The organism is Streptomyces sp. NPDC003032, from assembly GCF_053591415.1.
On sequence record NZ_JBSFTT010000015.1, the window covers coordinates 1 to 56,944 of the forward strand.

Here is a 56,944-nt window from a genome sequence, read left to right on the forward strand (position 1 = left end):
CCCAAAGAAACCCCCGAACTATTCACCACCGCCCCGCCCCCCCCCGAACCGAGGTTCGGGCCGCGGCCGCGTACCCGGCGGCCGCATACCGCGCGGCGGGCACGGCCCGGCGCATCCGGTTGTCGTGGCGGGTGCCGGACAAGGTCGTGCCGTTCCCCGCCCGCACAAGCTGGCGATCCTGACCCACATGTATGGGATGCTGCGGGCCGAGGCCTCAACATCGGGGGCGCGAGGGCCTGTTGGACCGGTTGCCAGGAGAGCGATGAGCGGCAGCACCGGGCGAGCGACAGGAAGGCGTCGCAGATGTGCGTGGTGGTGGGATGGGTGCCATTTCGAGGGGGGGCGCCGCCCCTGAGGGCGGCTGACACGTGCGGTACTACATCTACGTCTCCACCGCCAAGGTGGACATGCTGTACGAGCAGATCCCGCCGAAGCTCCTGCGGCGCCTCGCCGTCGAGGCCAAGGTCGACCTGAAGGTCGTGAGCGTGGCTGTGCAGTCACCACGTACCGACACGAGTACGTACGACCGTCTCGACCTGGTGGAGACATACCTGGAGCGGGAGTCCGACGTCGGCTGGATGTCGGAGCCGACGGCCTGGTTCCGCGGGGACCTGGGGCTGCGGATCGCGGGGTACGGCGACGCGAACGGTCCGACGCTGATGATGGGCGAGGACGGTGACACGCTGGTCGCGCTCATCGGGTCTGCCCACCACTTGATCGGCTACCGGATCGCGCCCGACATGCACAAGGTCGGCTTCTCGGGGCTGCCGTCGATGTTCGGACTGCTGCGGGACTTCCCGCCCGAGTGGGAGTCCCAGATGAACGTGCGCTGGCGGGGCCGTATGGCCAGCGTGGGCGGCGACAGCATCATGCAGGAAGTGGCCCAGTGCGCCGGAGCGTTGACCGTGCCGCCCGTGTACTGCGAGTTCCTCGCGCGGCAGTTGATGCGCGGCACCGTGACGCGGGAGGACGGGCGGGAGCTGGCGGTCGTCATCGGGACACCGGTGTACGTGGCGATGTCGGACCGGGAGCCCGGGGACGGCGGGGAGGCGTGAGTGGGGCAGGCGGTGACGCGGGCCGAACTGGTGCGGATGCGCGTGGAGGGCGATGTCGCGAGCCTGTGCCGGGCCACGCGGTCCGACGACCATGGCGTCGCGGCGCGGGCGACAGAGTTTCTGGGCGGCAGCGCGGGGTCGCCGGAGGTCGTCGAGGCGCTCTTCACTTGCCTCCGGCGGAAGGGCGAGCCATATCGGGGGCTGCGGTGGCAGGCCGTCGTGTCGCTGGGGCGACTGCGGGAGCGACGCGCGGTGCCGGAACTACTGCGGCTGCTGCCCGAGGTGCGGAACACCCACGAGGAACTGGACCGGACCCTTTGCGAGGCGCTGGCCGCCATCGGCGGACCGGACGCCGTGCGCGGGCTGCTCGACATACTTGACCAAGTGGCGACCGACCGCCACAGGTACACGGCCGTGCCGGCGCTCGACGCGCTGGCCCGGCTGCGCCCGCGCGAGGCGGTGACGCCGCTCCTCGCCTCGCTCTGGCACTACCTGCCCGACCACGCCGAACACGTGGTGCGGACGCTCGGCGCGATCGGTGACCCGCGCGCGGGCTCCGCGCTCCTCGTCCTCGTGCACTCCCCCGCCTCGGACACGCACCTGCGCAGGGCCGCCGTCAGGGCGCTGCACGCGCTGCCCGCCGCCACCTGGCCGCCCGGACGCCGCTACCCGTCCGCCGAGGAGGTCCTGTGCGAGACACAGCGCGACCCGGACCCCGAGACGGGCCGCCTCGCGACCGCCCTGCTCTCCAGGACCGAGGACGGCCGGGAGCATCTGTGGGGTGTGCTCCGCGCGGCGGCACACTCACCCCGGGATGCCGCGTGCCCGCCGCACGCCGTGGCCGCCGTCTGCGACCGCGTCGCGGAGGCGCCCGGCCTCTTCGGCGTGGACGTACCCGGCCAGGACGTGTACGTCGCCCTGCTCCGGCACCACCTGCGGGAGGCGGCGGCACCGACCGTGCGCCGGGCCGCCGCCCGGGCCCTCGCCGCCTGCGCGGGGGCCGGGGCGAGCGGGGCCCTGCTGGAGGCCCTGGGCGACGCGCGGATCGGTGACGCGGTGGCGGACCTGCTCGCCGGTCTGCGCAAGCCGCCACTGCGGGAGGTCTTGGCCCTGCTCGCCGACGCGGACCGCCCGGCGGCTCAACGGGGCGCCGCGGCCCGCGCGTTGGGGGCGGCCCGGTACGCGGCCGCCCTTCCTTCGCTCCTGGCCGCCCTGGCGGACGACACGGCCCCGACGGCGGTGCGCACCTCCGTCGTGGACGCGCTCGGCGCCCTTCGGCTCCTGGCGGGAGCCGCGCCGCTCGCCGCCCTGGCGGAGGACGAGGAGCAGCCCGGCACCGTGCGCGCCCGCGCCGTGCGGGCCCTCGGCCTGATCGGCGCGCCGGACACGCTGCCGGTGGTGCTGGCCTGCGCCCGCTCCCCGCACGAGGCGATACGGGTGCGCGCGGTGACGGCGTTGGGCGGGTTCCCGGTGCCGGCGGCGGTCCAGGCGCTCGGGGAGGTCGTCGCACACGGCCCCGAGCCCGACGTCGCACGGGCCGCCCTGCACGCCCTGGGCCGGATCGGCGCCCCGGCCGTGCCCGTCCTCGTCCGGCTCGTGGACGACGTACGCGAGGACATGGCAGGCCAGCTGGTCGCGGCGCTCGCCGTCCGCCCCGAGACCGAGGCGACCGCCGCCCTGGGGCGGCTCGCGGCGGCGCCGCCGACCCAGGGGGCCGCGTCCGCCGCGCTGAGCGAGCGGGGCACACCGGACTGCGTCGCACCCCTGGCGGCACTGCTCGACGCCGACTTGCATCCCAACATCTGGGAGGCTGCCGTACGCGGCCTGCTGCGGATCGGCACCGACGAGGCACATGAGCGCGTGCTGGCCCACTGCCTCACGGTCACGCATCTCTACGGGTGGCACGTCGAGGCGCTGGACGTCATCGCGGATGCCCGGAGGGTCCGGTTGGGCTCGTACCACCAGCCGAGCGATCGGGTACCTGGCCGTCTCACGAGATGAGGCTGTGCGCCCGCTCTGTCCAGTCCTGCGGCACGCGTTGTCCGGCCAGCTCCCATTGGCGCAGCACCGCGGCAGATAGCGTTTGATGAATTCGGTCGCGTCCGGGTCGAAGGAGTAGAGCGCCGCCCGCATCGCATCCCGGTGTGCGGTCGAGAAGTCTCCGGCCGTGCTCCGGAGTTGGAGGAGTAGCCGGGCGCCGGAGACCGCCTCTCCGTCGGGCGGGACCACGTAACTGGGTGCGGCTCTGCCCGGCGTGTACCGCGACGACGCGACCGGCGGCGAGATCCTGCTCGGTTCCGACGGGACGTTCTCTGCCACTGACGTGTCGACAGACTCGTTCTCCGGCCCCGCCGACTTCAGCGGCCGATGGGAGTTCGTCGACAGCAGCTCGTCCAGCGACTTCGTCTACCTGACGGTCGATGACGGTGGACTCGGTGAAATCGGCGGTATCCAGCTCTACACGAGCGGCCAAGGGACGGTGGAGTTCCGCACTCCCGATGAGCCGCCGTCCCTGGTGCTCACCAGGGTGGCAGCGTCGTAGATCCTGCGTGCGTCCCCGGCCCCTGCGAGATACCCAGGCCCCCCGCCCGCCGCTCGCGACGATTTGTCCGCGGACTCTCACGGAATTGTCCGTGATCGGTAACGGACGCATCCCCTGGCCACTGCGCCTCGTCCTGTCAGGTGGTCGCAAGGTGACCGGGATCGGCGAGGGACTGCGTGAGAGGGGCGGGCATGGCACGGCATGGCGGCGGGCGGGGCTGGTACGGCAAGGTGGTCGGGGCGGCGCTCGGAGTGACAGTGCTCGCCACCGGCGCCTCGGTGTGGACCGCGCAGGCCGGTTCCGCGGGTGACTCGGCACCCAAGGCGCCCGCGCCGGCCACGCCGGGCAGTGACGTCGAGCCGGTCGCAGCCACCATCGCGCACGCCTCGGAGAAGGGGACGCGCGGCATCAACATCACCATCGACGACGGCCCCGATCCCGTGTGGACCCCACAAGTGCTGGACGTGCTGCGGGAGTACGGGGCGAAGGCCACGTTCTGCATGGTGGGGACCCAGGCACAGGCCCACCCGGACCTCGTGAAGAAGGTGGTCTCGGCCGGGCACCGGCTGTGTGACCACTCGGTGTCGCACAACACCGCCATGGACAAGGATTCCCAGAGCTACCAGTCGCAGCAGATACTCGACGCCGAACGCATGATCACCAAGGCGTCCGGGGGCGTTCGGCCGATGTACTACCGGGCGCCCGGCGGGGCTTTCACCCCGTACAGCCGCAAGCTCGCCGCTTCCCGGGGCATGCGCCCGCTCGGCTGGAACGTGGACACCAAGGACTTCGAACGTCCGGGTACGGACGCCATCGTCGCCACCGTCGAACGGGAACTGCCAGGCGGGCCGACGCTCCTCTTCCACGACGCGGGCGGTGACCGCACCCAGACCGTCGAGGCCCTGCGCCGCCTCCTCCCCCGGCTCAAGGAACAGGGCCACTCCTTCGGCTTCCCGGTGCGCTGATCTCCGGCGGTCTCGGCCGGTCACGGCGTTCGTGGCGCCGCCCTGCCTGCTGTAATGCTCCCAAACCTGGTGATCACTGAGCGATCGAGCGTGACGACGGACGCTGAGGGTGCCTGGAGGCGAGTTGGAGGGGGCGCCAGTCGGATCAGCCCAGGTGCGGTGGGGCCCAATCGTGATGCCGGAGGATCATGCGCACGGCAGCGCGGGAGGGGGTCATCCGCATCGCCGTGTTGCGTAGGGCGACGGGCAATGGGTGGGAGAGCTGCTGGCCCATCCGCCCGGCCTGCCGGGCGGCGCGTGCGACGGCTTGACTGCGCGGTCGGCGCTCGGCGTCGTACCGGGCGAGCGCAGCTTCTACGGTCGGCTCGACGGCGAGCGCTGCGGCCAGGGTGACCGCGTCCTCCAGCGCCTGGCAGGCGCCCTGTCCCAGGTTGGGGGTCATCGCGTGCGCCGCGTCACCGAGCAGTGCGATCCGGCCGACCGCGTATGAGGAAAGTGGCGTGCGCAGTTCGTTGACGTCGTGGTGCAGCACGGCGTCGGACCGGGTCGCGTCGAGCAGGGCGGGGATCGGGTCGTGCCAGTTGTGGAACCGTCGGCGCAATTCGGCAAGGGGGTCGGCGAACTGCGTCCCGGCGGGAAGGCTGAGGACCGCGTGCCACTCGGCGCGCCCGTCAGGGAAGGCGATGTGCCCGAACTCGGCGCCGTGACCCCAGGTCAGCTCGAAGTCGGTGCGCGGTTCGACCGCGTGCTCGGTGATGGCACGCAGTACGGTCGAGCCGCTGTAGACCGGACCGGGATGCGAGGGAAAGAGACGGTCGCGGACCTTGCTGCCGATGCCGTCGGCCGCCACCACCAGATCGGCGTCCAGGATCGTCTCGCCGCAGCCGACTCGAACCGCCCCGGGCCCGACCTGCTGGACCGAGTCGGCCTCAGAGCCGATCAGGAGCGTCTCGGCGGGCAGGGCCTCGCGCAGCAGCCGGTGCAAGGTGGCGCGAGGTATACCCATGATCGGCGTGCCGACCGCCTTCTCCAGCGCCGCGCCGTCCATCCGGGCCAGCCAACCGCCCCTCGGTGTGCGGGTGCCGCCGCTGTACTGGGCCCGCGATGCTTCCCGCACCGTCTTGCCCACGCCGAGTTCGTCCAACGCTCGAAAGCCGTTGGCGGCAAGTGAGATACCCGCCCCCACGTCGTCGAGCACGGGCGCACGCTCGACGACCGTCACCTCCCAGCCGATGCGGCGCAGACCGATCGCGGCGGCGAGTCCGCCGATGCCCCCTCCGACGATTACCGCTGTATTGCCCATGGCGAGCCCCCACTTCACTTCTTCTACATCTGTAGAAGGTGACCTTATCCCAAGCACTACAGGTGTAGAAAGGAAGCATGGCTAAGGATCGACGCACCCTCCTCGCGGACGCGGCTCTCGACGTACTCGCCGACGAAGGGATCCGCGGCCTGACCCACCGCGCAGTGGACCGCCAAGCGAGCATGCCGCCCGGCACCACGTCGGCCTACTTCCGCACCCGGGCCGCACTGCTCACCGGACTCGTGACACGCCTGGTCCAACTCGACCAGGCAGAACTACAAATGACGGCCGAGCGGCTCCCGCCCCTGCGCACCGCCGAGGACCTGGCGAACAGCATGACGCTGCTCGTCCGGCAGCGACTCACCGGCGAGGGCCGCCGCCGCTCACTTGCCCGCTTCGCCTGCGCCGTCGAGAGCGCGCGGGACCCGGAGCTGCGGGAGATCCTCGTGCCCCGCGAGAACGCCGGCCGCGAGGCCGTTCGGTCGTTCCTCGCCGGGCACGGCGTGACGGACGTCGAGAACCGCACGCACACGTTGCTGTCCTGCATCGACGGTCTGATCTTCGACCGGCTTGTGTGTGGAGGCGAAGTGCCGCCCGAGGCCCTCGAAAGCCTCGTGGCCGCCGCCCTGCATTAGGCCCTGACCGCCCATGACTCCGGCCTGGGCGAAGTGCGCCCGGTCATAAACCGTTGCTGTAGCCCTGCTGCATGAACTGGAAGTATGTCTGCCGCTCAGCGGTCGGCTTGTTCCGTCCCTGGAATTCCTGATCTGCCGGATCTGGTGGTCCGCCGCATGCCCTGAACCGAGATGTTGTGACGACCACTAGAACGGAAGACACGCGAACCGGGGCGCTTCGTCGTGGCTGAACGGATCTATCGATGCCTGAGCAAGCGAGCCTGCTCCTCCTTCAACGAAGTGAAGCCGTCCCGGGCATAGGCACCGAGTTCCTCGCCCGGATACGCCACCACCGAGAACTGCTTGTCGAAACGACCCTGCGACCAGTGAGCGGACCTGATCTCGTAGCCCGACACGTGCTCACACAACCGCAGCAGGATCGCGGGCATCGCCGGCTCCCGCAGCAGATCAGCATTCTGCACGATCACGTCCCGCATCTCACGAATGTTCGGGATGAACACTGTCGTCGCCCACAGACGCCACTCGGCGGCCTCAGCCTCCGTAGGCGGAACCTCACCGGCGAACGGCGACCTCCCGTCCGGACGCGCATGACGCTCCATGAATGTGGCGAACGTCCGCGCATTTGACTCCGCCAGCGCGAACAAGGGCCCATAGAAGTCGCTGAGCTGACGGTTCACGCGCAGCAGACGCTCCTGGCGCTGAGCAAGCCGCACGCCATTCAGATACGTGGCCACGTAGCGAGGTGTCGCGCAAGAAGATCTGGGTGCTGCGGGACGAGGTCGCCGAGGCTCTGCCCCGGTCCGGCATCAGATCTATTGGCCGTCGGGAGATCTGTTGGCCGTCGGGGCTCAACGTCGACTCGCACCGTGCCGTAGTGGCAGCCCTTGCGCATTGCGTACTCATCGATGCCCACCACCCGAGGGGCTGGCATGTCCGGTTCGGGCAGCGCCTCGGCCAGCGGCAGCACTTGTGCTGCCGCTGACGGACACCCCGAAGACTCCAGCCATCCGGGCCCCTGCCCGGCCAGCGAGCCGGAGACCTACGGCAGCGGGGCCGAAGGCAGGCGCTCGGTCCATCGGTTGTATCGCCGAGTGAGACCCGGCACCTACTCGACGAACCCCGCAAGCCCGACATGCCGAGCCGATCACCCGCGAAGCTTCCTTCCCCGGACAACACGCATTGTCACCACCTTCCGCCCGCGCGGGTCAGATGGGCGAGCAATCGGACTTGTCGGTCCATCCCGCCGCGCATTTGTAGAGGGCGAAGGGGGCGTTGTACCCGTGGGCTGCGCCCAGCTTGTTGTACTGGTCCACGGTGATGCGCTGTGCCACATAGTGGTCGGTCGCTGTGCCGTTGGCGGTGTCGGAATAGGGCGGGCGGGTGCTGGTCGGCGTCGGCGTCGGTGTGCTCGTGCCGGTCGGGGTCGGTGTGGGTGAGGTGCTGTCGTCGATGCCCCAGAAGCGGACGAGGTGGTAGGCGGAGCAGAGGTTCACGTCCAGGATGTAGGCGCCGGCGGTGCCGCATTGGGCCGGTCCGGCCCCCGGATCGACGGGCTGTCCGTGCCCCATCCCGGTGATCTCGTAGGTCTCCACCGTGCCGCCGTACACCCGGTGCGGATAGCCGGCGACCGTGTCCGTGGTGTCCGGCGTCTGATCGGTGCCGTTCACGTTGGTGAACTGCTCCATGAGTTCGGTGGCGTTCATGGGTTTCACAGTCAAGTCCCTGGCGCCTTGCCAGATCGAGACTTTCGGACGCGGACCGGAGTGTGAGTAGGCCGCCCTGACCTTGTCGCCCCACTCCTTGGGGCTCTTGCTGACGCCGGGACTCATGCAGGTGAAGGCGGAGGACACCGAATTGGCGCAGCCGTAGGGCAGCCCGGCGATTATTCCCCCGCCCGAGAAGGTGTCGGGGTAGGCGGCCAGCATGACTGAGGTCATCCCCCCGCCCGCCGACAGGCCGCTGACATAAGCACTCGTCGAGCCGTTGTCCCGTTTTGCGCGGTCGACCATCTGTTTGATCGACAGTGCTTCTCCGGAGTCCCGCCGGGTGTCACCGGGTTCGAACCAGTTGAAGCAGGAGTTCGCGTTGTTCGCCGTCTGCTGCTGGGGCAAGACCACGGAGAACTTGTACGTGTCGGCCAGCTCCATCCAACCGGTGTTGGCCGCATAGGCGGAGGCGTTCTGGGCGCAGCCGTGAAGGGCCACTACGACGGGGCGTCCGTCGGACAGTCCCGGGGGCACGTAACGGAACATGCGCAGGTTTCCCGGGTTGGATCCGAAACCCGTCACCTCTTGTGGGGTGGCCGCCGCGCGAGCCGGGCTGGACAAGGACACAACGGACAGTGCGGCGAGCAGGAGGACAGCCAGTGCCGCTGCGAACGCTGCGGTTGGTCGGCGGCAGTCGACGGGCAGGGGGTTGGGCATGGGGTTGGGCATGGGGTTAGGCATGGCGGGACCTCCATGTTTGGCTCTGTGATGACGCCCATCACACGGTTGTGCGGAGGCTAGGGGTGCGCAGGTGTCTGCGCTTCGGGTAGGGCCGCCACAATGCCGGTCGCCCTGGTGGTGCCGGGCCCCATGATTGAGCTTCGTTGCCGCGCGGCTATCGCTCACTGGTCTTCCTGCTTGCGGCGTTCGGCCGCGCTGTTCGTGTCCTGAGCGGCGGCAGCGTCGTCGGCCTGTTCGCCTTTGGAGGCTCAATCGGCGTGGCCACCAGAGGCAACTTCATCGGCACCCCGGCGGAGCATGAGTTCGACATGGCCCCACCGGATCTGGCGGACACCCGCGACCGGTTCCGGCCATCGTGGGTCAGGTCGGGGTCGGGGGGGTGGAAGTTGTGGCTGCTCAGGCGGTGCAGCGCGAGGGCCAGTTGAAGTTCGAAGGCTCTGGTGGGGCTGTTCCGACGACGTGTCTGCGCCCAAGGACGGCCGAATGTCGGCGGCTGTGGCCCCGCAGTACTGCGGGGCTCCCGGCAAGCGGGCCAACTGCCAGGAGTGGTGCGGTAACGAGGGTCTGAGTCCTCAGACTCCGCCCCGCTGACGGACAGTCGAGCCGCCGCGCCCCTTCACCACCTCCAGCTGCGCGTGCACGCGTCGTCGCAGGTCAGCGACGTGACTGACAATGCCGACGCTGCGATCGCGTTCGCGTAGGGAGTCGAGGACGTCGAGGACCTCGTCGAGGGTCTGGTCGTCGAGGGAGCCGAAGCCCTCGTCGATCGCTCAGGGCTCTTTGTCCTGGCCGGGGGACGTACGGGGGACAGGGCGCTCATGCGGCGTTCCGCGCCTGGCCTCCCCGGTCATTTCGCACTACGTGCAGGTGACGGTCTTCGATGACTGCGTCGAAAGCAGTCGTCCCCTCTCGCTGCGCGTCCTCTTCGGGGGGCGCTGGAGCTGTGACCTGCTCGTGGTGTGCTTTTGCTGCGGAGGTCTCTTGATCGTTGGCATTGGCGGCGGCAGGTTCGAAGGGGCAGCAAGCTGGTATAGGTGTCAGCCGTCAGTTGATAGCTGCTGTGGCCGAGGAGCGCCTGGATGGCCTTCATCGACAGGCCTGCGGCAAGGCTGAGTGATGCTGCGCAGTGGCGCAGATCGTGGAGGCGGATCGGCGGAAGGCCGACGCGCTGGACGAATCTGTTGAATGCCTGAGACACGTTGGCGGGGTGGTGGGGGCGCCCATCGGCTCGGGTGAAGACATAGCCGGAATCGACGTACGGGCCATGGTTCTGAGGATCTTCGCGGTGCCGGACTCAGGGGAGCGGGGCCGCGCTCCCAGGCATTATGGGGCGGCGAGTCGGGAGGCTCATTGGAGCAAGCGGTTCGCTCGTTCGAAGGTGAGCAGACGTTTCCGTACTCGTGGGCATTATGCGGAGGCCATGCTCACGGAGGGTTTCTCGCAACGGCGGGATCCACCGTCTGCCCAGGAGGTCGCCGTGGTCCTCATCATCGTCGTTGCCGTACTCGCCCTGTGCGCGGGGTTGGCGGTGAACCGCTTCCTGCGCCCCCGGCTGATGAGCGACGACGACACCGGCATGGCCGTCAAGGACCTCGTCGGGCCGTTGCTGACGCTGACCGTCCTCCTGCTCGCTTTCCTACTGGTCACCGCCTCTGGGTCCTACGGCAAGGCCGAGGTCGCCGCGCGGGGCGAGGCCCGCGCACTCGATCAGCTCACCGAGATCGCCGAATACGCCCCGGCGACAGAGCGGGAGCGGGTGCAGGCGGACACCGTCTGCTACGCCCGCGCCGTGCGCACCCAGGAATGGCCCGCCATGGCCGATGGCAACGGATCGGCCGCGCCCACCACGTGGTCGACCGACCTCCGCCGAAGCTTCCGGGCCCTGGAAGGCAAGCCTCTCTTCGGCATGTTGATCGGCGCCGACAACAAACGGTCCGACGAACGCGAGGAACGCCTCACACAGGCCACAGCCAGCATCCCCAGCGCCATCCTCTGGTTCCTGCTCGCCACCCTCACCATCACCGTCATGGCTCTCGCCGTCTGTATCCCCCGCAGGAACAACCGTGGCCAGATCATCGTGCTCACGGTCATCACCGCGCTCCTGACGGCGACCTTGTGCATCATCCGTGACGTCGACCGGCCCTTCGGCGGCATCGTCAACGTCGACCCCACCGCGATCACAGAGGTCGAGCGGCAAGCAACCCGCGACTTCCTCGCCAACCACCAGGCCGCAGAACTGCCCTGCGACGACACCGGCAACCGGCGCGCAACGTGACCCGAGTATCGGCCGAAGCTCCTTGTCGTAGGCGAGGGGTCGAGCACGACATCGCCCACTTCGAGAACTGGAGGGCCCTCGCTCGGCACCACGGCCGCCGTGGACTCCTCGACGACTCCGTCGCTGCGGTCCCCGAACTCGTCTGGGTCCAAGCGGGCCAGATATGGCACAGCTGTTCCTCCGCCGGTTCTCGACGTATGGCTCCTGAGACGGCCCTGTCGCTCCGCCCGCAACGGCACCGTGACGGACAGTTCCACTCCCCGGCGTCACTGGCCCATTGCGTGACGACGTCATGACCGGCTACGCCTACTGAACCGAACCGGCACCACGGACCGCCACCCGCGACAGGGGCGAAGGGGTCTCGGTACGAGTCTTCGCCCGTTGCCGTGAGCTTCGAGGAGGATGACCCACCATGTGCGGAATCGTTGCGGCGGTCGGCGAGGTTGACGTCCCGCTCTGCCGGGAGATGCTGGCCCGGATCGCGCATCGAGGCCCGGACGACACAGGAGAGACGCACCGCGGAGATATCTGGCTGGGCCATCAGCGGCTGTCCATCATGGATCCGCATGGCGGTCACCAGCCGCTCGTGGGCCCGGACGGCCGTTCCTGCCTGGTCACCAACGGCGAGATCTACAACCATCGCCGGCTCAGGGAGGAACTGGGCCCTGGACGTTTCACAACGGGCTCCGACAGCGAGGCGGCCCTGCACCTGCTGCACGTGGATGGTCCTGCCGGACTGACGCGGCTCCGCGGCATGTTCACACTCGCCCATGTCGACGAAGCCGGCTCGTTCCTTGTCGCTCGCGACGCCCTGGGGGTGAAACCGCTGTACTGGGCCCGCAAGGAAGGCTGTGTCCTGTTCGCCAGCGAGCTGCGGGCCTTCGATCCCGCCGACCGTCCGCTGGTGGAAAGCTTCCCGCCAGGATGCTGCTGGACCCGGCGGGGCGGTCTTGTCCGCTTCGCCGACGCCGTCCCGCCCCGGGTACGTCCCGCCCGACGCCCTCAGAAGTCCACCGCGCCAGGCCAGTGGGACGAGACGCTGCTCAAGGCGGTACGCGAGACGATCGTCAGCGCGGTTGAGGACCGGATGATGAGCGACGTGGGCATCGGTGTCTTCCTCTCCGGCGGTCTCGACTCGGCGATCGTCACGGCCGTGGCCGCGGAGTACGCGAAGCGTCACGGGCACCGCCGGCCGCTGCCGACGTTCGCGGTCGGTACGCCGGGCAGCCCCGACCTGCCGGCCGCGCGTGTGGTCGCGGAGTATCTCGGCACCGAACACCACGAGGTGGTGATGACCCCGGAGGACGCCGTGGCCGCGCTGCCCAGAGCGGTGCGGGCGATCGAGCACTTCGACGTGCATCTCGTACGCAGCGCGGTGCCGAACCTGCTGCTCGCCGAGTACGCCTCCCAGCACGTACGGGCCGTACTCACCGGGGAAGGCGCGGACGAGCTGTTCGCCGGCTACCCGGACTGCCACCGCGAGCCCTACCTGGACCCGGAAGCCCTTCAGGCCAGGCTGGTGGAGACCGTGGAAGGGCTGCAGTGGGAGAACCTGCAACGCTGCGACCGCACGACAATGGCGTACGGGCTGGAGGCCAGAGTGCCGTTCCTCGACCGGGATGTCATCGAGCTGGCACTCTCGATTCCGCCGGAGCACAAGATGATCGGCCCGGGCACCGAGGAGAAGAAGCTGCTGCGGGACGCTTTCACCGGCTGGCTGCCCGAAGAGATCCTGCGCCGCGGGAAGCTTCAGTTCGGCCACGGATCCGGGGCCAAGGACGTCCTGACAGCGGGCCTGACACCAGCGGGCACTACCGAGACCGTCATGGGCGACACCGAGGAGGAGGCTGCCTTCTACGCACTGTGGCTCGCCGAGTTTCCCGGCATTGATCCCGAACGGGCCCTGGGCCGTTCAGGCTCATCCAGAGGCGCAGCAGGTCGGGCACCGGGTAAGTCTCTGATACACGTGCCCGGCTGTACGCCCGCCGCGCCCGTTCGTCACAGATCGGAGCACTCGCGGGGGTTCCTCTCACTCAGCTCGCAGGAACTGGAGGAGCAGAGAGGCGTGCTCCGAGGGGCTGGCTCGTGGAACTCGACGCCTCCTGACAGAGCGCGACGTCGGCACCGCCGCCGTGAGCATGGAGAACTGCGAAGAGGGCACCAAACCCTGCCGTCGCCGCTTGATCACCTGGACTCGGTCACGGGCGCGGGGCTGGAGCCTCATGCCCACCGCTTCTCGCATACCGGCCTCGCTCGCTGATCTTGCCGTCCCCGTCGATGAGCTGGTTCCCTACCACCGCAATCCGCGGACCGGTGATGTCGACTCGATCAGCGAGTCCCTGTCCACGCACGGCCAGTACCGGGCGATCGTCGTCAACCGCGGCACGCTGACGGGCCGCCCGAACGAGATCCTCGCCGGTAACCACACCTACAAGGCGGCCAAGCAGCTGGGCTGGGCCCAGATCGCTGTCACCTGGCTCGACGTGGACGACGAGGCGGCAGCGAAGATCGTCGTCGCCGACAACCGCACCAGCGACCTCGCCGGATACGACACCCTCCTCCTCGCGGACATCCTCCAGGACCTGCCGGACCTGAAGGGCACGGGCTACGACCAGGACCAGCTCGACCAGCTCCTGGATGAGACCGCGCTCCCCGAGCCGATCGAACTTCCCACCGACGGCGCCGGCACCGGAGCGGCGGCAACCGTCGAGTACCTGCAGTGGGGCTACCTCCAGTGGTCATCCACGCGCGTGCGCATCACACAGGCTGAGGTCGGGTTGCTCGACGCCCTGTACAAGGCGTTCGTGGGCGACAACGACTCCGACATGGGCTTCGGGTGGCACGTCCTCAACGAGGAGCACCGCGCCCTGGAGGGGGAAGCCGCGTGAAGTCCCTCGATGTCCGCTTCGACCCTGTCTATCCACTGGCGGAGCTGCGGCCCGCGGAATACAACCCGCGTCGCCTGTCCGAGGACGCCTTCGTGCGCCTTCAAACCTCGCTGCGACGGCACGGCGCCGTCAAGCCGGTGATCCTCAACGCCGACGGCACCCTGGTCGCGGGCCACCAGAGAACCAAGGAGCTGAAGGCGGTCGGGCTGGAGACCTCCTCCACAACCGCGTCGAGACCGAGTCGTCGGTTGTGTACGCGGAGCCGGGCCCGATCGGGCAGTGGTGCTGGATTCCCTGGCAGACCATCGAACTTGAGGAGTCGAAGAACCTGCCGTTCCAGCAGGCCATCGGCTTCATGACTGCCGCCCACGGCCCGTGGGGTTCGGTCGTCGTCGACGATCAGGGCCGTATCGTGCTGAACGCCGAGTACGCCCCCGTCGCGAAGTCCCAGCGGCTCGACGTCCTGGCGTGGACGGTCGCGTCCTTCGACGCCGGCCAGCTCGTTGAGGACCTGACCGGGGAGTACGGCGTCTACGACTGGTCCGGCCTCGAAGAGCAGGCGCCGGTGTGGAATCAGCACATCGTGCAGCCCAACCGGCTGCGTGAGCACTCCTACGCGCACTCGACCTGACACAACACTGCCTTAAGACGTTCGCCGACTGCGACCGACCGTATGTCAGCAGCAAACCGCGGCACCAAACCGTGCTCCTGCCGACCGTGAACCCGCCTGCGGCCTGGTATCTGTGCGCACTACCCATCCCATGGAACTGGACCCGCAACGCGCACCTGGCTTTCGAGTACGCGCCGGGCGAGCACTGGGACGGTGACGCACTCGTCGACGGGCTCGGCGTGCGATTCCACAACGCCACCCCCATCACCGGATGGGGAGAACACTCCATTCCGCAAGATGCGCTCAAGAGGAACTCGCGCCTGTACCGAACTTGCCGTAACTGGCAGTTCGCATGGTGGCTACGGACCCACCGCACCGTCCGCCCTGCTCAACCGCCAAGCATGGACGACCATCGGCACCAAACGCCGGAGCAGCTGACTCTCGACGAGTAACCGACCGCTGAGAGTGTCGGAGTGCGAGTTCACATACCAGGTGCAGCAGGGACCCGCGCATAGAGGGAGGCGGGTTCGGCCGGGGGGGGCGCCAGTCCTCACTCCTCCCGGCCGTTGAGCCCGGTTCACTGGATGCCCGTGCGCCGCCGCGGCTTGCCGCACCACTTGGAGCACCCGCCTGAACGCCCGGGGAACAGGAAGGCGCAGGCGGCGGCCGGGGGTCCGCCCGGTTCCTGGCGTCATATGCTCGGAGTATGGGTGTTCACGTTGTCCGCAGGAGGCATGCCTGGGCGTTGGTTGCCCTGGCCATCGTTAGTTTCGGCATCTTTGCCCTGTCTCCCGTGAAGACCCAGTGCCATCTATCGTCTGAGCCCTATGGGTCCCACTACACCCCGTCTGATGAGCAGCATTCCCGGGAGTCCACTAGTTGCGGCGAGGAGCACATGCGGTTCTTGACGTGGGCCGGATGATGCACGTTACACAGTTGCGCGATCCGCCGGCGCTCTGCGACTGACATCGATGGAGGAGCACTCGGTGGGTACAGACGGGTTGGCGGATCTCTGGGGGCAGGTTGAGGAATGGCTCGCAGATCACGTTCCGAGCGATTTCGCAACGCCGCATGCGGGTTTGACGGATCTGGAGATCGCACGGCTGGAGGGCGGCCTTGGTTTTTCCGTTCACCGTGACCTGCGGTCGTTCCTTGCACTGTGTGGTGGAAGCCGCTTTCCGGAGTCGAGCCTGGACCCAGGTGCCTTCTTTTTCGGGTACGCGCTGCTTGACGTCAACCTGACGCTTGCCGCGGCGGCAACTTCCGACACCCGTCAGATCTTGCTGGCGCGCTCAGCCGCAACGGCAGGGCAGCGGTGAACGCAGCCGAGACCGCGATGCGGTACAGCGCGAAGGCCTTGGTGGTGCAGGTGCAGCACAATGCATCTGGACGGCCCGGCCCCGTGTGATCACCGGTCAGTACCGGGCATCGTGGCGGTCCGATGTCCACCGGACGGGGTCCGGTGATCGTGGCCGAGGTCGGCACCAATGCCCCCAAGGGCGCCGGCCGGAGTTCGGCTTCGTCGGGGTGGACAGCTTGGGGCGCCACTACAACCAGCGCCCGTTCCCTCACCTGGGGCCGGCAGTTGGGACGTTCGGGCCCCTGCTGGTCCACGCGCTCGGCCCAGCGGTGGCGGAGGCGCTGTGACCGACACTGCCGACAGTCTTGAGGAGGCGCTGTCCGGAGTGCTCGCCGAGCACGAGCGGGGGCTCCTGGCCCGAGCCGTGATCGTGGCAGAAGTCCTGGACGAGGACGGGGAGCGCACTCTGTCCATCCTCACGACCCCTGGAGTAATGGAGTGTGACGCACTCGGACTGTGCCGCTATGGAGTGATCAGCGCCGAAGGGCCCGCTGCCGCGTACTTCGCTGGTGGTGACGTGTGATCGACAGAGCCGACGTGACTTCGGCGCTTCAGGCCATGCTCGCTGCGGCGACAGGGAAGCCGTGCGGTCGTGGGCGACTGCCGCTCACCGTCGGACGGCCCTCCCCGACGCCGCACACCGTGCTCTACCCACGACAGTGGTGGCTGACCGCGAGGATCAAGCCGAATGGCTCGCGGATCGGGTACGGCACGCTGTGCTTGCTCGAGAGCCCTCAGGTCAGTGAGTTAACCAGATCGAGGCCCCGAGCATTGATGTCTGGGCCAGGGAACTGTTGCTCGACGACGGCCTGGACAATGCCGGAGGTAACGGGGGCGTAGTGACCGCAGTACAGCGGTTCGAGCCCTCCGTCTCACCTTCCTGACTGGATGATGAAATGCGGCCGGAGGCCCGCCAGCGACGGAAGAAGACATGGCCCGGGGTCAGGGGCAATTTCGCCGGCATTGCCCGCCACTTGATGCCGTCGTCAACCACGTAGAACACCGCGTCGAGCATGACGCGGTGGCGGTAACCCTCCGCTGGCCAACCCGCCCCTCCAGCCAGGCAGGAACCGGCAGCAGCGGATGGATAGCCTGCCACTGCTCATCGGTCAGGACCATGCCGTAGGCCCGGCCCCGACCGGGCTGATCGACGGCATTCACGAACCGGTGAGCGAGACAATCGGACGTTACTGAGGTCGTGCGGTGGTGTCATCCGGGGCTGACGATCAGTAGAGACTGCGGCGTGCCAGACACGTATCATCCGCAGGCCCTGCGCGATGCGTTCGGCATCGGCATCGGCATCCCATGCAGCCGGGATGCCGGCAAAAGGGGAGCCGCCCATCGGACCTCCGGGAAGGGGATCCGATGGGCGGCCCGTTGGGAGGGAAGGCCGTCTACAGGCTGGCCATGCCTGCGGCGACTCCTCCCGCTACGCATATGGTCCAGCCGGTGAGGGGCCGCCACAGGACGGTGGCCGCGAGAGCGGCTTGGGCAGGGATGACCACCCCGAGGAACAGCACGGTGACGACGGTTCCCCAGTCCGTGTCTGCTCCGGTTACGGCCCAGCCGACGAGGGCCGCTGCCAGAGCCGCGGCGAGGTGGCCGTAGCGGCCGTCGGTCAGTTGGGGCCAGTCTCCGGGGCGCTCTTGACGGCCGCGGACGAGCCGATAGCGGATCATGACGCCTAGTTCCGCCAGCAGGACTGCCGTTGCGATGGTGTTGATGAGCATAGTGATCAGTGGTCCCTTGTGATCAGAACTTGCAGTTCCGCTTGACCGTTTCAATGCCCGTCAGCACACCGACCATCTTGCGCATCAAGGGCTCCATCTTGCGTCGCTTGGAGTACCTGTAGATGAGCTGCGCCGTCTTCTTGAACCCGATCTTCTTGGCCAGGCGGACGGCGGTGATGACGCGCTTGGACGACCCCGCGGGGGTGAAGCCGAGGATGAAGGGGGCGAGGCCGTATGTGGCGCACTTGAAGATCTTCTTGGTGGTGGACCACCAGGACGGGTCAATGACTATGGGGAAGGCGCTGTTGGCATCGAAGTCCACGTGCTGGACCAGCTCGTTGCCGACGATCTTGTAGCTGGTGGGGACATCGTTGCCGTTGGCGTCCTTTGCCCACGGGGCGTCGAAGAAGCCGGCCGGCTCCTTGAGAGGCGCCTTGCTGGCGTCGTCGTCTCCTTCGGAGTACAAGGACACGGAGCCGTCGTCGTGTGTGACGGCCTTCATCCCCGCGGGGATGACGAAGCCGGTCTCGTAGTCGTGCGGCGCAGAGCTGTTCTTGAGGATGTTCAGCGTGCGCGAGCCGCCGTCGGTGGTGGGCTGTACGACCGTGTCGACGGCACCGGAGGGTGCGTAGACGACGTTGCCGCCCACCTGGGTGCCCTTGGTTCCGCCCTGGGGGATGGACAACGTGTTCGGCATCAGTGCGTTCTTGATCTCGATGCCGTTGTTCTTGCCGTCCCATGGAATGGAGACGATGTTCTCCTCGGTCGCGGCGATCGAGGCGTACTTGTTGTCGGAGGCGGTTGCAGCGGTGATGTCCGCGGCGTCGGAGTACAGGTTCGCCAGGCCGAGGGCACTTTCGGCGGTACTGGGCTTCCACGAGGTGTCCACGGTGAAGCGGACAGGGTCGGACCAGCCATTGGCGTAGTGGGTGTCGTCGTAGGTGGTGGTACGGAAGCTGTAGGTCTTGCCCGAAACCAGCTTCCCGGCGGGTACCTTCACGCGGGAAGTGCTGTTGGACGGCACCGGAGCGGCACGGAGTGTTGTGACGACCTCGTTCGTTGAGGTGTCTGTGATCTCGTAGGTTCCGGTGACCTGGTCGTCGCCGTTGTGATCCTCGGCGGAGAACCGGAGGGTCGGCGTGGTCGAGTTCACCTTGAAGATTCCGCCCTGGGACAGGAACGGTGTGCCGGCTTGAAGGTTGGAGCCGTTGATGGGCCGGTAGTTGTAGGTGACTTCCAGAGTGGGCACCTGGTCCTGATCGGCAGCCTCGGAGGAGGAGAACCGCTTCCAGGCGTAGGTGTCGGACTCATCGGCCGCCTTTAGCGCGATGGAGCCCTGCTCGGCCTTGGCCGATGACCAGGTCTGCGCGAGCTTGGTGATATCCGCGCTGACCCATCCCGCATTCGAGCACGAGGCGGACTTGGTCTGGCTGGAGGTGGCGATCTTCTCCTTCAGCTCCGGCTGCTTGGTCCAGCGCGTGTTCTTGTCCGCCGCGTCCGCAGCCCACACCTCCCAGTCACGCTTCTCGCAGGACCACGAGTGGTAGTTCCACATCTTCAGCGTCGCCTCGGACACCAAGGAGTTGGCGAAGTTGGAAGTGCGGAAGGTCAGGAACGACCGGGCGGTGCGTTTCGTGGAACCTGAGTGGTCGCCGGGCCAGCCGACCTTGAGGTCGGTGTTCGCCGACTGGTCGGTAGCGTCGCCGCCCTGCACGAAGGTGTCGAACAGGACGTCCAGGGTGTCGGTGGCCGGGTCGATCGTCACCGGGTACCGAGTCTTGGGGTCGCTCAGCCACTCGACGTCCGGGGTGAGGGTCAGCTCCACCGTGTTGCCGTGCTGGGTGACCTTCATGTCCACCGGCTTGGTGTTGGTGTGCTCCAGCGACCTGTCGTCCACCGTCGCGTCCCACATCGCCGGTGCGGGCATCAGTACCTGTTCCTCGCCCTTGGCGTCGGTGAAGGACACCGACCCGTCGGGGTTCTGCTTGGCGGTCATCCCGTCAGGCAGCGTCATGGGCAGAACAAGCGGCGCCCCGTCCTCAGGTGCCTTGCGGAGCTTCAGGAACTGTTCGAAGCCCGTCCGGGTGGCCTTCACTACCAGATCACCGTCGGGGACCGCGTCCTTGTAGGTGGCCACGTTCCCCTCAAGGCTCGGGGCGGGCAGGCCCCCCTTCCATTGCACCGCCAACCGGTCCTTGCCCGAGCCGACAGTGATGAGATCGCGTGCCTTGGACTCCGGGGCCTTCGCCACATCCTCGACTGACTTCGGCAGGGCACCCCCCTTGCCGGCCAGCTCCAGCTGCTGGGGATGCGCCTTGGCTGCTACCGTGCCGTCCTTGGCGGCCTTGAAGTCGACATCGACGTCCACCCACTCGCCATCACGGATCATACGGATCGGACCGGATGCCGTCTCCCGGGTGAGGGTGCCATCGGGATTGGCGTAGACAGTGTCGGTCTCGGTGCGCATCTGCAGCACCTCGACCTTGTGGTCCTGTACCGCCGCTGCCACCTGCGCGGCCTCAACAGTCTCCGCTTCCTTGATCGGGGCGGACTTGAAGGTCTCCAGACCGCTGTCCAGGTCCTTCAGACCCGACAGCAGTTGGTCGACCTCGGCCGCGGTTGCCTTGTCCTCGGCCGAGGGCTGGGCGATGGCGTGCGGGGTGGAGACCAGGACGGCGCCTGCGGTCAGTACCGCTATTCCCGCGGCGTGGGCACGCCAATTGCGCTTCACGTTGTCGCTCCAGGGATTCGGGCACGGCGATAGGGCCCCGTTCCTTATGGAGGGGCAGGTGACCGCCGTGATCAAGTTACGCGCTGCATACAAACACATGGGTTTGTCCGATTCCAAAAGCAGCGTCCGCCCTCGGGTTTGAGCGTTGGCCACGAAGGCGTACCCGGGGCGATTCGCCGATGATCACGGAAGGCTCTTCAGGCACACCTCCGGTGGTCAACATCGACCGGATCACGTTGCGGCTCGCCTTCTGTGATTCCGTCGCCTCGCGTGACTGTCGAGGGACCCAAGGCTTTCGTGAAGGCGCCTTAAAACGGGATGCCGCAAGGGAGTTGGTGCGACGTTTGGAGGGTGTTCGTGAGCGGCCTCGAGGTTCAGGGATACAGCGTCCTGGTGATCACGCTTCATCCCGCTGAAGATCATTTCCAAGAAGTCGCGTTACGGCGCAGTGGTGGGGAAACGAGTGCGGCACACCCAGAGCGGCTCGCGACGCACACCACACAGGAACATCGGACGATTTGAGGGGTTCGACCGGAATCGAGGAGGTTAGGACAGTATCGTCCCCCTGTGTCCTCACGACCAGCCACGAGGCGCGTCGAGCGTGCGGCGATAACGGTGACTTTGGCCTGCTCCACGACGGTTGCCACCGCCTGTGCGGATGCCATGGCGGGCGAGAAGCGAGCTGCGAGCAACACCCCCAACACAGCGTTGACGACACCTGGCATGCCGATGACCGCGGGCACCGTCTACAGCGGCTCGTCAACACCGCACAGGATCTGATCGACGGCATTCCCGAATCGGTGAGCGAGACAAACACACTACGTGAGCGGCGAGTTGAGCTCCGCGGGCTCCTGCACATTCAACAGAGACAACAGGGTCTCCTGGTGCATTCGTGGTCTTCATCGACTCCGAACTGAACAGAGGCCCTGCCTTCTTGCACGACGATCGCAGAATCACCCGACCTGCCAGCCACTATCGATCACGTCGCACTCGGGATCGCTACGGCAACGACTTCCGATCCGTTGACAGAAATTGCCGGATCCTGAGACCGTTGGCCTGATGATCTCGAACAGGCAATCGCCCCGCCGAGAGGGCCGGACACGAGCCGATCACGCCACCCATAAGGCTCTGCCCTGCCTCTCCCAGCCCGTTGGATGCACGCCTAGGCGGTGATCGTTGGCCGCTGTATCATGATCGCTATGCAGCCACAGGTCGTTTTCGGCCGTGCGCCCTGCTCCTCACCGCGGAGGCCCCGCGCGGACGCCCAGCCATTTCTGGTTCGGGCCGGTTCCCCGACAGTCGGTCGAGGGACGGGGCCTCTGAATCCTCGGGGTTGCCGTCCCGGAATCGGGCAGCAAGCCTTGCAGGTAAAGAAATTCTCCCGGCGCGGCGTAACCCGCGTGCAGTGGCTCAACAGTGTCAACGACGCGGGTCACGTCCCCACCCGCGCCGAGCTGACCGCCGGCACCGATCTCACGGATGCCATCGCCGCCATCGACGGCTGGACCCTGTCGAACCAGGCCATCGACGTTCCCGACCTCGGCTCGACGTTCGAGTCGAAGATCCCCGGCACCGACCAGGCCGACGACAGCAGCCTCGGCTTCTACGAGGACAAGGTGGCGGACGACATCGAGCAGCTCCTCAAGAAGGACGGACCGGCTGGGTCGTGTTCCTGCGCAAGGGCGATGTCCCCGGCTCGCGGTCCATGGACGTCTTCCCGGTGCGTGTCGGCTCCCGCAGTCCGAACTACTCGACGGACAACGAGGCCGCCAAGTTCACCGTCAGCTTCTCGATCACCGAGAAGCTGATGCAGGATGCCGCAGTCATCCATGAACTGGGCTGGGTGCCACTCGGCGGCTACTGCGGGAGCGACGTGCTGTGGCACGTGCACTGCCTGGTCTGCGACCACTGGAGCGGCCCGCGCTTCTACAGCCATGTGCGACGGAACCGGCCCGCCTTCCGCCACCCCGGATGCATCGCCGAGAGCGAGCACCCCGCCGCCCTGGCCAAGCTCGCCCTGCGCGCACGCACCACATGCCCGTGCCAGATCACCCACCCCACCACCGAAGACGACGTCGCCGCGACGCTCGCCGCGATAGCCAAGGCCCAGATCCAGCAGGACACGGACCGCATGCTCGCCCAGATCGACCGGTTCCTGGGCACATGCCCCGCAAACGGACCGGAGGGCTGCCCAACTGATCCCGAAAACCCTCTGGGGGGACAGACGGGGGACACAAGGGCAAGGACAGTTGCGGAAAAGCAGGGACTGACAACGATTGCTGCGGCATCGAGGGTCTGAGCCCTCAGACCCCGCCCCGCTGACGTACCGTCGATCCGCCGCGGCCCTTCACGACCTCCAGCTGCGCGTGCACCCGTCGTCGCAGGTCAGCGACGTGACTGACGATGCCGACGCTGCGGTCGCGTTCGCGTAGGGAGTCGAGGACGTCCAGGACCTCGTCGAGGGTCTGGTCGTCGAGGCTGCCGAAGCCCTCGTCGATGAAGAGCGTGTCGAGCCGTACGCCGCCCGCCTCGTCGGTGACCACGTCGGCGAGGCCCAGCGCCAGCGCGAGTGAGGCGAAGAACGTCTCGCCGCCCGAGAGGGTCGCCGTGTCGCGCTCGCGGCCCGTCCACGCGTCGACCACGTGCAGGCCGAGCCCCGAACGGCCGCGTCCGGAGCGGTCGTCGGAGTGCACGAGGGTGTAGCGCCCGGACGACATCCGCCGCAGCCGGACCGTCGCGGCGGCGGCGACCTGTTCCAGGCGGGCGGCCAGCACGTACGACTCCAGGCGCATCCGGCGTTCGTTGTCCGCCGAGGTGCCCGCGGCCAGTGCGGCCATCCGCGCCACCCGGTCGTAGGCGGCGCGCAGGGGCGCCAGTCTGCGCGTCCCCGCGGCGGTGCGGGCGGAGAGCCGGTCGAGTTCGGCGCAGCGTCGTGCCGCGGCGTCGCGCGCGGACGCGGCGGCCCGCAGCCGCCGCCCCGCCGCCTCGGCCTCGGCCCGCGCCGCCGGGAGGTCGGCGACCGGCTGCCGCGCGGCGTCGGCCGTGTCCGGTTCGGCGAGGACGGAGCGCACCGCGGCCTCTTCGTTCCGCCAGGCGTCGATGCGGTGCTGGAGTTCGCGGTACCGGGCATCGTCCAGCAGGGCGGCGGCCGCGGCCTCCGGCGTGTCGAACCCGGCGCGGAAGGCGGCGTCGGCGAGTCGCGCGTCGGCCGCCTTGAGGCGCTCCGCCGTGTCCTCGGCGACGCGCGCGGCATCCGCGGCCTCGGTGAGCAGGGCGGTCTGCCGCTCCAGCTGGGCGGCGCGGGCCGCGACGCTGCCGGTGGCCCCGCGCGCGTGGGTCAACTCCGCGTCCAAGGAGGCCTGTTCGCGGTCGAGGGCGTCGCGCAGGGTGGCCCGTGACGCGGCGCGGCGTGCGGCCTCCTGCTGCCCGGCGACCCTGCGGTCGTACTCGCGCCCGGCCTGCGCGAGCGCTTCCCGCGCGGCGTGCAGCCCGGAGGCACGGTCGCGGGCTTCGGCGTGTGCCCGGCGCAACTCCTCTACGGCCACGGCGAGTTCATCGACGGTCGGCTCCCTGCCCGCCTGCGCGCCGGCGGTGCGGTCGGGCTCCGCTCCCACACCGCCCCGCGCCTCCGCCGTCGCCGCGAGCCCCTCCAAGGTCGGCCCCGTATCCCCACACACGCCGACGGAGCCCTCAGGCTCCACCCCCACACCACCCCGCGCCGCCGCCGTCGCCGCCGCCAGCGACGCCTGTACGTCGCCGAGCGCGCGCTCCGCGGCCGTGCGGGAGTCCAGTGCCGCGCGGTAGGCGGCGAGTGCTCCCTCCTCGGCGCCACGGTCCACGTGCCCGGCGGTCTTGCGTGCGGGGGCGGGGTGTTCCGTCGCCCCGCACACCGCGCATGGTTCGCCGTCCGTCAGGTGCGCGGCTAGTTCGGCGGCGATGCCGGTGAGGCGCTGTTCCTTGAGGGCGAGCCAGTGTTCGTGCGTGGCGGTGGCGTGTTCGCGGGCGGTGAGGGCGCGGTCCTGGGCCGCCGCCGCGTCCCGGGCGAGCCGGTCGCGGCGGCGGGCCGCGTCCAGGCGGTCCTGGGCGGGTTCGAGGCGGCCCGCCAGGCGCTCGGCGTGCGTCGCGGCTTCCTGGGCGGACTCGACGCGTTCCTGAAGGGTGGCCCGGGTCTCCTCCCAGTCGTCGAGCCAGCCCGACGCGTCCTGCAGCAGATCGTCGTCGGCCCGCTCCTGCCGGTCCAGCGCCGCCCTTTCTGCGGTGATGTCGGCGAGCCGCTGCTCGGCACGCCGGGCGGAGCCGAGGCCACCCAGCTCCTCGGCGGCCTTGCGCGCGGCGGCGGCGAGGCCCGCCGCGCCGGCGGCCTCGAACGTCGGGGGGAGGTGTCCACGCGCGCGTGCCTCCTCCCGCGTGGCCCGGCGGTGCTCCGCCTCGGCGGCCTCACGCAGCCCGAGCGCGGGCGCGACGGTCTCGGCCTTGCGCGCCCGCTCCAGGCGCTGCTCGTACTCCCGCTGCTCCGGCTCGCGGGTGTGGAGTTGTGTGGCGCGCTCCTGTGCCTCGGCGAACCGGGCCTGCAGCCGGTCGAGTTCGCGTACGTCACCCAGTCGGCGTTCCGCGGCGGCCTGCGCGGATTCGGCGGCGGTGAGCGCGCAGTGCGCGATGGTGAGGCGCTCGCGCGCTCCCGCGCGGGCCACGGCGGCCCAGGCGAGGATCTCGGTCGCGAGGCCCGGGTCGCCGGGCGCGAGGTCGGGCAGCGGCAGTTCGGCGTCCTGGCCGCCCTCCACCGCGGCCTGCTGCATGCGGTGCGCGTCGGCGAGGAGCGCCGCGTCGCCGTCCTTGACCTCGGCCTCGGTGGTGCGCCGCTGCTCGGCGAGCCGCTGCTCGACGGCGGCGAACCTGCGCGTGTCGAAGAGCCGCCCGAGCAGCTTGCCGCGCGCCTCCGCGTCCGCGCGGAGGAAGCGCGCGAAGTCGCCCTGTGGCAGCAGCACGACCTGACAGAACTGCTCCTTGCTCATGCCGAGCAGCTGGGTGATCTCCTCGCCGATCTCCTGGTGGGACCGGCTCAGCTCCTTCCAGCCGCCCGCCCGCGTGCCTTCGCGGAGCCAGCTCTGCGCTTTCTCCGTGGTCGTGCCCGTGCCCCGCTTCTTGGGCCTCGCCCACGGCGGCTGACGGGTGATCTCCAGGCGGCGCCCGGCGACGGTGAGTTCGAGGCACACCTCCGTGCGCGTGCCCTGCGGCGCGTGGTCGCTGCGCAGCGACATGCCCTGTCCGCTGCCCTGCCGCGCTCCCGGCACCGACCCGTACAGCGCGTAGCAGACGGCGTCGAGGACGGAGGTCTTGCCCGCGCCGGTCGGGCCGTGCAGCAGGAAGAGCCCGGCTGCGGACAGCTCGTCGAAGTCGATGTCCTGGGTGGTGCCGAAGGGTCCGAAGGCGGTGACGCGGAGCCGGTGGAGTCTCATCGGGCGACCTCGTGCAGGGTGTCTTCGGTGCGGACCGCGTCGAAGGCGGACCGCAGCACCGCCTGCTCGTGCGTGTCGGGCCCGGCGCCGCGCACATGGGCGACGAAGTCCTCGGCGATCTGCTGGTCGCTGCGGCCCTGGAGGCGCTGGGCGTACGAGACGTCGGGGTCGTCGGGGGCCCGGTCCGGGTCGAAGACGAGGCTGAGGGTGTGCGGGAACCGCTCGCAGAGCCGGGCCATGGGGTCGTCCGGGCGCACCGCGTCGGTGAGGGTCGCCTCCACCCACGCCTCCTCGTGCCGCGCGAGGCGGGGGTCGTCGAGGAGCTCGTCGAGCGTGCCCCTGACGCGGGCGAGCGCGCGCGGCACCGGGCAGTCGACGCGCTCGGCCTCGATCTGCCCCTCGGGGCCGAGGTCGACCAGCCACATGCTCTTGCGGTGGTCGGCTTCGGAGAAGGAGTACGGCAGCGGGGAGCCGGAGTAGCGTACGCGCGCGCCCAGCGTCTGGCTGCCGTGCAGATGACCGAGCGCCGCGTAGTGGACGCCTTCGAAGACGCCGGCGGGCACCGCCGCGACCCCGCCGACGGTGATGTCCCGCTCGCTGTCGCTGGCCTGGCCGCCGCTGACGAAGGCGTGGGCGAGCACGACGGACCGGGTGCCCCGCGCGCGGGTGGCGAGGTCGGCCCGCACGCGGTCCATGGCGGCGCCGATGACCGCCTCGTGGCCTGCCTTCTCCACCCCGAACTCGTCCTTGACCAGGGCGGGTTCGAGGTAGGGCAGGCCGTAGAACGCCACGTCCCCGTGGTCGTCGGTGAGGATCACGGGCTCTCCGCAGGCGGCGGGGGCGGTGCGCAGGTGGATGCCGGCGCGGTCGATGAGGCCGGCGCCGACGCCGAGGCGGCGCGCCGAGTCGTGGTTCCCGGAGATCATCACCGTCGGTACGCCGAGGTCCGCAAGCCGGTGCAGCGCGTCGTCGAAGAGCTCGACCGCCGCGAGCGGCGGCACCGCCCTGTCGTACACGTCCCCGGCCACCAGGACGGCGTCGACCTCGCGCTCGCGCACGGTCGTCGTCAGATGACCGATGAACGCGGCCTGGGCGTCGAGCATGTTCACGCGGTGGAACGAGCGGCCCAGATGCCAGTCGGACGTGTGCAGCAGCCTCATGATCCCCGAGACTAACGGGCGGGTCGGACATCACGGGCGGCTACTCCCGTAACCGTCGTCCCGTCCAAGGCCCCGGCTTCGCGGGGCGCCGCGCGTCAGGCGTCCCCGTACGCCTCTCCCCCGAGCTCGAACACCGCGCTGCCCGCGGTGGCGTCGGCCAGCCAGCCCCGGAAGGCGTCCACGTCGGCGTCGGGCAGACCGATCTCGATGGTGACCGCGTCGCTGTAGCGGACGTCACGCACTTCACGGCCCGCCGCCCGCAGATCGTTCTGCAACTTGCCCGCGCGCTGGTGGTCGACGGTGACGGTGGCGAGGCGGAAGCGGCGGCGGGTGACGGTGCCGAGGGTGTCGAGCGCCTCGCCGACCGCTCCTCCGTAGGCGCGGATGAGTCCGCCGGCGCCGAGCTTGACACCTCCGTAGTAGCGGGTCACGACCGCGGCGACGTACCGCATGTCGCGGCGCGTCAGCATCTGCAGCATCGGGACGCCCGCCGTGCCGCCGGGCTCGCCGTCGTCGCTGGCCTTCTGGATCGACGCGTCGGCCCCGATGACGTAGGCGAAGCAGTTGTGGGTGGCCGTCGGGTGCTCCTTGCGGATGCGCGCGACGAAGTCCTGGGCCTCCCGCTCGGTGGCCGCGGGTGCCAGGGCGCACAGGAACCGCGAACGGTTGATCTCGGTCTCGTGCACGCCCTCGCGGGCCACTGTGCGGTACTCGTCCTGCATCACGCCAGCGTAGGCGCTCGCCGTGCGCCGCCCGCACCGGGAGCGGCGCCGGGTGGCACAGGTCACTGTCCACGCGCGCGTGGCCTCTGCCCGGTACGGTGATCTCTCGTGACGTCACCCTCGATACCCGTGCGCCAAATCCCGGAAGCCCCGGGCCCCTTGGCATCCCTGCTGGCCGCCGTGCCGGTCACCGTCGTCGAGACACATGACGACCCCGCCGACGCCGTGCTCTTCCCCGAGGAGGAGGCGGTGGTGGCGAACGCGGTGGCCAAGCGGCGCAACGAGTTCACCACCGTGCGCCACTGCGCCAGGACCGCGCTGAACCTCATCGGCGTGCCGCCCGCCCCCATCCTGCCGGGGCAGCGTGGCGCGCCCCGCTGGCCGGCCGGTGTCGTCGGCAGCATGACGCACTGCGCCGGGTACCGCGCGGCGGTCGTGGCCCGCGCCGGTGAGGTGACCTCGCTCGGCGTCGACGCGGAGCCGGGCGAGCCGCTGCGCGACCCGGACGTCCTGACCTTGATCGCCGACGAGACGGAGCGTGCGGCGCTCGCCCGGCTCGGTGCCCGGTATCCGGGCACGCCCTGGGACCGGCTGCTGTTCAGCGCCAAGGAGTCCGTCTACAAGACGTGGTTCCCCCTCACCGGGCGCTGGCTCGGCTTCGAGGACGCCCACGTGGAGCTGGAGCCGGACGGCACGTTCACCGCGCGGCTGCTCGTCGAGGGGCCCGTGGTGGAGGGCGTCGAGCTGAAGGTGTTCTCGGGTCAGTGGATCGTCCGGGACGGGATCGCCGCCACGGCCATCGTCCTGCCGCTGACGTCGGCCGTGGCCCGTCGGTCCTGACGTCCGGGCCCCGCCGTGCCGCCGTGTCTCACTCCAGTCGGCCGAAACGGCGGGCGGCCCACAGCAGCACGCCCAGGCCCAGGAGCGCGAGGAGACCGATCTCCAGTGCGGCCGGGACCTGCCAGTCGCCCCAGCGCACCCCGGTGGCCGTGGGGCCGCCGGGGACGTGCCGCGCGATGCTTCGGCGCAGCACGTCGACGGCGTACGCCAGGGGGTTGAGGGCGGTCAGCTGGGCGAGCCAGCCGGGCAGGGTGGTCAGCGGGAAGAACGCCCCGGAGAGGAAGAGCAACGGCATCAGGGCCAGGCTGAGCAGGATGTGGAAGGACTCCACGCTGCGGATGCCGAGGGCCAGTGCCGCCGCCAGGACGGTGAGGACGAACGACGTCAGTGCCATGGTGGCGAGCAGCGTCAGGAGCAGTACGGGCTGGTAGGGCAGTCCGACGACGCCCGCGGTGGCCAGCAGTACGGCGCCCTGGACGGTGGCTTCCACCGTCCCGCCCAGGCAGCTTCCGCAGAGCAGGGTGGAACGGCGTACGGGGGCCATCAGGGTCTCTCGGAGGTAGCCGCTCTCGCGGTCGGAGATCAGTCGCATGCCGACCGTCACCGCCGGGGTCTGCACGGTCATCACCAGCACACCTGGGAAGAGGTAGGCGCGGTAGTCACCGCCTACGGCCGTCGCGGGCACCAGGGCCGCCAAGCCTCCTCCGAGGAGAAGGAGGAACAGCAGGGGCTGCACCAGCATGAGGGCTGTCTGCGCGGGCTGGGCGAACATGCGCAGCAGGTTCCGCAGCACGAGGGCATGGACGGCGCGCAGCTCTCGTACCAGTGGGGATGCGGCTTCGGTGGGGGGAGGTGTCGCGGCCGGGGGCGGTACCGGGCGTTCCGCGGGCGCCGTCACCGGCCACCGCCGGCACCGGGGTCGGTGTGGGTGATGAGGCGGCCGGTGTGGTGGAAGAAGACGTCGTCCAAGGTGGGTTCCGTGAGGGTGATGGCGTGCACGCGGATGTCGCGGGCGGCCAGGGCGGCGCACAGCCGGGGGACCTGCCGCGCGCCCTCCGCCACGGCGACGGTCAGACCGGTCGGTCCCGCGACCGGGCGCAGGGCGAGGTCCTGCCGCAGCACGGCCGCCGCCGCGGTGTCGTCGGCGGTGCGTACGCGTACGTGGTCGTCGCCGATCGCGGCCTTCAGCGCCGCCGGAGTGCCGTGGGTGACGACACGGCCCCGGTCGAGGATGGCGAGACGGTCGCAGTGTTCGGCCTCGTCCAGGTAGTGCGTGGTGACGAAGACGGTGGTGCGCCGGTCGGCTCGGAGGCGGGCCAGGTGGTCCCAGACCTGGACGCGGGCGTGCGGGTCGAGGCCGACCGTGGGTTCGTCGAGGAAGAGCACGCCCGGTTCGTGGAGCAGGGCGCGGGCGATCTCCAGGCGGCGGCGCAGCCCTCCGGAGAGGGTGCGTACGCGGTCCCGGCGGCGCGCGGTCAGCTCGGTGAGTTCCAGGAGTGCCGCGCTGCGGGCACGGGCGCGGGCGCGGGACAGGCCGTACAGGCGGGCGTGGAGATAGAGGTTGCGTTCCGCGCTGAGGTCCGGGTCGACGGCGCTGTGCTGGAACAGCAGGCCGACGCCGCGCCGTACCTGCTGCGGCTGCGTACGGATGTCGGCCCCCGCCACGCGTGCGTGCCCCGAGGTGGGGCGGGCCAGGGCGCAGAGCATCGCGATGGTGGTGGTCTTGCCGGCGCCGTTGGGGCCCAGGAAGCCGAACGTCTCCCCGGCGCGTACGTGGAGGTCGACCCCGCGGACCGCCTCGGCGCCGGGATAGTGCTTGGTCAGGCCGTGGGCGCAGATCGCGTACGGGCCCGCGTCACCGGTGTGCTTCTTTTGACGTGGCACGCTCCACCCCGCAAGCTGGAAGAAGAGGGAAAAAACACCCTATATGTGGCATGTCGTCGTTGCCGCGACGGCCAGAGAGCAGGAGGAAGGTGAACCATGATGCGCCTGCGCTACACGCCTCCGAAGATCGTCAGGATCGGGCGAGTCGAAAAGCTGACCGGGCAACTGCGTCGGGGTGTTCCCGACTTGCTCGGCCACGGCAACATCCTCTGACCGATCCCAGGACAGGGGCGGGGCCGCCTCTGGCTCCGCCCCCGGCCATGGGGCGAGCTCAGGAGCGCGATGGCCGGCCAGTGCCTCACGGAATTCCCCGGGTGTTCCGGGCGGATCGCCGCCGGTACGGGCACCGTGGAACACACGTACGCGCCGTTCGACGCCCGCCGTGCCGACCACCGCCCTGGCAGCCGGGTCCGCCAGTGGGTTCCGGTGGGCGCCGCTCTCTCGGATGTTGTCCCGCAACCCGTACCCAACACCTTGCTCGCCCTCGCGGGCCCCTCGCCGCGTGAGCTGACGCCGGAGCGTGCGGAGCGGGTGATCCGGGACGTCGAGCGCGGCCAGTACACCGCGCTCCGCCGACTGCCCCCGGAACTCGCCGGTGCCGTCGCGACGCCCCGCCGTGTCGTACTCTTCCGCGGCGTGTGCAGCGCCGACCAGCTTTTCTTCCGTACGTCGGGCGGCTGGACACAGTGGTCCAGTGACCCTCGTGATCTGCTCGACGGCCAGCCGGAGTTCGACCACGAGACGCTGTGGCGTGCCTGCCGTGGCGAGGACGTATTCGTCTTCCCAGGAATGGACCGGCTGCTTCCCGGCCGCCTCGCGGTCGCGGACGGCTGGTCCGCGCGCGCCGAGACCTACGACGCCATCAGCCCACTCCCGCTGCCGCACCGCACCTCCCTGCGCCGGTACGCCGACCTCGCCTATGAGTTGCTGCTGGAAGAGACCCGCCCTTACGCGTACGCCGGTCACATCGGCGTCCTGCTCTCCGGAGGCGTCGATTCGGCCGTCGTGCTGGCCGCACTCGCCGACCACGGGGCCGATGTGACCGCGTATCACATGCACAGCGTCGACCCGCTCGCCGACGAGTGGCCACGCGCGCGTGAGGTGTGCCGCGGACTGTCGGTCCCTCTGGTGACGGTGGACCCGCCCGGTGAGGACGAGTCCTACTTCCCCGTCGGGCACGACCACCCGCTGCCCTTCAACCACGTCTGGTTCCGCCGCCTCGATCTGACGGCCCGCCGGATCGCCGAGGACGGGGTGCGGACGGTACTCAGCGGCCTGGACGGGGACGTCGTCTTCGGGCCGCTGCGCTACGGCCTGTACGACGTCGCGGTCGCGGACGTGCCGTGGCGCGAACGACGGGCCATGATCAACGGCCTGCTCAGTTCCCGGTGGGAGCTGAGCAGGGTCGCCCGCAGTATCCGCCCCGGCCACTCGCTCTACGACGACGCGGAAGCGACCGCCGAGACCGAGCGCGCGAGCGACTTCCTCGTCCCGGTTCCCGGCGCCGACGCCGAACGCTACGAACCGGACTCCGCAGCACAGGAGCACACCCTGAACATGACGGTCTGGCGGCCGTACGGCATCCACTGCGCCAAGCCCTGGGGCGGCAGGGAACTGCGCCGGCTGGCGGCCCGGCTGCCGAACGCCTACCGGGTGATCCCCCACGCCGGCCGGACCATCGACAAGCCCGTACTGCGTCTCGCCGCCGCCCGCCGGGGCCTTCCCTCCCTCGTGTGGCGGCACTACGGGCGGGACTGGCTCGGTTCGCCGGACGAGACGTGGTGCCTGCGCCATCCGGACGCCGTCGCGGACGTACTCGGCGGTCCCGACGCCCGGCTGACCGCTCTGGGCGTCGTCGATCCGCGCCGCCTGGCCGCCGTACTCGCCGACCCGCGCGCGTTGCGTCGCAACGCGGAGAATTTGCTGTGTACGGCCATGGTCGAGTTGTTCCTGCGCGACCTGGCGCACAAGCTCGCCCCGGTGCCGAGGGAGTGAACGCACCGCGCCACGGAGCGATGGGCACGCGCCGTGCTCCTGACCTCGCGAGAGGAGACCGAAATGCCGCTGATCCAACTGGCGGAGCAGACAGTCTTTGACCCCGCCGACGGTACGGGGGTGCTCCTGGACACCGCCGAGGGCGTCTACTTCGAGCTGAACCCCACAGCGACCCTCATGCTGGAGGCGGCCCTGCGCTGCGAGACGTACGACGAGGCCGTCCACGACCTCACCGAACGCATCGACGCCTCCGACGGTGAACTGCGCGAGGGCATCCGGTCGCTCGCCGCCCAGCTCTACGAGAGCCGTCTCACCGCCCCGGGCGACGGTCAGCCAGGGGCCGCGCCATGAAGTCCGGGGCGACCGCGGACTGGGCCTTCCTGCTCTGGGGCGACGACGCGGCCGGGCCCGTACCCCGTACGCCCCTCCCGGTGCGGCTGGCCGCCGCCGCGCACACGGCACGCGCGTTGCGGACCCTGAGAAGGCGCGGCTGGGGTGTGGCGCAGTCCCGTCTGCGGGATCTTCGAGTGCCCCCGGGCGCTCACCGCGACCTGCCGGAGGCGACAGCGATCCGCCTCGCCCGGCACGAGCTGCCCCACTGTCAGCTCGTGGTACGGCTGTTCGACCCCGACGCGCTCTGCCTGTCCAGGTCATTCGCGCTGGCCGTCCACTTGTCGGCACTCGGACTGCCGGCCGAGATTGTGATCGCCCGGCAGCGTTCGTCGATCGGCGCGCGGTTCGCCTTCCACTCCTGGACGGAACTGCACGGCGAGGTCCTCAACGACGTCCCAGCCGTCCAGAGCGGCCATACGGTGCTCCAACGGGTGGGGTGCGCCGCCCTTGTCTGAGCCCGTCCCGCGGCTTGGTGCCGCGTGGCTCTTGCGCCGGACGATGCCCGTGTAGTCCGCTGACCCCCATGGGAAAGAGGAGCATTGCCGCAATGACCACCGCCCTTGTCGCGGGGTCCCTTCTGACGGGCGTACCGAATGCCGGTGCGCAAGCCGCCGAGCATGGCGCCGACAGTCCGTCGCCACGTGCCGGGTCACCACTCGCTCCGGGGGTCGACCTGGACACCGTGACGATTCCGGAGTTACAGGCGCGCATGGCGGACGGTTCGCTGACCTCGTCGACGCTGACCCGGGCCTACCTGCGGCGGATCGAGAACATCGATCCCAAGATCCACTCGGTGCTGCGAACCAGCCCGACGGCCCTGCGCCAGGCGGCCGACAGCGACGCCAGGCACCGACGTGGTAAGACCCTTGGGCCGCTGGACGGCATCCCCGTTCTGCTCAAGGACAACGTGAACACCCGTGACATGCCGACGACGGCCGGCTCCCTCGCGCTCGCCGGGAGCCCACCCCCCACCGATGCCGCGCTGGTGACCCGGCTACGGAAGGCGGGGGCGGTGATCCTCGGCAAGACCAACCTGTCCGAATGGGCCAACTTCCGCGGCGCGAAGCCGACATCGGGGTGGTCGGCGGTGGGTGGACAGACCAACAACCCGTACGTCCTCGACCGGAATCCGTGCGGATCGTCGTCCGGCTCCGCCGCCGCGCTCGCCGCGTCGTTGTCGCAGGTGGCGATCGGCACCGAGACGGACGGCTCCATCGTGTGCCCGGCCGGGATGAACGGCGTCGTCGGCCACAAGCCCAGCCTCGGTCTGGTCAGCCAGTCGGGCGTGGTGCCGATCTCCGCCGAGCAGGACACTGCCGGGCCCATGGCGCGCAACGTGATCGACGCCGCGCTCACGCTCTCGGTGCTGAGTGATCGCGAGGGCTCACGTGGTGACGGCACTCGCCCTGGTCGCCTTGAAGGTCTCCCGGGCCTCCAAAGCCGCCCCGGACCGCCTGGCCTCCCGTCCAAGGACGCGGTGGCGGACCAGAGAGGCAGCGGCCTGCGCGGCAAGCGGATCGGCCTGTGGCGCCTGCCCTCGCTCGGATCCGACGTGGACGCGGTGATGACCCGTACGGCGAAGAAGCTGCGCAAGGCCGGAGCCGTGGTCGTCGAGGTGACACCCCCGTACCAGGCACGGCTCGCCGAGCTCGAATTCCCCGCGCTGCTCAGCGAGTTCCACCGGGACATCGACGCCTACCTCGGCACGCGCGAAGGACCCCGAAACCTCGCCGAGCTGATCGAGTTCAACCGCGCCCACCCCGGGGAACAGACCTGCTTCGCCGGCCAGGAGCTGTTCGAACAGGCCCTCGCCGCGCCGCCCACCACTGATCCCAAGTACCGGGCGACGCGCGCCGAATTGAAGGACCTCTCCCGGCGCTCCCTCGACGAGACCATGGCCGCCCACCGCCTGGACGCCATCGCCGCGCCCGCGAACCCGCCCGCCTGGACGACCGACTGCGCGCGCGGCGACAACGACGTCATCCCCTCCTCCACACCGGCAGCCGTCGCCGGATACCCGTCCCTCTCGGTGCCCGCCGGGTCCGTGCACGAACTGCCGGTCGGCCTGCTCCTGATGGCCGGTGACCACCAGGACGCCAAGCTCCTGTCTCTGGGAGCCGCGGTGGAGCACCGGCTGAAGGCCTGGCGAGCACCGCGGTACCTGCCGACGGTCGGGTCCGGCGCGTCACGGTGAACGCGGGGACGCGTGCGTGACGGGCCAGGGACAGAGAAGATGGAGCGTGCGGCGTGAGCCGAGTGCGCCCCGTCGGCTCCCCCCTGCCCTGGCCGTCGCTCTTCTCCAGCAGGGCCGCCAACGGGGTGTCGGCGCGCAGGTCGGAACGTTTTCGCCCTTGTTCGCACACCGGTCATCCAGCTGTACGGTTTTAAACGAAACCGGCGTTTAGCGATGCGCCCAAGCGTCTGTATATACCTTTTCATATTGTCGTACTTTCTTTCGCGGCCTTGTCACACCTTCCGGTTATGCACATAGCTGGGTGCTGCGACCACTTCCTCGCCCCGGGGTCCCCGATGGGCCCCGAGCAGGTTGACGGAGCCCCGCGCGCCGCCGACCAGGGAAGGGGTCGTCAAACCTCCATCAGAGGAGAGGTCATGAAGAAGGCTTACGAGGCGCCGGCGCTCGTCCGGCTCGGGACGTTCCGCAAGAAGACCGGGCTGCTGCAGAGCTCCGGCAATGACCGACTCGTCCTGAGCAAGAACTGACGACCGACCGTTTCTGAACCGACGTCATGACAGAACTGCACGAGAGTGCGGGGACGGGCCCCGGCGACGCGCACTTCACGGTCTTCAGCGACCGTGCGGACGCGGCCGCCGTGGCCCGCTCCTTCGCCCACCCCGGAGCACGCGTCCTCAAGCACTCCTCCGGCCGGCCGTGGCTGGTGGGGCAGTGGGACGACGAGGAGATCGTCACGGCGCGCGTCGGCCGCGCCGCCCTGGCCGTAGTCGGCTGCTGCCCCGTCGACACCGCTGAACTGGAGGCTCATGCGGGGCGGCTGCGCGATCCGGCGGAGCTGGACGCGTTGGCCCGCTCCCTGCCCGGCAGCTTCCACCTCGTCGCCGCCCTGGACCAGCAGCTCAGGGTGCAGGGCACCGCGTCCGGGCTCCGGCTGGTCTTCCACGCCGCCGTGGACGGCGTGCCGGTGGCCGCCACGCGCGCCGACGTCCTCGCCACCGCGCTGGGCCGCGACCCCGACGAGGAACAGCTCGCCGTCCGACTGCTGTGGCCGGTCCCCTACCCGCTCTTCGAGACGTCCCTCTGGCGCGGTGTCACCGCTGTTCCGCCGCAGGACGCGCTGATCGTCGCCGCGGACGGGCGGACCGTACGCCACAAGCGGTGGTGGTCCCCGCCGGAGCCGGTCCGTACGCTCGCCGACGGCGCCCCGCTGGTCCGCGAGGCCCTCGCCGCGGCCGTCGACGTCCGTACCCGCCAAGGCGGCGTGGTCAGTTGCGACCTGTCCGGCGGCCTGGACTCCACCTCCATCTGCTTCCTGGCCGACCGGTCCCCCGCCAAGGTGGTGGCCAGCACCTGGCCGGGGCGCGACCCCGCCGACACCGATCTGTACTGGGCCGAGCAGGCGACGCAACACCTGCCGGACGTCGAGCACGTGGTGTGGGACGCGGACGCCTCACCGCTGGTCTACGACGATCTCCTGGGCATCGACGACCTGCTCGACGAACCGACCATCGGCGTCATGGACCGTTCGCGGGTGCTGCACCATCTGCCGAGAATGGCGGAGCTGGGCAGTCGGCTGCACCTGACGGGCATCGGCGGCGACCACGTGGCCTGGTGCTCCGAGGCGTACTACCACCGGCTGGCGCGCGGCCGCCCGCGGTTCGCGCTGCGGCAGCTGCGCGGCTTCCGGGCCCTGTGGCAGTGGCCGCTCGGCGCGACGGTCCGCGCCCTGGCCGACTCCCGCCCGTACGGGAAGTTCCTCGCCGACGCCGCCGGTCAGCTGCGCGACCCGCTCCCCGCCACGGTCACCACCAGCCTCGGCTGGGGCATGCCCCCACGCCTCTTCGACTGGGTCACCCCCGACGCCGAACGCCTGGCCGTGCGGGCACTGCGAGAGGCCGCTTCGACAGTCGCTCCGCTCCACCCCGACCGCGGCCTGCACACCGATCTGGAACAGATCCGCTCGTGCACGCGCATCATCCGCCAGTGGGACCGCATGGCGGCCCGCGCCGGTGTACCGATGGCATCGCCGTTCCTGGACGACCGCGTCATCGAGGCGTGCCTCGCGATCCGGCCGGACGAACGCGTCACGCCCTGGGCGTACAAGCCCGTCCTCACCACCGCGATGCGCGGCATCGTGCCCGAGGCGTGCCTGCGGCGCACCACGAAGGCCGCCGCCTCCATGGACGCCGCCGACGGACTGCGTCGGCACCGCGCCGATCTGCTGACGCTGTGGGAGAACTCCCGGCTGGAACAGCTCGGCCTGGTCGACGGCGACGCGCTGCGCCGCCTCGCGCAGCGGCCCTCCGCCCCCGGGCTGCGCGACGCCATCCTCTACTCCACCATCGCCACCGAAGTATGGCTGCGTGGCCTCTCCCCCGCGCGTACCCGCTAGGCCCGCCACCGGAGAAAGGCAGTCACCCACCATGGCACTGCGGTTCGACCCCGATGTCTCCACCGCGGAGACCGACTACGGCACAGTCCTCCTGGACCAGCGCAGCGGCGACTACTGGGAGCTCAACCCCACCGGAACCCTGGTCGTGAAGACCCTTCTCGACGGCGGCGGGGAAGCGGCGGCCGTCGACGCGCTCGTCACGGAGTTCGACATCGGCCGGGCCCGCGCGGAGCAGGACGTCGCGGCTCTCGTGCGGGAACTGCGCGAGTCGGGGCTCGCCTCATGACGACACCGAGCGCCTTGGAGCGGCCCACCGGCGTCCCCTTCCTCCGGCGCGTGGCCGCCCGCCTCGTGCTGCTCCCGGCCGTCGCGCTCTCGTTGCTGCCCCCGCGCCGGATCCGCGCCGTCCTCGGTGTCGTACGCCGGGGAGCCACGCCGGCCACCGCCGTGCAGGCGAAGAACGCCCGGGACGCGATGTGCGCGGTCAGCCTGCTCTGCGCCGGCCCGAAGGGGTGTCTGCCCCGCTCTCTGGGCGCGGCCCTGCTCTGCCGCCTGACGGGCGGTTGGCCCACATGGTGCACCGGGGCGAGCGTGGTGCCTCCCTTCAACGCGCACGCCTGGATCGAGGCGGAGGGCCGGCCCATCGGCGAACACATGCCCGACGACTACTTCGCGCGGCTGCTCGCGGTGGCGCCCCTGACCGCGAACCGGCCGCCGCGCCCATGACGGACCCCCGGACGGAGGCGCCGGACCGCTCGACACGGGCCGCGGTGGCCACCATGTACCGGCTCACCACCGGGCATCGGGCCTCCATCGTCGTGGCCACGGTGCTCACCCTCGTGGGTTCCGTCCTCGGGCTCGCCCAGCCTCTCGTCGCCAAGCAGATCGTGGACGCGGGCGGCCACGGAAGGGCGTACTGGCCACTGCTGCTCCTCCTGGCCGCGCTGTTCATCGGCGAGGCGGCCACCGGCGCGGTCGGCCGCTTCGTCCTGGAACGCATGGGTGAGAGGGTCGTACGCCAACTCCGCCACGGTCTGGTCGCGCGACTGCTGCGGCTGGAGATGCGGGAGTACGACCGCCACCGCACCGGTGATCTGATCTCCCGCGTGACCGCCGACACCACCTTGCTCAGGGAGGTGGTCTCGCAGGCTCTCGTCGACCTCGTCACAGGAGCCCTCGTCGCGGCCGGCGCGATCGCCCTGATGATGTGGATCGATCCGTTGCTTCTTGTCCTGGTCGCCCTGACCGTGGCCACCGCGGCCGCGGTCGTGGCCTCACTGCTGAAGGGCATCCGCGCCGCCTCCGAGCACATGCAGAGCTCCGTCGGCGCGATCGCCGCCGACCTGGAGCGCGCTCTCGGCGCGCTGCCGATGGTCCGCGTCCACCGGGCCGAGGACCGCGAGGCACAGCGCGTCGGTGAACGCATCGACTCCGCCCACGACGCGGGCGTACGGACCGCGAAGCTCGCGTCGCTGATGAGCCCGGCGGTCGAGCTCGCGGTCCAGGGCTCCTTCCTGCTCGTCCTGGTCATCGGCGGCCTGCGCGTCACCGGCCACGCCAACTCCCTCGGCGACCTGGTGGCTTTTCTGCTGTACGCCTCCTACCTCGTCCTGCCCCTGTCGTCGGTGTTCCGCGCGGTCGGCCTGATCCAGCGCGGCATGGGCGCCTACCAGCGCATCGAACAGGCCCTGAACCTCCCCGTGGAGCCCTCGCCCCCCGGGCGCCCGACCGCGCGGGCGCGCACGTGCGTGGCGGCCGGGCAAGCCGCTTCGCACAAGGAGGCCGCCCTCGCGCTGCGGGACCTCACCTTCGGCTACGACCCCGACCGGCCGGTCCTGCGCGGCGTCACCTTCTCGGTTCCGCACCGGAGCCAGACCGCCCTGGTCGGCCGGTCGGGCGCCGGGAAGAGCACGCTCTTCGCTCTGGTGGCCAGGTTCTACGAACCGGACTCCGGAGACGTCCTCTTCGCCGGGCGGCCCGCCACCGAACTGACCCGCGCGCAATGCCGTGAGCGGATCGCCGTCGTCGACCAGAGCACCCATGTCGTGCACGGCACCCTGCGCGACAACATCACCTACGCCGTGCCCGACGCCCCCGAGGACGAGGTGCGGCGCGTCATCGAGCTGGCCCGGCTGGACGATGTCGTACGACGGCTGCCGGGCGGCCTGTCCGGCATGCTCGGCGACCGGGGCAACACTCTCTCGGGAGGCGAGCGCCAGCGCATCGCCCTGGCCCGCGCCCTGCTCGCCCGTCCCGAACTCCTCCTCCTCGACGAGCCCACCTCTCACCTCGACGCCATCAACGAGACCGCGCTCACCACGGTGATGAAGGACGTCGCGCGGGAATGCGCCCTGTTGGTGATCGCCCACCGGCTCTCCACCGTCCGGCACGCCGACCAGATCGTCATCCTGGACCACGGGCGCGCCACCGCGGGCGGAGGTCACGAGGAACTCCTCGACGGCAGCCCGCTGTACCGCGAACTGGCGGCCGGACAGATGCTCCGCCCGCGCACGAGACTCTGAGCCGAGGCTCGTATCGGGCGGCACCGTCGGCCGAAGCGCTCAGGCCTCGTCGCCGCTCGCCAGCGTGGCCCAGAACATCTCCTCGTAGCGCTGCACCAGCCGCCCATAGCGCAGGTGCGCCGCTGTGACCCGGCCCCGGTCGAGGCCCGCCTGCACCGCGGCGAGCGCCAGCCGGTCCAGCTCCGGCGCGGGTTCGGCGAAGAGGTCGAAGAACCCGCAGGCCTCGTCGCCGAAGCCGTGCCGTTCGCGCAGCGCCCGGGCGATCGTCGCGCAGCAGCCGCCCCAGGAGGCGAAGTTGGCGGTGAGCGCGAGGACGACATCGGCCGGTTCGCCGTTCAGCGCGAGCCAGGCGGCATAGGCGGGGTAGGCCTGGCAGCCCGCCCGCGGTTCGTACGTCGCCGCTTCGTCCCGGCTCACCCCGCAGGCCGCGAGCAGCGGGACGAGCCGTGCCTGGGCGAGCGTCTCGCCGTCGGCCAGGGCGTCGAAGAAGGCCGCCGACTCCGGGTCCTTGGCCTCGGCCGCCCGCCCGGCCAGGTGCTGGAAGGAGCGGCGGTCGGCGGGGATGACGTGCCGCTGCTCCAGGGCGAGCACCGCGAGCGTGCGGGGCGCGGCCGTGCCGTCCGCGATGCGCGGGACGAGCGGGTTGGCGTCCGGGGCGAGCGCGAGGCGGGCGGACGTGCTCCGCAGGAGTTCGTGTGCCGTCGGGGTCATCGCACGCACCTTCCGCTGGGCGGGAACTTCTCGGTACGCCTGCTAGTTTCTACTCTGTTGTAGAAATTGGCGAGGCCGCGGACGCGCACACAGCGACCGGGGCCGACGCCGTGCACCCCTGATACATCGATACGTTTATGGAGTTCCCCATGGCCCTGTGGGACCGCGTCAAGGAATCCGCATCGACGATGCAGACCCAGCTGATGGCGAAGAAGAACGACCTCAAGAGCGGCGCCTTCCGCGACGCGAGCATGGCGATGTGCGCCCTGGTGGCGGCCGCCGACGGCACCGTTGATCCCGCCGAGCGCCTGCGCGTGGCCCAGCTGATCGGCACGAACGAGGTGTTGCAGAACTTCCCGGCGGACGACCTGCGCCGCCGCTTCGACGCTTGTGTCGACAAGCTGACCGCCGACTTCGCGTTCGGCAAGGTGAGCGTCCTCCAGGAGGTCGCCAAGGCGAAGAAGAAGCCCGCGGAGGCCCGCGCGGTCATCCAGATAGGCATCGTCATCGGCGGCGCCGACGGCGACTTCGACAAGGACGAGCAGGCCGTGGTGCGCGAGGCGTGCTTCGCGCTCGACCTGCCGCCGCACGAGTTCGACCTGTAGCCGCCGCGGCGCGGGGCCGGTTCAGAGCGGCGTGGCCGCGCGCAGGATGAGGACCATCGTGACCGCGGAGTTCGCCGAGGACATCGCGGACACGGCGGTGCCGAACGCCGCGCACCACAGGGCGAGACCCACCGCCGTGAACAGGGAGGGGCGCGTGCGGGCGGCGGGCGCCGGGGCGAGCAGCGCGGCGACGCGGCGCGGCACGGGCCCCGGCGCGGCGAGCCCCGCGAGGGTCGGCGCGGGCACGCCCCGTGAGACCAGGGCGGCCTTGCCGATCGCGCGGGCGACGACCCGCCGGTCCCGCACGGCCCGCGCCGCCGCCTCGTCGGCCCACCGTTCCGCGGTGAAGGCGACGGAGGTGCGCAGCGGCCGCAGGAACGGATTGGCGCGGGCCGCCAACTGCGTGACCAGCAGGTGCCGGTGGTGCCGTGCGGCGAGGTGGGCCCGCTCGTGCGCGAACAGCGCGCGCCGCTCGGGGGCCGCGAGCCGGGCCAGCATGCCGGTGGTGACCACGACACGGCCGCCGCCGCGCGAGGGAAGCGCGTACGCGTACGACGTGTCGTCGGCAAGCACGGCGACGGACGTGCCGGGCAGCCCTTCCAGGGCGCGGCGCCCCCGGTGGCGTACGCGCGCGTGCCGCCACAGGGTGCGCGCGCACGCGGCGCACACGGCGAGGAGCGCGGGGATCGCGGCCTTCCCCGCGACCTCGTCGAAGGGGACGGCGGCGCGCACCTCGGGGTCGGACCAGCCGTCCGGCAGGGGATTTCCCGGCAGCTGGGCGGTGCCGACGACCATGAGGAGCGCCAGGCAGAGCGTGCTGCACACGGCCATCACTCCGGCGACGGCGGTGAGCACACGCGTGGCGGTGCGCGGGTGGAGGTGCTGCTCGGCGAGGCGGGCGACCGGCCAGGCGGTCAGCGGCAGCACGAGCGGCAGGAAGACGAAGACGCCCATCAGGCAGGAGCTCCCATCGGGTGTCAGTCGTCCGTCTCGGCGCCCGCCCGCCCGAGCAGCTCGCGCAGGAGCTGCTCGTCGTCGGGCGTCAGCGTCGTGACGAAGCTGGCGAGGACCGCCTCGCGGTCGCTCTCGCCGTCGAGCACCTTGCGCATGCGGAAGGCCGCGAGGCCCGCCTCGTCGGAGGAGGACGTCCACGCGAAGGACCGGCCCGCGCGCTCGCGGGTCACCACGTCCTTGGCGAGGAGGCGCGTCAGGATCGTCATCACGGTGGTGTACGCGAGGTCGCCGCCGATCCGCTCCTGCACCCAGGCGGCGCTGACCGGGCCGCGGGCGGCGTGCAGCGCGGCGAGCACCTGCTGCTCCAGCTCGCCCTGCGCGCGGCGGCGCAGGCGTGGCCGGCGCTCCTCGCGCTCCTCGTGGTGCTTCATGCCCGGGCTCCCTCCGGCCTCTCCATGCTCCGCGGCGGCCCGGGAGCGCCACATCGTAACGGGCCCGAGCCGCCCCACCCACTTCTACATTCCTGTAGATTCTACGGAACCACCATCCGGAACGAAGCAGCACCCGGAACAACGAATCAGTACCCAGAACTCGGATCTCAGGAGGACATCGTGGGAGTTTCCCTGGCCAAGGGCGGCAACGTCTCGCTCAGCAAGGAGGCCCCGGGCCTCACCGCCGTACTGGTCGGCCTGGGCTGGGATGTGCGCACCACGACCGGCACCGACTACGACCTGGACGCCAGCGCGCTGCTCTGCGACGACTCCGGCAAGGTCGTCTCCGACCAGCACTTCATCTTCTACAACAACCTGACGAGCCCGGACGGTTCCGTCGAGCACACGGGCGACAACCTCACCGGTGAGGGCGAGGGCGACGACGAGGCCGTGAAGGTCAACCTCGCTCAGGTGCCCGCCCAGATCACGAAGATCGTCTTCCCGGTGTCGATCCACGACGCCGAGAACCGCGGCCAGAGCTTCGGCCAGGTCCGCAACGCCTTCATCCGCGTGGTGAATCAGGCGGACGGCGTGGAGATCGCGCGTTACGACCTCTCGGAGGACGCGTCGACGGAGACCGCCATGGTCTTCGGCGAGCTCTACCGCCATGGCGCGGAGTGGAAATTCCGTGCGGTCGGCCAGGGTTATGCCAGTGGGCTGCGGGGCATCGCGACGGACTTCGGCGTGCATGTCTGATCGCGGCCTCTGACGGCATCCGGCCGCGAGCCTTGAGGAGGCAGGTCATGTACGGCGACCAGGAGACGGTGCGCAAGATCCTGACGGAGCTGGGCGACACCTGGGCGGTCGTGGGCCTGTCCGGCAACCGCGACCGGGCGGCGTACGGCGTCGCGGCCGTCCTGCGGCGCTTCGGCAAGCGCGTCGTGCCGATCCACCCGAAGGCCGAGACGGTCCACGGCGAGCAGGGCTACGCGTCCCTGTCCGCCGTGCCGTTCCCGGTCGACGTGGTCGACGTGTTCGTCAACAGCCACCTGGCCGGCCAGGTGGCCGACGAGGCCGTGGCGGCCGGCGCGAAGGCCGTGTGGTTCCAGCTCGGCGTGATCGACGAGTCGGCGTACGGACGGACGCGTGCGGCGGGCCTCGACATGGTCATGGACCGCTGCCCCGCCATCGAGATCCCGCGGCTGGGCTGAGCGACCGACGCGCCGGGGCCGACCCGACCCGCGCCCTCAGAACCGCCTCTCGGGCCAGTCGAGCAGGCGCGCCCCGATCACCGCGGTCTGCAGCGTGTAGCGGTGCACGGAATCCGACGGGTTGGCGCCGGTGAGCTTGTGGATGCGTTCCAGGCGGTACGTCAGGGCGCGCACGCTCAGCGCCAGCCGTCGGGCGGCCTCCGCCGCGACGCAGCCCGAGTCGAAGTACGCGGCGAGCGTGTCGATGAGCGGCTGCGCTCCGCCGCGGGCCTTCTGCAGCGGGCCGAGCGTGTTGAGCACGAGGTCGGCCATGGCCTGCCGGTCGCGGGTCAGGACGGGGTAGACGAGCAGGTCGGCCGCGCGCAGCACGGGTCCGTCGAGCTCCAGACGCTCCGCGAGGTCCAGGGCGTTGAGGGCCTCCTCGTACGACTGGACGACGCCGCCGGGGCCTGGCTGCGGGCGGCCGATGGCGACGCGGCCGCCGTCGGTGGCGGCGTACGCCTGTTTGGCGAAGAAGGCCAGGACCTCGTCCTGGTCGCCGGGGGCGACGCACACCAGGCGGCCGTCCTTGGTGGTGAGCAGGATGCTGCGGTCGCCGAAGCGGCCGATGAGGGCCCGCTCGACCTCGCGGGGGACGGCGTGCCCCTCCTCGTACCCGTCCCGGCCCTCGGCGACGGCGACCGCGTGTTCGTAGGAGAGACGCAGTCCGAAGCGTTCCGCGCGTTCGGCGAGCAGGCCGAGGTCGCTGCGTCCGTAGAGCAGGTCGTCGATGAACTCCCGCCGCGCCGCCTCCTCTTGGCGTACGGCGAGGCGTTGGGCACGTTCGTAGCCCTCGGCGAAGGCGTCCACGGCCTGCTCCGCGGCGGCCAGCGCACTGTCGGCGGAGACCGTGGCCCCGGCGGGCCAGTGGGCGCGCGTGGCCGCGAGGTGCGCGCCGACCAGCGCCCGGAGGCCGAGACCCGCGTCGGCGGCCCGCTCCCCCAGTGCGCGCCGCGAATCAAGCTCGTCGCGGGTCAGGCGCCGCCCTGTCGACGAGGCGGCGGCGAGGATGCGGGCATAGCCGTCGAGATACTCCTCCGGTATGTCCTGCCCCGTCATGCCCGCCCCTGTCCGTCGCTTGCTGAACCGTTGATGTCTTTTGATCTCTTTCTAACGCATGGCGGGTCGACGTCACGCACGGCGGGTCGACCTCACGCATGGCGGGGTCGACGGGCGGAACCGGCGGCCGGAACAATCCGCGGCCACCGGCCGTTGGACGGGTCATGCCTCTGACTGGAGAGTACGACCCCGGTACGTGGGACTGGGCGAGCAAGCAGGCCGAGTTGTACGAGAGCTCCGGCGGCACCGACGGCACGACGATTATGGGCAAGCCCGTCGTTGTGCTGACGTCGGTCGGCGCCAAGAGCGGAAAGCTGCGGAAGAACCCCCTGATGCGCGTCGAGCACGACGGGGAGTACGCGGTGGTGGCGTCCAAGGGAGGCGACCCCGCGAACCCGTCCTGGTACCACAACCTCGTCGCCCACCCGCATGTCGAACTGCAGGACGGCCCGGTGAAGAAGGACTACCGCGCTCGCCTCGCCACCGGCGAGGAGCGCCGGGCCTGGTGGGAGCGGGCGGTTGCGGTGTGGCCGGACTACGGCGACTACCAGAAGAAGACGACGCGCGAGATCCCGCTCTTCATCCTGACGCCGTTCGAGGCTGAGTGAGTGCCTGAGCGGTGTCTGAGTGACCGTCCGGGACGCGTGGCCGTGGGATGCCTCAGCGACTGGGTGAAAGCCCGTGTCCTCGCGCAACCTCTTCTGTAGCGGGCCAGTTGACCCGGCGTCGGCATCCGAACCGGTGCCGGGTCATCCAGAGAAGGAGCGCTCAGCGAAATGAGCTCTACGAACGCGAAGGTGCTGGCCGGGTCGGTGCTGACCTTGGCCGCGACGGGCATGACGGTCACCCTCGCCATGGCCGACGAGTCGCCCCAGGGCAGCGACTCGCAGAGCGTCGAAATCATTCGTGACGTCTGTCCCACCGTTCAGGACATCGACGTCATCGTCCCCGCCGAGGTGCTGGACGAGGCTCGCGCCTTCCAGTGCAACGAGATCCGTCAGAAGTCTCATTACGAGGACGAGTCCGGCGGGCCCGCGCTGCCGCTTCTGGGAACGGTCCAGAACTGACGCCGACGCCGCCCCGGCCGCGCGACGGCCGGGCGCTCCTCCGGTCGCCCCCGGTGCTCACGGCTCCTGTCCGCGCCGACGCGCCCGGTACGCACGCAAGTTCGCCGCGTTCCCGCACGTCTTCACGTCATGCCACACCCCGCTGTTGTTCCGGGACCGGTCGTAGAACGCCACCCGGCACAGCGGGTTGCGGCAGGTCTTGAGGCGGCGCGCGGTGTCCGTTCGCTGAGCGTCGTACGTCGCCGCGAGGGCCAGCGTGACGAGGTGGTCCGCGCCCGTGCCGTGCGGCTCCAGGCGTACGAAGCCGTCCTCGCCCAGGCGCAGCGCGGCCTCGCCGGAGTGTGCCGCGACCGGCGCCAGGGTCCCGGTCTCGCCCTGCCCCTGCCCCTCCCCCGCCACGAGTCTTCCCAACGTCTCGCGGAACGAGCGCAGTTCACGCGGCCCCTTGGCGTCCAGGGTGACGCGCGGCGTGGCCCGGCCGGTGGCCGCCGCCCACTCGGCGGCGGCCTCATCCACCCATGACTGCGCCTCGGTGAGTCCGTCGAGCAGGTCGGGGTGCGGGGGCGCACCGGCGGCGACCGTGTTGAGCAGGTCCTGGACGAGGCCGAGGCCGCCGGGCGCGGGCTCCAGGCCGTACCGCGTGGTCGCGGACCAGGTCATCGTGGATCACTCTCCGGGGGGGGCGGACGGACCCCCACTCTTTCACGCGGACCGCACGCCCCTCTCACACCAGAGCGTCCAGGCGTGAGGCGTCGTACGGCACCGCCTCGTCCAGGCGGCCGGTGAGCGCCTTGGTGGGCCACTCGGGGTCGGCGACCAGGGCGCGGGCCACGGCGACGAGGTCGAACTCGTCGCACTCCAGGCGGTCGAGGAGCGGGCCGATGCCGGTGACGCCGGACCGCTGGGTACGGCCCGGCGCCCCGGCGAACTGCTGGGCGAGGCCGACGGAGCCCACGGTGATCGACGGCTTGCCGGTCAGCTTCTTCGCCCAGCCCGCGAGGTTCAGTTCGCTGCCGTCGAACTCGGGGAGCCAGTAGCGCCGCGTGGAGGCGTGGAAGGCGTCCACGCCCGCCGCGGCGAGCGGTGTGAGCAGGCGCTCCAGTTCGTCCGGGTCCTCGGCGATGCGGGCGTCGTAGTGGTCGGTCTTCCACTGCGAGAGGCGGAACAGGACCGGGAACCCGGGCGAGACCGCGGCGCGCACGGCGGCGACGATCTCGGCGGCGAACCGCGAGCGGGAGGCGTGGTCCCCGCCATAGGCGTCGTCGCGGGTGTTGGTGCCGTGCCACAGGAAGGTATCGATCAAGTAGCCGTGCGCGCCGTGCAGTTCGACGCCGTCGAAGCCGATGCGCTCGGCGGTGGCGGCCGCCTCGGCGAAGGCCTCGACGACCGCGTCGATATCGTCGAGCGTCATGGCCCGGCCGTGCGGGCGCCCGTCGAGGCCGACCCCCGACGGCCCCTCCGCGGGGACGCCGAGCGGCGGGACGGCGTCGGTGCGGGCCACGCCGGTGTGCCACAGCTGAGGCATGATCCGGCCGCCCGCCTCGTGCACGCGCTCAGCCACCCGTGCCCACCCGGCCAGAGCCTCCTCGCCGTGGAAGTGCGGCACGCGGTCATAGGCGGCGGCCGCCTCCCGCCCCACGTAGGTGCCCTCGGTGACGATCAGCCCGGCACCGCCCGCGGCGCGCCGCGCGTAGTACGCGGCGACGTCCTCGCCGGGCACGCCCCCCGGCGAGAAGCGCCGGGTCACGGCGGCCATCGCGATGCGGTTGCGCAGCGTCAGGCCGCCGAGTGTGAAGGGCTGCCCCAGAAGGCGTGCGGCACGGGACCGTGAAGAGGCTGGAAAAGTCGAAAGGGCGTCCATGGGCATGGCCTGCTCCTCTGCTCTTGAGCACGAGATCTTGAAATAAGCGTAATGCCTTTGCCTATGTCGCATGCGCCCGGCGTGAGTCTGGCCTCGGTCCGGGGACGTGACGTGTGCCGCAAACGGCGCGCGCCTGTTGTGGGCGGCGGCCGGAACTGATCAGGTACGTCCATGACGACCGGGTACTTCACGTCCGTCGACGATGTCGCGGCCCGCCTGTCCGAGACCGGGTATCTGGCCTCGCCGGCGGTCGCCACCACCGTCTTCCTGGCCGACCGGCTCGGCAAGCCCCTGCTGGTGGAGGGCCCGGCCGGTGTCGGCAAGACCGAGCTGGCGAAGGCCGTCGCCCAGGTCGCGGGCGCACGCCTGGTCCGGCTCCAGTGCTACGAGGGCGTCGACGAGTCCCGCGCGCTGTACGAGTGGAATCACGCCAAGCAGCTGCTCCGCATCACCGCCGGGCGCGACGAGTCGTGGGACGAGACGCGCACGGACATCTTCAGCGAGGAGTTCCTGCTCGCGCGCCCGCTGCTCACGGCGATCCGCGGCGACGAACCGAAGGTCCTGCTGATCGACGAGACCGACAAGGCCGACGTCGAGGTCGAGGGCCTGCTCCTCGAAGTGCTGAGCGACTTCCAGGTCACGGTGCCGGAGCTGGGCACGATCAGCGCGGAGCGGCGCCCGTTCGTCGTGCTCACCTCCAACGCGAGCCGGGAACTGTCCGAGGCGCTGCGCCGCCGCTGCCTCTTCCTCCACATCGGCTTCCCCGAGGAGGAGTTGGAGCGGCGCATCGTGCGGATGAAGGTGCCCGGACTCGACGAGGCGCTCACCGAGTCGGTGGTGCGGGTGGTCGGCGCGCTGCGCGCGATGGACCTGCGGAAGGTGCCGTCGGTCGCCGAGACCATCGACTGGGCGCGCACCCTGCTCGCGCTGGGCGCCGACACCCTGGACGAGACGGTCGTACGCGACAGCCTCGGCGTCGTCCTCAAGCACCAGGACGACGTACTGAAGGCGGCCGCCAAGCTGGATCTGGACGCCGTGTGACAGCGCCGCCCGACGGGCTTGCCGGGGCGGACACCGCCGGCCCGGTCACCGGCCGGCTCACCGGTCTCGTCAAGGCGCTGCGCTCCCACGGCCTGCGCATCGGCCCCGGTGAGACCGTCGACGCGGCCGCCGCGTTGGAGGCGCTCGGCCTCGCCGACCGCGAGCGCGTCCGGGAGGGGCTGGCCGCCGCGCTGCTCCACCAGGAGAGCCAGCGGGCGGTCTTCGACCCGGTCTTCGACCTCTACTTCCCGCTGGGTGTCGGCTACTTCCCACCGAGGGGTGCCGGCGCGCCCGACACCAAGAGCCCCGAGGGTGCCGGACCCGACCGCGACGCGCTGCGTGAACGCCTCGTCGCCGCGCTCGCGGCGAACGACCAGGCGCTGCTCGGGCAGTTGGCGGGCGAGGCGGTGGACGGCTTCGGCGGCTACGGCTCGCCGCAGGGCTCGGACGGCTGGTCCTCCTACCAGACCCTGAGCCGGCTGCGGCCGGAGACACTTCTCGCACGTGTCCTCGCCGCCCGGCGCGCGGGCTCCGGCGGGGAGTCCGCCGCGGACGCCGCGTTCACCGACCGCCTGGAGGCCGACGAGATCCGGCGCCGCATCGAAGGGTTCCGCGAGCGCGTACGGACCGAGGCGCGCCGCCGGGTCGCCGAGCGGCGCGGCACACAGGAGATCGCCCGCCGCGCCGTGGCGACCACCGCCGACCGGGTCGACTTCCTGCTCGCGGGCCGCGCCCACCTGGACGAACTGCGCAGGGCCGTGCACCCGCTGGCCCGCAGGCTCGCGACCCGCCTGGCCGCCCGCCGCAGACGCGCCGCGCACGGCACCATCGACCTGCGCCGCACCCTGCGCGGCTCCCTGTCGACCGGCGGTGTGCCGATGCGGCCGGTGCTGCGCCGCCGCCGTCCCGCGCGCCCCGAGCTGGTGCTGCTCTGCGATGTGTCCGGTTCGGTGGCGGGCTTCGCGAACTTCACGATGCTGCTGGTGCAGGCGCTGCACGACCAGTTCAGCAAGGTGCGTGTGTTCGCGTTCGTCAACCGCGTCGACGAGGTGACCGGGCTGCTCACGCACGGCTCCGCGGACCCGGCCGGCCTCGGCGGCCGCATCCTCGGTGAGGCCGCGGTGACGGGTTGGCACGGCAGCAGCGACTACGGCACGTCCCTGGGCGAGTTCGCGGAGCGCCACCTCGACGCGGTCGGCCCGCGCTCCACGGTCTTCGTCCTCGGGGACGCCCGCACGAACATGAGCGACCCCAACCTTCCGGCGCTGCGGGAGATCGCCGGGCGGGCCCGCCAGGTGTACTGGCTCAACCCCGAGCAGCGCTCGCAGTGGTCGACCGGGGACTCGGCGGCGTACGCGTACGCGGAACTGGTCGAGATGCACGAGTGCCGTAACGCCCGGCAGCTCAGCGCGCTGATCGGGCGGCTGCTGCCGGTCTGATGTCCGGGCCGGAGCCTGGGTCAGGACCGGCCCGGCCCGGCCGTCAGCTCGTCGGCGACGCTCTTGTCCAGGGCGACGCGGACGAGCGCCGCCGCCAGGGCCGCGGGGTCCGCGTCCGCGGCCAGGCGCATCAGGTCGTCCGGGTCGTCGGGCAGACCGAGCCGCCGCGCGCCTTGCAGGGCCTTGTCCCCCAGGCAGGGCGCCACGCCCGGCCACACCCGCTGGACCTCGCGCAGGAAGATGTCGGTGCCCGTCGGCCCGAGGCCGGGCACCTCCTGGAGCCGCCGGCGCAACACCTCGTCGTCGTCGCCCGCCTCGTCCCTCAGGCGGCGCAGGTCGCCCCCGTACTCCCGCAGGACCAGTTCGGCGCCGTCACCGAGCTGGGTGGCGGTGCGCTCGTCGTAGCGGCGGTAGCCGCCGCGGCCCAGCGCGTCGACCCGCTCCTGCCAGGTCGCCGACGTCATGCGGCGCGCGTCGCGCAGTCCGGCGGCGAAGAGTTCGCGGGCGGCGGCCACCGCCGTGGTGCTGCGGATGCGGGCGCTGAGCAGTACGGACAGGACAAGGAGTTGGTACAGCGGCTGCGGGGTGTCCCGCAGCCGGATGCCGGCGTCCTGGGCGTAGGTGCGTCCCTGGCTGTCGAGCAGGGCGCGGACGACGGCCCGGCCGCTGCTGTGCCGGTCGGTCATGGTTCTCCTCCCGATCGGGTCCTCTCCCTGGTCATCATGGCCGACGTGTGCGTGTCCGGCGCCCGGGTACACAGCCCCCTTGACCTCGGGAAAGGAAAAACTTGTGGCTGTGAGCCGGAAGAACGTATTCGTGATCGGCCTGGACGAGGCCAATCTGCCCACGCTGAACGCCATCCCGCACGCCCGGGACTACGCGTTCCACCCCCTGCTCACGATCGAGGAGCTTCAGGGTGGCGAGGTCTCCGTACCGGACCTCATGGAGAAGGCGCGGAAGGTGCTCGATTCGTTCGACGGCAGTATCGACGCGATCGTCGGCTACTGGGACTTCCCGGTGAGCACGCTCGTGGCGATGCTCGGCGACCGGTACGGCACGCGCAGCACCAGCCTGGAGTCGGTCGTCAAGTGCGAGCACAAGTACTGGAGCCGCCTCGAGCAGCAGAAGGTGGTCGACGAGCACCCGCGCTTCGGGCGGGTCGATCTGGACGCCGAGACGCCGCGGCCCCCTGAGGGCGTGCGCTTCCCGATGTGGCTCAAGCCCGCCCTTTCGTACTCCTCCAAGCTGGCCTACAGCGTGCGGGACGAGAAGGAGTTCGACGCGGCCGTGGCGAAGATCAAGGAGGGGATCGGCACGGTCGGCCGGCCCTTCGAGTACATCCTCGAACAGATCGACCTGCCCGAGGAGATGGCGGGGATCGGCGCGCAGGTCTGTCTCGCCGAGGAGGCGCTCTCGGGAATCCAGGTCGCGGTCGAGGGGTACGTCCACCGGGGCGAGGTCACCGTCTACGGCGTGCTCGACTCCATCAACTACCCGGACTCCTCGTGCTTCCTGCGCCACCAGTACCCCTCCGCCCTGCCGGAGCCGGTGGTGCGGCGCCTGCACGACGTCTCCGTGCGGGTGATGCGGCAGATCGGCATGGACGACGCGACGTTCAGCATCGAGTACTTCTACGACCCCGGCAGCGACGAGCTGAACCTGCTGGAGATCAACCCCCGGCACTCGCAGTCGCACGCGGAGCTCTTCGAGTACGTCGACGGCGTACCCAACCACCACTGCATGGTCAGCCTCGCCTTCGACGAGGACCCGGCGATCCCCCACCGCGAGGGGCCCTGCGCGACCTCCGCCAAGTGGTACTACCGGTGGTTCGCCGACGGCGTGGTGCACAACGTGCCGACGCGCGAGGAGATCGACCGCATCGAGCGCGAGATCGGGGACGTGCGCGTCGAGGTCCTGGTCGAGGAGGGGCAGCGGCTCTCCGACGTCGGCCATCAGGACAGCTACAGCTTCGAGCTGGCGCACATATCCACCGGCGGCGACAGCGAGGAGGAGCTGCGGCGCAAGTACGACCGGTGCGTGGCCGCGCTGGGCCTCACCTTCGACGACACGGAGCCGGGCGGCCGCGACCTCACCAACGACTAGCACGGACACACTGCGAAATCCGCCTGCCCGGCGGAGGAACCGACCGAGAGGTGGCACGGCCCCATGCGCCACGTGGGCAATCTCCCGTACGCGACCAAAGAGGAAGAACACGTCGTCGTCCCGATGTCCGACGGCACCCGGCTGTCGGCGCGGATCTGGCGCCCGACGTCCTCGGACGACGCGCCGGTCCCGGCCGTCCTGGAGTACATCCCGTACCGCAAGCGCGATCTGAGTTCCGTACGCGACTCGATCCACCACCCCTACATCGCGGGGCACGGTTACGCGTGCGTACGGGTGGACGTGCGCGGCACGGGCGAGTCCGAGGGCGTCCTGCGGGACGAGTACCTGGAGCAGGAGCAGACCGACGCCGAGGAGGTGCTCGCGTGGCTGGCCGGACAGCCCTGGTGCGACGGGTCGACCGGCATGATGGGCATCTCCTGGGGCGCGTTCGCCGCGCTCCAGGTCGCCGCGCGGCGGCCGCCGAGCCTGAAGGCCATCGTCATCTCGTCGTTCACCGACGACCGGTACGCCGACGACATGCATTACATGGGCGGCGCGATGCTGTCGGACAACCTCGCCGAGGCCGGCACCATGTTCGCCTACGCCACCTGTCCGCCCGACCCGGCCGTCGTCGGCGAGCGCTGGCGCGAGATGTGGCACGAGCGGATGGACCAGGCGCGCCCCTGGGTCCTGGAGTGGCTGCGCCACCAGCGCCGCGACACGTACTGGAAGCACGCCTCGGTCTGTGAGAACTACCAGGACGTACGCTGTCCCGTCCTCGCCTCCAGCGGCTGGGCGGACGGCTACTCCAACGCCGTGACGCGGCTGCTCGGCCATCTGGACGTGCCGCGCAAGGGACTGATCGGCCCGTGGTCGCACAAGTATCCGCATCTGGGTGAGCCCGGTCCCGCCATCGGCTATCTCCAGGAGGTGGTGCGCTGGTGGGACCACTGGCTCAAGGGCGAGGACAACGGCGTCATGGAGGGCCCGATGCTGCGGGCCTGGATGCAGGAGAGCGTGCCGCCCTCGACCGCCTATGAGGAGCGTCCCGGCCGGTGGGTCGGCGAGCCCGACTGGCCCTCGCCGCACATCGAGGAGGTCGCCCGTCCCCTGACGCGCCACCGCATCGCCTGGGACGGGGAGCCGGTGGTCGCCGAGGACGCGGCCGGTGAGGCCATGACCGTGCAGTCCCCGCTGTCGGTCGGCCAGTTCGCCGGGAAGTGGGCCTCCTACAACGCTCCGCCCGACCTCCCCTACGACCAGCGCGAGGAGGACGGCGGTTCGCTGGTCTTCGACTCCCCCGAGCTGACCGAGCCGGTGGAGATCCTCGGTTCGCCCGCCGTCGACCTGGACCTTTCGGTCAGTGAGCCGGTGGCCACGGTCGCCGCCCGCATCTCCGACGTCGCGCCCGACGGGCGGGCCACCCGGGTGACGTACGGCGTGCTCAACCTGACCCGCAGGGACGGCACGGGCGAGCCCGAGCCCCTGGAGCCGGGCCGCCGCTACCGCGCGACCCTCCAGCTCAACGGCGTGGCCCAGTCCTTCCCGCCCGGCCACCGCGTCAGGCTCTCCCTCTCCACGTCGTACTGGCCGCTCGCCTGGCCCCCGCCCCGGCCCGTCCTGCTCAGCGTGTACGAGGGTTCCAGCGCGCTGCGGCTGCCGGTACGGCCGGTCTCCGAGCCGGACGACGCGCCGCAGCGTCCCTTCGACGAGCCCGAGGGCACCCAGCCGCTGACCACCACCCGGCTCTCGCCGCCGGACCAGCGCTGGGAGGTCAGGCGTGACCTGATCGGCTACGACTCCGCGCTGGAGATCGTCAAGGACCGCGGCACCGTCCGGTACGAGGACATCGGGCTCGACGTCGGCTGCCGCGCCTTCGAGCGGTACACGTCCACCGGTGAGGACTTCACGTCGGTGGCGGGCGAATCCGCCTGGACCATGCGTTTCGCGCGGGGCGACTGGGAGGTGAGTGTGCGGACCCGCACGGTGCTGCGGTGCGACGAGGACCGCTTCCTCGTCGACGCGACGCTCGACGGCTACGAGGGCGAGCGCCGCGTCTTCTCCCGTACGTGGAACGAGACGCTGCCCCGCGACTGGCTCTGACGGGCTGGGCCCACGGGCGCACGATGTCCCTTTTGCGTAGCCTGTGGGCAAGATCCCGGCCGCCGCCCGGCCGGGTTAACCCGGTGACGCGGGGGAACCCGCACGATCCAAGAACGCCGAGACCAGGGAGCCGCCATGGCTGTCGCACCTCGTACCGGGCCACTGCCGGGCCGACCCGAGTCGTACTGGATGGACACCAGCGAGTCGACGTCGTATCCACCGCTGGCCGAGGACATCGAGGTGGACGTCGCCGTGGTCGGCGGCGGCATCGCCGGGCTCAGCACGGCGCGGGAGGTGGCCCGCGACGGGCGGACGGTCGCCGTCCTCGAAGCCGACCGCATCGCCGCCGGGGTGACCGGCTACACCACCGCCAAGCTGTCCTCACTCCACTCCCTCGTCTACGACCGGCTGCGCCGCACCCGCGGACCGGAGGCGGCGCACCTGTACGCCCGGTCCCAGCAGGAGGCGGTGGAGCACGTGGCCGCCGTCTGCGACGAGGTCGGCATCGACTGCCGGCTGGAGCGCGCGCCCGCCTACACCTTCACCACCCGTGCGGACGGCACCGACGAGCTGCGGGCCGAGGCCGCCGCGGCCCGCGAAGCCGGTCTGCCCGCCCAGTACACCGAGGTCACCGGGCTGCCCTTCGCCGTGGCGGGCGCGGTGCGCGTCGACGAGCAGGCGCAGTTCCATCCCCGCGCCTATCTGCTGGCGCTCGCCGAGGACCTGCGCGCGCGGGGCGGCGTCATCCGTGAGCGGACCCGGGTGACCGGTCTGCGTGAAGGCTCCCCGTGCAAGGTGACCGCCGAGTCCGGGCACACGGTCACCGCGGACTCCGTCGTCGTCGCCACGCACTATCCCGTCTTCGACCGCGCCCTGCTCTTCGCCCGGCTGTCGGCAAGCCGTGAACTCGTCGTCGCCGCCCCGCTGGCCCCGGGGCAGGACCCGGAGGGCATGTACATCACGCTGGAGGAGGGCAAACGCTCGGTGCGGACCGCGCCGTACGGCGACGACGGCGGGCGGCTCCTCATCGTCACGGGTGAGGGTTTCACGCCGGGCACGGGTGACCCCGCCGCCGGGTTCCGGGCGCTGGACGCGTGGATGCGGGAGCGCTTCGACGTCGGGGAGACGGCCTACCGGTGGGCGGCCCAGGACAACTCCGTGACCGACGGTGTCCCCATGGTCGGCCCCTTCCACCCCGGCGCCCGCAACACCTATGTGGCCACGGGGTTCGGCGGCTGGGGCATGAGCGGCGGCGTCATGGCGGGAACGCTGCTCGCGCGGCTGATCGGCGGGGAGAAGTCCCCCTGGGCCGACCTGTACGACCCGCGCCGGCTGCTCAGCACCGTGCGGGAGGCCCCGGCGCTGCTGAGCCAGCAGGCGGAGGTGGCCAAGCACTTCGTCGGGGACCGGCTCCGCAGCCACGTCGACTCCGTGGACGAGATCCCCGCGGGCTCGGGGGCGGTGGTCCGGGTCGAGGGGCGCCGCTGCGCGGTCCACCGCGACGAGAGCGGCGCGCTCCACGCCGTCTCCGCCCGCTGCACCCACATGGGCTGCCTGGTCGCCTTCAACGAGGCGGAGACCACGTGGGAGTGCCCCTGCCACGGCTCCCGCTTCGGCACCGACGGGGAGGTCCTCCAGGGGCCCGCGACCCGTCCCCTGGAGCCCCGCGAGCTGCCCGGCTCATGACGCGGCCGTGGCGCGGCGCTGCGCGCGGCCGCGCCACCTTCCGCCACAAAGGCCAACTTCCGCCCTACTGCTCCCCAGCACCCTCCCCTAACCTCGGCATGGCTTGTTGTGGCCATGACGAAGAAGAGGGTGCCCATGCGCAGACGGCTGCTCCATCTGGTCCTCGCCCCGCTCGTGGGCGTCGCCCTCCTGGCCACCGCACCGGCGGGCGCAGCGCCACCGGGCCCCGGCGATGTCTACCGCCCCGTGCGCGGGCCCGCCGCACCGGCCGAGTACCGCTATCTGCAGAAGACCGTGCCGGGGGAGCCGATCCCCCGGCACGCCCACGAGAACGCCGCCGCGCAGGCCCGCGAGCTGCCCACCACCGGCGGCCGGTGGAAGGCGCTCGGCCCCACCAACATCGGCGGCCGCATCGTGTCGCTCGCCCTCGACCCGAAGCGGGCCGACACCCTGTACGCCGCCGCGGCCAGCGGCGGCGTCTGGCGCAGCACGGACGCGGGGCAGACGTTCAAGTCCGCCTGGCCCGACAGCTGGA

50 protein-coding genes and 4 pseudogenes (1 of these 54 cut by a window edge) are annotated in these 56,944 nt (G+C 70.7%); 35 read left to right on the plus strand and 19 right to left on the minus strand.

The window, feature by feature from the left end; genetic code table 11:
* Positions 1–368 precede the first annotated feature (368 nt).
* The 4 genes from ACWDZ7_RS21685 (at position 369) to ACWDZ7_RS21700 (ending at position 4,562) form a co-directional block, all read left to right on the plus strand.
* Complete coding sequence (locus ACWDZ7_RS21685) at positions 369–1,055, plus strand: DUF7019 family protein (RefSeq protein ID WP_451798982.1); 687 nt, start codon at positions 369–371, stop codon at positions 1,053–1,055.
* A complete protein-coding gene (locus ACWDZ7_RS21690) occupies positions 1,056–3,056 on the plus strand; it encodes a HEAT repeat domain-containing protein (protein ID WP_451798983.1) in 2,001 nt (666 codons plus the stop codon). It begins immediately after the preceding gene.
* Positions 3,057–3,309: 253 nt separating this feature from the next.
* On the plus strand, positions 3,310–3,597 hold the full coding sequence (locus tag ACWDZ7_RS21695; protein WP_451798985.1) for a hypothetical protein: 288 nt from the start codon (positions 3,310–3,312) through the stop codon (positions 3,595–3,597).
* 191 nt (positions 3,598–3,788) lie between these two features.
* Entirely contained in the window at positions 3,789–4,562 is a 774-nt protein-coding gene (locus tag ACWDZ7_RS21700; protein ID WP_451798986.1) for a polysaccharide deacetylase family protein, read from the plus strand.
* A 145-nt stretch (positions 4,563–4,707) separates the two neighbouring features.
* On the opposite strand, the gene ACWDZ7_RS21705 is transcribed toward ACWDZ7_RS21700, so the two are convergent.
* Entirely contained in the window at positions 4,708–5,865 is a 1,158-nt protein-coding gene (locus ACWDZ7_RS21705) for an FAD-dependent monooxygenase (protein WP_451798988.1), read from the minus strand.
* A 77-nt stretch (positions 5,866–5,942) separates the two neighbouring features.
* On the opposite strand from ACWDZ7_RS21705, the gene ACWDZ7_RS21710 reads away from it, so the two are divergent.
* Entirely contained in the window at positions 5,943–6,500 is a 558-nt protein-coding gene (locus tag ACWDZ7_RS21710) for a TetR/AcrR family transcriptional regulator (protein WP_451798989.1), read from the plus strand.
* 236 nt (positions 6,501–6,736) lie between these two features.
* On the opposite strand, the gene ACWDZ7_RS21715 is transcribed toward ACWDZ7_RS21710, so the two are convergent.
* The gene (locus ACWDZ7_RS21715; protein WP_451798991.1) at positions 6,737–7,234 is read right to left on the minus strand and encodes a hypothetical protein; all 498 of its coding nucleotides are present in this window, start codon (positions 7,232–7,234) and stop codon (positions 6,737–6,739) included.
* A 471-nt stretch (positions 7,235–7,705) separates the two neighbouring features.
* A complete protein-coding gene (locus ACWDZ7_RS21720) occupies positions 7,706–8,947 on the minus strand; it encodes an extracellular catalytic domain type 1 short-chain-length polyhydroxyalkanoate depolymerase (protein ID WP_451798992.1) in 1,242 nt (413 codons plus the stop codon).
* Between the two features lie 453 nt (positions 8,948–9,400).
* Here ACWDZ7_RS21720 and ACWDZ7_RS21725 point away from each other — a divergent pair.
* Positions 9,401–9,490 (plus strand): annotated as a pseudogene (locus ACWDZ7_RS21725) (transposase); the annotation flags it as partial.
* A 29-nt stretch (positions 9,491–9,519) separates the two neighbouring features.
* Here the strand turns inward: ACWDZ7_RS21725 and ACWDZ7_RS21730 are convergent.
* Both ACWDZ7_RS21730 and ACWDZ7_RS21735 read right to left on the minus strand, forming a co-directional pair.
* Positions 9,520–9,714 (minus strand): annotated as a pseudogene (locus ACWDZ7_RS21730) (SbcC/MukB-like Walker B domain-containing protein); the annotation flags it as partial.
* An 80-nt stretch (positions 9,715–9,794) separates the two neighbouring features.
* A pseudogene (locus tag ACWDZ7_RS21735) lies at positions 9,795–10,187 on the minus strand (tyrosine-type recombinase/integrase); the annotation flags it as partial.
* A gap of 237 nt (positions 10,188–10,424) precedes the next feature.
* Here ACWDZ7_RS21735 and ACWDZ7_RS21740 point away from each other — a divergent pair.
* From ACWDZ7_RS21740 to ACWDZ7_RS21765, 6 genes are all read left to right on the plus strand, one after another.
* Positions 10,425–11,222 (plus strand): bestrophin-like domain, encoded by a 798-nt coding sequence (locus ACWDZ7_RS21740; protein WP_451798993.1) that lies wholly within the window; start codon positions 10,425–10,427, stop codon positions 11,220–11,222.
* Positions 11,223–11,634: 412 nt separating this feature from the next.
* Positions 11,635–13,482: an asparagine synthase (glutamine-hydrolyzing) gene (gene asnB, locus ACWDZ7_RS21745; RefSeq protein ID WP_451798995.1), complete on the plus strand. Its 1,848-nt coding sequence runs from the start codon at positions 11,635–11,637 to the stop codon at positions 13,480–13,482.
* On the plus strand, positions 13,445–14,110 hold the full coding sequence (locus tag ACWDZ7_RS21750; RefSeq protein WP_451798996.1) for a ParB N-terminal domain-containing protein: 666 nt from the start codon (positions 13,445–13,447) through the stop codon (positions 14,108–14,110). Before asnB ends, ACWDZ7_RS21750 begins: the two co-directional genes overlap by 38 nt.
* A 250-nt stretch (positions 14,111–14,360) precedes the next feature.
* Positions 14,361–14,741 carry a hypothetical protein gene (locus ACWDZ7_RS21755; RefSeq protein WP_451798997.1) on the plus strand — a complete coding sequence of 127 codons (381 nt, stop codon included), beginning with the start codon at positions 14,361–14,363 and terminating at the stop codon, positions 14,739–14,741.
* A gap of 965 nt (positions 14,742–15,706) precedes the next feature.
* Positions 15,707–16,039, plus strand: coding sequence for a hypothetical protein (locus tag ACWDZ7_RS21760; protein ID WP_451798999.1), 333 nt, complete (start codon positions 15,707–15,709; stop codon positions 16,037–16,039).
* Between the two features lie 324 nt (positions 16,040–16,363).
* A complete protein-coding gene (locus ACWDZ7_RS21765) occupies positions 16,364–16,603 on the plus strand; it encodes a hypothetical protein (RefSeq protein ID WP_451799001.1) in 240 nt (79 codons plus the stop codon).
* Positions 16,604–17,474: 871 nt separating this feature from the next.
* Here ACWDZ7_RS21765 and ACWDZ7_RS21770 read toward each other — a convergent pair.
* On the minus strand, positions 17,475–17,810 hold the full coding sequence (locus tag ACWDZ7_RS21770) for a hypothetical protein (protein WP_451799002.1): 336 nt from the start codon (positions 17,808–17,810) through the stop codon (positions 17,475–17,477).
* 22 nt (positions 17,811–17,832) lie between these two features.
* Complete coding sequence (locus ACWDZ7_RS21775; protein WP_451799003.1) at positions 17,833–20,541, minus strand: DNRLRE domain-containing protein; 2,709 nt, start codon at positions 20,539–20,541, stop codon at positions 17,833–17,835.
* A 1,199-nt stretch (positions 20,542–21,740) separates the two neighbouring features.
* On the opposite strand from ACWDZ7_RS21775, the pseudogene ACWDZ7_RS21780 reads away from it, so the two are divergent.
* Positions 21,741–22,840, plus strand: a pseudogene (locus tag ACWDZ7_RS21780) (phage tail tube protein).
* Between the two features lie 4 nt (positions 22,841–22,844).
* Here the strand turns inward: ACWDZ7_RS21780 and ACWDZ7_RS21785 are convergent.
* From ACWDZ7_RS21785 to ACWDZ7_RS21795, 3 genes are all read right to left on the minus strand, one after another.
* Positions 22,845–25,997, minus strand: a complete 3,153-nt coding sequence (locus tag ACWDZ7_RS21785) for an AAA family ATPase (RefSeq protein ID WP_451799005.1) — start codon at positions 25,995–25,997, stop codon at positions 22,845–22,847.
* Complete coding sequence (locus tag ACWDZ7_RS21790; RefSeq protein WP_451799006.1) at positions 25,994–27,157, minus strand: exonuclease SbcCD subunit D; 1,164 nt, start codon at positions 27,155–27,157, stop codon at positions 25,994–25,996. Before ACWDZ7_RS21790 ends, ACWDZ7_RS21785 begins: the two co-directional genes overlap by 4 nt.
* 95 nt (positions 27,158–27,252) lie before the next feature.
* Entirely contained in the window at positions 27,253–27,879 is a 627-nt protein-coding gene (locus ACWDZ7_RS21795) for a YigZ family protein (protein WP_451799008.1), read from the minus strand.
* 159 nt (positions 27,880–28,038) lie between these two features.
* On the opposite strand from ACWDZ7_RS21795, the gene ACWDZ7_RS21800 reads away from it, so the two are divergent.
* Positions 28,039–28,719, plus strand: a complete 681-nt coding sequence (locus ACWDZ7_RS21800; protein ID WP_451799009.1) for a 4'-phosphopantetheinyl transferase family protein — start codon at positions 28,039–28,041, stop codon at positions 28,717–28,719.
* Between the two features lie 28 nt (positions 28,720–28,747).
* Here the strand turns inward: ACWDZ7_RS21800 and ACWDZ7_RS21805 are convergent, their stop codons facing one another.
* Positions 28,748–29,512, minus strand: a complete 765-nt coding sequence (locus tag ACWDZ7_RS21805; protein WP_451799011.1) for an ABC transporter permease — start codon at positions 29,510–29,512, stop codon at positions 28,748–28,750.
* A 101-nt stretch (positions 29,513–29,613) separates the two neighbouring features.
* A complete protein-coding gene (locus ACWDZ7_RS21810) occupies positions 29,614–30,603 on the minus strand; it encodes an ATP-binding cassette domain-containing protein (RefSeq protein WP_451799013.1) in 990 nt (329 codons plus the stop codon).
* A 96-nt stretch (positions 30,604–30,699) separates the two neighbouring features.
* On the opposite strand from ACWDZ7_RS21810, the gene ACWDZ7_RS21815 reads away from it, so the two are divergent.
* From ACWDZ7_RS21815 to ACWDZ7_RS21860, 10 genes are all read left to right on the plus strand, one after another.
* Positions 30,700–30,816, plus strand: a complete 117-nt coding sequence (locus ACWDZ7_RS21815; protein WP_451799015.1) for a lasso RiPP family leader peptide-containing protein — start codon at positions 30,700–30,702, stop codon at positions 30,814–30,816.
* Between the two features lie 69 nt (positions 30,817–30,885).
* Positions 30,886–32,598 carry an asparagine synthase-related protein gene (locus ACWDZ7_RS21820; RefSeq protein WP_451799016.1) on the plus strand — a complete coding sequence of 571 codons (1,713 nt, stop codon included), beginning with the start codon at positions 30,886–30,888 and terminating at the stop codon, positions 32,596–32,598.
* A gap of 63 nt (positions 32,599–32,661) precedes the next feature.
* On the plus strand, positions 32,662–32,949 hold the full coding sequence (locus ACWDZ7_RS21825; protein ID WP_451799018.1) for a PqqD family peptide modification chaperone: 288 nt from the start codon (positions 32,662–32,664) through the stop codon (positions 32,947–32,949).
* Positions 32,946–33,446 (plus strand): lasso peptide biosynthesis B2 protein, encoded by a 501-nt coding sequence (locus ACWDZ7_RS21830; protein ID WP_451799020.1) that lies wholly within the window; start codon positions 32,946–32,948, stop codon positions 33,444–33,446. Before ACWDZ7_RS21825 ends, ACWDZ7_RS21830 begins: the two co-directional genes overlap by 4 nt.
* Before the next feature lie 68 nt (positions 33,447–33,514).
* Entirely contained in the window at positions 33,515–35,185 is a 1,671-nt protein-coding gene (locus ACWDZ7_RS21835) for an amidase family protein (protein ID WP_451799021.1), read from the plus strand.
* A 416-nt stretch (positions 35,186–35,601) separates the two neighbouring features.
* Complete coding sequence (locus ACWDZ7_RS21840; RefSeq protein WP_451799023.1) at positions 35,602–35,712, plus strand: keywimysin-related RiPP; 111 nt, start codon at positions 35,602–35,604, stop codon at positions 35,710–35,712.
* Positions 35,713–35,738: 26 nt separating this feature from the next.
* Positions 35,739–37,577: a lasso peptide isopeptide bond-forming cyclase gene (locus ACWDZ7_RS21845; RefSeq protein WP_451799024.1), complete on the plus strand. Its 1,839-nt coding sequence runs from the start codon at positions 35,739–35,741 to the stop codon at positions 37,575–37,577.
* Positions 37,578–37,608: 31 nt separating this feature from the next.
* Complete coding sequence (locus tag ACWDZ7_RS21850; protein ID WP_451799026.1) at positions 37,609–37,863, plus strand: lasso peptide biosynthesis PqqD family chaperone; 255 nt, start codon at positions 37,609–37,611, stop codon at positions 37,861–37,863.
* Positions 37,860–38,303: a lasso peptide biosynthesis B2 protein gene (locus ACWDZ7_RS21855; RefSeq protein ID WP_451799028.1), complete on the plus strand. Its 444-nt coding sequence runs from the start codon at positions 37,860–37,862 to the stop codon at positions 38,301–38,303. Before ACWDZ7_RS21850 ends, ACWDZ7_RS21855 begins: the two co-directional genes overlap by 4 nt.
* The gene (locus tag ACWDZ7_RS21860; protein ID WP_451799030.1) at positions 38,300–40,099 is read left to right on the plus strand and encodes an ABC transporter ATP-binding protein; all 1,800 of its coding nucleotides are present in this window, start codon (positions 38,300–38,302) and stop codon (positions 40,097–40,099) included. Before ACWDZ7_RS21855 ends, ACWDZ7_RS21860 begins: the two co-directional genes overlap by 4 nt.
* 39 nt (positions 40,100–40,138) lie before the next feature.
* Here the strand turns inward: ACWDZ7_RS21860 and ACWDZ7_RS21865 are convergent, their stop codons facing one another.
* Positions 40,139–40,810, minus strand: a complete 672-nt coding sequence (locus ACWDZ7_RS21865) for a thiaminase II/PqqC family protein (protein ID WP_451799032.1) — start codon at positions 40,808–40,810, stop codon at positions 40,139–40,141.
* Between the two features lie 149 nt (positions 40,811–40,959).
* On the opposite strand from ACWDZ7_RS21865, the gene ACWDZ7_RS21870 reads away from it, so the two are divergent.
* A complete protein-coding gene (locus tag ACWDZ7_RS21870; protein WP_451514803.1) occupies positions 40,960–41,415 on the plus strand; it encodes a tellurite resistance TerB family protein in 456 nt (151 codons plus the stop codon).
* A gap of 21 nt (positions 41,416–41,436) precedes the next feature.
* Here the strand turns inward: ACWDZ7_RS21870 and ACWDZ7_RS21875 are convergent, their stop codons facing one another.
* Together ACWDZ7_RS21875 and ACWDZ7_RS21880 are read right to left on the minus strand one after the other, a co-directional pair.
* Positions 41,437–42,369, minus strand: coding sequence for a M56 family metallopeptidase (locus ACWDZ7_RS21875; protein WP_451799033.1), 933 nt, complete (start codon positions 42,367–42,369; stop codon positions 41,437–41,439).
* A gap of 23 nt (positions 42,370–42,392) precedes the next feature.
* Positions 42,393–42,800 (minus strand): BlaI/MecI/CopY family transcriptional regulator, encoded by a 408-nt coding sequence (locus ACWDZ7_RS21880; protein ID WP_451799035.1) that lies wholly within the window; start codon positions 42,798–42,800, stop codon positions 42,393–42,395.
* A gap of 180 nt (positions 42,801–42,980) precedes the next feature.
* Here ACWDZ7_RS21880 and ACWDZ7_RS21885 point away from each other — a divergent pair, with 180 nt between their 5' ends.
* Together ACWDZ7_RS21885 and ACWDZ7_RS21890 are read left to right on the plus strand one after the other, a co-directional pair.
* Positions 42,981–43,556 carry a TerD family protein gene (locus tag ACWDZ7_RS21885; protein WP_451514806.1) on the plus strand — a complete coding sequence of 192 codons (576 nt, stop codon included), beginning with the start codon at positions 42,981–42,983 and terminating at the stop codon, positions 43,554–43,556.
* A 47-nt stretch (positions 43,557–43,603) separates the two neighbouring features.
* Positions 43,604–44,011 (plus strand): CoA-binding protein, encoded by a 408-nt coding sequence (locus ACWDZ7_RS21890; RefSeq protein WP_451799036.1) that lies wholly within the window; start codon positions 43,604–43,606, stop codon positions 44,009–44,011.
* A 36-nt stretch (positions 44,012–44,047) separates the two neighbouring features.
* Here ACWDZ7_RS21890 and ACWDZ7_RS21895 read toward each other — a convergent pair whose 3' ends face one another.
* The gene (locus tag ACWDZ7_RS21895) at positions 44,048–45,109 is read right to left on the minus strand and encodes a PucR family transcriptional regulator (protein WP_451799037.1); all 1,062 of its coding nucleotides are present in this window, start codon (positions 45,107–45,109) and stop codon (positions 44,048–44,050) included.
* 164 nt (positions 45,110–45,273) lie between these two features.
* On the opposite strand from ACWDZ7_RS21895, the gene ACWDZ7_RS21900 reads away from it, so the two are divergent.
* Together ACWDZ7_RS21900 and ACWDZ7_RS21905 are read left to right on the plus strand one after the other, a co-directional pair.
* The gene (locus tag ACWDZ7_RS21900) at positions 45,274–45,717 is read left to right on the plus strand and encodes a nitroreductase family deazaflavin-dependent oxidoreductase (protein WP_451799038.1); all 444 of its coding nucleotides are present in this window, start codon (positions 45,274–45,276) and stop codon (positions 45,715–45,717) included.
* 168 nt (positions 45,718–45,885) lie between these two features.
* Complete coding sequence (locus ACWDZ7_RS21905; protein WP_451799039.1) at positions 45,886–46,176, plus strand: hypothetical protein; 291 nt, start codon at positions 45,886–45,888, stop codon at positions 46,174–46,176.
* 57 nt (positions 46,177–46,233) lie between these two features.
* Here the strand turns inward: ACWDZ7_RS21905 and ACWDZ7_RS21910 are convergent, their stop codons facing one another.
* Complete coding sequence (locus ACWDZ7_RS21910) at positions 46,234–46,836, minus strand: CGNR zinc finger domain-containing protein (protein WP_451799041.1); 603 nt, start codon at positions 46,834–46,836, stop codon at positions 46,234–46,236.
* A 64-nt stretch (positions 46,837–46,900) separates the two neighbouring features.
* A complete protein-coding gene (locus ACWDZ7_RS21915; RefSeq protein ID WP_451799042.1) occupies positions 46,901–48,043 on the minus strand; it encodes an oxidoreductase in 1,143 nt (380 codons plus the stop codon).
* 165 nt (positions 48,044–48,208) lie between these two features.
* Between ACWDZ7_RS21915 and ACWDZ7_RS21920 the strand changes: the two genes are divergently transcribed.
* The gene (locus ACWDZ7_RS21920) at positions 48,209–49,078 is read left to right on the plus strand and encodes an AAA family ATPase (RefSeq protein ID WP_451799044.1); all 870 of its coding nucleotides are present in this window, start codon (positions 48,209–48,211) and stop codon (positions 49,076–49,078) included.
* Positions 49,075–50,517, plus strand: a complete 1,443-nt coding sequence (locus tag ACWDZ7_RS21925) for a vWA domain-containing protein (protein ID WP_451799045.1) — start codon at positions 49,075–49,077, stop codon at positions 50,515–50,517. Before ACWDZ7_RS21920 ends, ACWDZ7_RS21925 begins: the two co-directional genes overlap by 4 nt.
* Before the next feature lie 20 nt (positions 50,518–50,537).
* Here ACWDZ7_RS21925 and ACWDZ7_RS21930 read toward each other — a convergent pair whose 3' ends face one another.
* A complete protein-coding gene (locus ACWDZ7_RS21930; protein ID WP_451799047.1) occupies positions 50,538–51,203 on the minus strand; it encodes an endonuclease in 666 nt (221 codons plus the stop codon).
* A gap of 109 nt (positions 51,204–51,312) precedes the next feature.
* Here ACWDZ7_RS21930 and ACWDZ7_RS21935 point away from each other — a divergent pair, with 109 nt between their 5' ends.
* The 4 genes from ACWDZ7_RS21935 to ACWDZ7_RS21950 all read left to right on the plus strand — a co-directional run.
* Entirely contained in the window at positions 51,313–52,620 is a 1,308-nt protein-coding gene (locus ACWDZ7_RS21935) for an ATP-grasp domain-containing protein (protein ID WP_451799048.1), read from the plus strand.
* A 63-nt stretch (positions 52,621–52,683) separates the two neighbouring features.
* Complete coding sequence (locus tag ACWDZ7_RS21940; RefSeq protein ID WP_451799049.1) at positions 52,684–54,723, plus strand: CocE/NonD family hydrolase; 2,040 nt, start codon at positions 52,684–52,686, stop codon at positions 54,721–54,723.
* 135 nt (positions 54,724–54,858) lie between these two features.
* Positions 54,859–56,409, plus strand: a complete 1,551-nt coding sequence (locus ACWDZ7_RS21945) for an FAD-dependent oxidoreductase (protein ID WP_451799051.1) — start codon at positions 54,859–54,861, stop codon at positions 56,407–56,409.
* 114 nt (positions 56,410–56,523) lie between these two features.
* Positions 56,524–56,944, plus strand: the beginning of a protein-coding gene (locus ACWDZ7_RS21950) for a glycosyl hydrolase (RefSeq protein ID WP_451799052.1). It continues 1,820 nt past the right edge of the window; the window shows 421 of its 2,241 coding nt (coding positions 1–421); it begins with the start codon at positions 56,524–56,526; its stop codon lies off the right edge, out of view.

Coding starts and splice junctions, on each gene's coding strand:
- ACWDZ7_RS21850 (WP_451799026.1), top strand. CDS start 37,609: ATGGCACTGCGGTTCGACCCCGATGTCTCCACCGCGGAGACCGACTAC.
- ACWDZ7_RS21720 (WP_451798992.1), bottom strand. CDS start 8,947: ATGCCTAACCCCATGCCCAACCCCATGCCCAACCCCCTGCCCGTCGAC.
- asnB (WP_451798995.1), top strand. CDS start 11,635: ATGTGCGGAATCGTTGCGGCGGTCGGCGAGGTTGACGTCCCGCTCTGC.
- ACWDZ7_RS21945 (WP_451799051.1), top strand. CDS start 54,859: ATGGCTGTCGCACCTCGTACCGGGCCACTGCCGGGCCGACCCGAGTCG.
- ACWDZ7_RS21895 (WP_451799037.1), bottom strand. CDS start 45,109: ATGACGGGGCAGGACATACCGGAGGAGTATCTCGACGGCTATGCCCGC.
- ACWDZ7_RS21825 (WP_451799018.1), top strand. CDS start 32,662: ATGCCGCTGATCCAACTGGCGGAGCAGACAGTCTTTGACCCCGCCGAC.
- ACWDZ7_RS21835 (WP_451799021.1), top strand. CDS start 33,515: ATGGGAAAGAGGAGCATTGCCGCAATGACCACCGCCCTTGTCGCGGGG.
- ACWDZ7_RS21790 (WP_451799006.1), bottom strand. CDS start 27,157: ATGAGGCTGCTGCACACGTCCGACTGGCATCTGGGCCGCTCGTTCCAC.
- ACWDZ7_RS21785 (WP_451799005.1), bottom strand. CDS start 25,997: ATGAGACTCCACCGGCTCCGCGTCACCGCCTTCGGACCCTTCGGCACC.
- ACWDZ7_RS21710 (WP_451798989.1), top strand. CDS start 5,943: ATGGCTAAGGATCGACGCACCCTCCTCGCGGACGCGGCTCTCGACGTA.
- ACWDZ7_RS21905 (WP_451799039.1), top strand. CDS start 45,886: ATGAGCTCTACGAACGCGAAGGTGCTGGCCGGGTCGGTGCTGACCTTG.
- ACWDZ7_RS21705 (WP_451798988.1), bottom strand. CDS start 5,865: ATGGGCAATACAGCGGTAATCGTCGGAGGGGGCATCGGCGGACTCGCC.
- ACWDZ7_RS21910 (WP_451799041.1), bottom strand. CDS start 46,836: ATGACCTGGTCCGCGACCACGCGGTACGGCCTGGAGCCCGCGCCCGGC.
- ACWDZ7_RS21795 (WP_451799008.1), bottom strand. CDS start 27,879: ATGCAGGACGAGTACCGCACAGTGGCCCGCGAGGGCGTGCACGAGACC.
- ACWDZ7_RS21770 (WP_451799002.1), bottom strand. CDS start 17,810: ATGCTCATCAACACCATCGCAACGGCAGTCCTGCTGGCGGAACTAGGC.
- ACWDZ7_RS21815 (WP_451799015.1), top strand. CDS start 30,700: ATGATGCGCCTGCGCTACACGCCTCCGAAGATCGTCAGGATCGGGCGA.
- ACWDZ7_RS21820 (WP_451799016.1), top strand. CDS start 30,886: ATGGCCGGCCAGTGCCTCACGGAATTCCCCGGGTGTTCCGGGCGGATC.
- ACWDZ7_RS21940 (WP_451799049.1), top strand. CDS start 52,684: ATGCGCCACGTGGGCAATCTCCCGTACGCGACCAAAGAGGAAGAACAC.
- ACWDZ7_RS21890 (WP_451799036.1), top strand. CDS start 43,604: ATGTACGGCGACCAGGAGACGGTGCGCAAGATCCTGACGGAGCTGGGC.
- ACWDZ7_RS21900 (WP_451799038.1), top strand. CDS start 45,274: ATGCCTCTGACTGGAGAGTACGACCCCGGTACGTGGGACTGGGCGAGC.
- ACWDZ7_RS21860 (WP_451799030.1), top strand. CDS start 38,300: ATGACGGACCCCCGGACGGAGGCGCCGGACCGCTCGACACGGGCCGCG.
- ACWDZ7_RS21915 (WP_451799042.1), bottom strand. CDS start 48,043: ATGCCCATGGACGCCCTTTCGACTTTTCCAGCCTCTTCACGGTCCCGT.
- ACWDZ7_RS21700 (WP_451798986.1), top strand. CDS start 3,789: ATGGCACGGCATGGCGGCGGGCGGGGCTGGTACGGCAAGGTGGTCGGG.
- ACWDZ7_RS21855 (WP_451799028.1), top strand. CDS start 37,860: ATGACGACACCGAGCGCCTTGGAGCGGCCCACCGGCGTCCCCTTCCTC.
- ACWDZ7_RS21870 (WP_451514803.1), top strand. CDS start 40,960: ATGGCCCTGTGGGACCGCGTCAAGGAATCCGCATCGACGATGCAGACC.
- ACWDZ7_RS21750 (WP_451798996.1), top strand. CDS start 13,445: ATGCCCACCGCTTCTCGCATACCGGCCTCGCTCGCTGATCTTGCCGTC.
- ACWDZ7_RS21930 (WP_451799047.1), bottom strand. CDS start 51,203: ATGACCGACCGGCACAGCAGCGGCCGGGCCGTCGTCCGCGCCCTGCTC.
- ACWDZ7_RS21875 (WP_451799033.1), bottom strand. CDS start 42,369: ATGGGCGTCTTCGTCTTCCTGCCGCTCGTGCTGCCGCTGACCGCCTGG.
- ACWDZ7_RS21840 (WP_451799023.1), top strand. CDS start 35,602: ATGAAGAAGGCTTACGAGGCGCCGGCGCTCGTCCGGCTCGGGACGTTC.
- ACWDZ7_RS21880 (WP_451799035.1), bottom strand. CDS start 42,800: ATGAAGCACCACGAGGAGCGCGAGGAGCGCCGGCCACGCCTGCGCCGC.
- ACWDZ7_RS21865 (WP_451799032.1), bottom strand. CDS start 40,810: ATGACCCCGACGGCACACGAACTCCTGCGGAGCACGTCCGCCCGCCTC.
- ACWDZ7_RS21830 (WP_451799020.1), top strand. CDS start 32,946: ATGAAGTCCGGGGCGACCGCGGACTGGGCCTTCCTGCTCTGGGGCGAC.
- ACWDZ7_RS21845 (WP_451799024.1), top strand. CDS start 35,739: ATGACAGAACTGCACGAGAGTGCGGGGACGGGCCCCGGCGACGCGCAC.
- ACWDZ7_RS21920 (WP_451799044.1), top strand. CDS start 48,209: ATGACGACCGGGTACTTCACGTCCGTCGACGATGTCGCGGCCCGCCTG.